Source organism: Flavobacterium agricola, assembly GCF_025919725.1.
Lineage (GTDB): Bacteria > Bacteroidota > Bacteroidia > Flavobacteriales > Flavobacteriaceae > Flavobacterium > Flavobacterium agricola.
Map to the genome: position 1 here is coordinate 57,672 of NZ_CP081495.1, position 57,671 is coordinate 115,342.

At 35.1% G+C, this 57,671-nt stretch carries 50 protein-coding genes, 2 tRNA genes, 3 rRNA genes and 2 pseudogenes (2 of these 57 cut by a window edge); 36 read left to right on the top strand and 21 right to left on the bottom strand.

What is annotated here, in order from left to right; all coding sequences use genetic code 11:
* A protein-coding gene (gene ribD / locus K5I29_RS00335; protein ID WP_264433910.1) for a bifunctional diaminohydroxyphosphoribosylaminopyrimidine deaminase/5-amino-6-(5-phosphoribosylamino)uracil reductase RibD crosses the window boundary here: on the bottom strand, nucleotides 1-809 show its 5' portion. It extends 211 nt beyond the left edge of the window; 809 of the gene's 1,020 nt are visible here — the first part of the coding sequence; it begins with the start codon at nucleotides 807-809; the stop codon falls past the left edge of the window.
* 96 nt (nucleotides 810-905) lie between these two features.
* On the opposite strand from ribD, the gene prmC reads away from it, so the two are divergent.
* The gene (gene prmC, locus K5I29_RS00340; protein WP_264433911.1) at nucleotides 906-1,754 is read left to right on the top strand and encodes a peptide chain release factor N(5)-glutamine methyltransferase; all 849 of its coding nucleotides are present in this window, start codon (nucleotides 906-908) and stop codon (nucleotides 1,752-1,754) included.
* Between the two features lie 72 nt (nucleotides 1,755-1,826).
* On the opposite strand, the gene K5I29_RS00345 is transcribed toward prmC, so the two are convergent.
* Nucleotides 1,827-3,068, bottom strand: a complete 1,242-nt coding sequence (locus K5I29_RS00345) for an ABC transporter permease (protein ID WP_264433912.1) — start codon at nucleotides 3,066-3,068, stop codon at nucleotides 1,827-1,829.
* Nucleotides 3,069-3,284: 216 nt separating this feature from the next.
* Between K5I29_RS00345 and hisS the strand changes: the two genes are divergently transcribed.
* Nucleotides 3,285-4,655 (top strand): histidine--tRNA ligase, encoded by a 1,371-nt coding sequence (gene hisS / locus K5I29_RS00350; protein ID WP_264433913.1) that lies wholly within the window; start codon nucleotides 3,285-3,287, stop codon nucleotides 4,653-4,655.
* Nucleotides 4,656-4,733: 78 nt separating this feature from the next.
* On the opposite strand, the gene K5I29_RS00355 is transcribed toward hisS, so the two are convergent.
* Entirely contained in the window at nucleotides 4,734-5,039 is a 306-nt protein-coding gene (locus K5I29_RS00355) for a hypothetical protein (RefSeq protein ID WP_264433914.1), read from the bottom strand.
* Between the two features lie 192 nt (nucleotides 5,040-5,231).
* On the opposite strand from K5I29_RS00355, the gene K5I29_RS00360 reads away from it, so the two are divergent.
* Together K5I29_RS00360 and K5I29_RS00365 are read left to right on the top strand one after the other, a co-directional pair.
* The gene (locus tag K5I29_RS00360) at nucleotides 5,232-6,068 is read left to right on the top strand and encodes an ATP cone domain-containing protein (RefSeq protein WP_264433915.1); all 837 of its coding nucleotides are present in this window, start codon (nucleotides 5,232-5,234) and stop codon (nucleotides 6,066-6,068) included.
* A gap of 25 nt (nucleotides 6,069-6,093) precedes the next feature.
* On the top strand, nucleotides 6,094-6,459 hold the full coding sequence (locus tag K5I29_RS00365) for a YchJ family protein (RefSeq protein WP_264433916.1): 366 nt from the start codon (nucleotides 6,094-6,096) through the stop codon (nucleotides 6,457-6,459).
* Between the two features lie 31 nt (nucleotides 6,460-6,490).
* On the opposite strand, the gene K5I29_RS00370 is transcribed toward K5I29_RS00365, so the two are convergent.
* From K5I29_RS00370 to K5I29_RS00380, 3 genes are read right to left on the bottom strand one after another with little or no spacing between them, the layout of a single operon-like run.
* Nucleotides 6,491-7,237 (bottom strand): SDR family NAD(P)-dependent oxidoreductase, encoded by a 747-nt coding sequence (locus K5I29_RS00370; protein ID WP_264433917.1) that lies wholly within the window; start codon nucleotides 7,235-7,237, stop codon nucleotides 6,491-6,493.
* 19 nt (nucleotides 7,238-7,256) lie between these two features.
* The gene (locus K5I29_RS00375) at nucleotides 7,257-9,041 is read right to left on the bottom strand and encodes an ABC transporter ATP-binding protein (protein WP_264433918.1); all 1,785 of its coding nucleotides are present in this window, start codon (nucleotides 9,039-9,041) and stop codon (nucleotides 7,257-7,259) included.
* Nucleotides 9,031-10,041 (bottom strand): LLM class flavin-dependent oxidoreductase, encoded by a 1,011-nt coding sequence (locus K5I29_RS00380; protein ID WP_264433919.1) that lies wholly within the window; start codon nucleotides 10,039-10,041, stop codon nucleotides 9,031-9,033. Before K5I29_RS00380 ends, K5I29_RS00375 begins: the two co-directional genes overlap by 11 nt.
* A gap of 98 nt (nucleotides 10,042-10,139) precedes the next feature.
* On the opposite strand from K5I29_RS00380, the gene K5I29_RS00385 reads away from it, so the two are divergent.
* Nucleotides 10,140-10,724 carry a hypothetical protein gene (locus K5I29_RS00385; RefSeq protein WP_264433920.1) on the top strand — a complete coding sequence of 195 codons (585 nt, stop codon included), beginning with the start codon at nucleotides 10,140-10,142 and terminating at the stop codon, nucleotides 10,722-10,724.
* A gap of 1 nt (nucleotide 10,725) precedes the next feature.
* Here the strand turns inward: K5I29_RS00385 and K5I29_RS00390 are convergent, their stop codons facing one another.
* Together K5I29_RS00390 and K5I29_RS00395 are read right to left on the bottom strand one after the other, a co-directional pair.
* On the bottom strand, nucleotides 10,726-11,871 hold the full coding sequence (locus K5I29_RS00390) for an MFS transporter (protein ID WP_264433921.1): 1,146 nt from the start codon (nucleotides 11,869-11,871) through the stop codon (nucleotides 10,726-10,728).
* A 145-nt stretch (nucleotides 11,872-12,016) separates the two neighbouring features.
* Nucleotides 12,017-12,226, bottom strand: coding sequence for a hypothetical protein (locus K5I29_RS00395; RefSeq protein ID WP_264433922.1), 210 nt, complete (start codon nucleotides 12,224-12,226; stop codon nucleotides 12,017-12,019).
* Nucleotides 12,227-12,527: 301 nt separating this feature from the next.
* Here K5I29_RS00395 and K5I29_RS00400 point away from each other — a divergent pair.
* From K5I29_RS00400 to K5I29_RS00465, 14 genes and pseudogenes are all read left to right on the top strand, one after another.
* A 16S ribosomal RNA gene (locus tag K5I29_RS00400) occupies nucleotides 12,528-14,043 on the top strand.
* Nucleotides 14,044-14,122: 79 nt separating this feature from the next.
* Nucleotides 14,123-14,196: transfer RNA gene (locus K5I29_RS00405), tRNA-Ile, on the top strand.
* An 87-nt stretch (nucleotides 14,197-14,283) separates the two neighbouring features.
* Nucleotides 14,284-14,357: transfer RNA gene (locus K5I29_RS00410), tRNA-Ala, on the top strand.
* 126 nt (nucleotides 14,358-14,483) lie between these two features.
* A 23S ribosomal RNA gene (locus K5I29_RS00415) occupies nucleotides 14,484-17,365 on the top strand.
* A 120-nt stretch (nucleotides 17,366-17,485) separates the two neighbouring features.
* Nucleotides 17,486-17,595: ribosomal RNA gene (gene rrf / locus K5I29_RS00420) — 5S ribosomal RNA — on the top strand.
* Together the 16S, 23S and 5S rRNA genes with 2 tRNA genes alongside form the textbook arrangement of a ribosomal RNA operon.
* 309 nt (nucleotides 17,596-17,904) lie before the next feature.
* On the top strand, nucleotides 17,905-18,336 hold the full coding sequence (locus K5I29_RS00425; RefSeq protein ID WP_264433923.1) for an RrF2 family transcriptional regulator: 432 nt from the start codon (nucleotides 17,905-17,907) through the stop codon (nucleotides 18,334-18,336).
* 139 nt (nucleotides 18,337-18,475) lie between these two features.
* Nucleotides 18,476-19,498: pseudogene (nirK, locus tag K5I29_RS00430) on the top strand (copper-containing nitrite reductase); the annotation flags it as partial.
* A 32-nt stretch (nucleotides 19,499-19,530) separates the two neighbouring features.
* Nucleotides 19,531-20,343, top strand: coding sequence for a formylglycine-generating enzyme family protein (locus K5I29_RS00435; RefSeq protein ID WP_264433925.1), 813 nt, complete (start codon nucleotides 19,531-19,533; stop codon nucleotides 20,341-20,343).
* Between the two features lie 12 nt (nucleotides 20,344-20,355).
* Nucleotides 20,356-20,922, top strand: a complete 567-nt coding sequence (locus K5I29_RS00440; RefSeq protein ID WP_264433926.1) for an SCO family protein — start codon at nucleotides 20,356-20,358, stop codon at nucleotides 20,920-20,922.
* 181 nt (nucleotides 20,923-21,103) lie between these two features.
* Complete coding sequence (locus K5I29_RS00445; RefSeq protein WP_264433927.1) at nucleotides 21,104-21,337, top strand: c-type cytochrome; 234 nt, start codon at nucleotides 21,104-21,106, stop codon at nucleotides 21,335-21,337.
* An 11-nt stretch (nucleotides 21,338-21,348) separates the two neighbouring features.
* Entirely contained in the window at nucleotides 21,349-22,077 is a 729-nt protein-coding gene (gene ric, locus K5I29_RS00450; protein WP_264433928.1) for an iron-sulfur cluster repair di-iron protein, read from the top strand.
* Between the two features lie 11 nt (nucleotides 22,078-22,088).
* A pseudogene (locus K5I29_RS00455) lies at nucleotides 22,089-24,331 on the top strand (nitric-oxide reductase large subunit).
* A gap of 60 nt (nucleotides 24,332-24,391) precedes the next feature.
* Nucleotides 24,392-24,856 (top strand): hemerythrin domain-containing protein, encoded by a 465-nt coding sequence (locus K5I29_RS00460; RefSeq protein ID WP_264433929.1) that lies wholly within the window; start codon nucleotides 24,392-24,394, stop codon nucleotides 24,854-24,856.
* A gap of 15 nt (nucleotides 24,857-24,871) precedes the next feature.
* Nucleotides 24,872-26,113, top strand: coding sequence for a hypothetical protein (locus tag K5I29_RS00465; RefSeq protein ID WP_264433930.1), 1,242 nt, complete (start codon nucleotides 24,872-24,874; stop codon nucleotides 26,111-26,113).
* 77 nt (nucleotides 26,114-26,190) lie between these two features.
* Here the strand turns inward: K5I29_RS00465 and K5I29_RS00470 are convergent, their stop codons facing one another.
* The 6 genes from K5I29_RS00470 to K5I29_RS00495 form a co-directional block, all read right to left on the bottom strand.
* Entirely contained in the window at nucleotides 26,191-27,654 is a 1,464-nt protein-coding gene (locus K5I29_RS00470) for an aldehyde dehydrogenase family protein (RefSeq protein WP_264433931.1), read from the bottom strand.
* A gap of 227 nt (nucleotides 27,655-27,881) precedes the next feature.
* Nucleotides 27,882-29,327, bottom strand: a complete 1,446-nt coding sequence (locus tag K5I29_RS00475) for a glycoside hydrolase family 3 protein (protein WP_264433932.1) — start codon at nucleotides 29,325-29,327, stop codon at nucleotides 27,882-27,884.
* Complete coding sequence (locus tag K5I29_RS00480; protein WP_264433933.1) at nucleotides 29,267-29,920, bottom strand: hypothetical protein; 654 nt, start codon at nucleotides 29,918-29,920, stop codon at nucleotides 29,267-29,269. Before K5I29_RS00480 ends, K5I29_RS00475 begins: the two co-directional genes overlap by 61 nt.
* A gap of 189 nt (nucleotides 29,921-30,109) precedes the next feature.
* Nucleotides 30,110-30,904 (bottom strand): SDR family NAD(P)-dependent oxidoreductase, encoded by a 795-nt coding sequence (locus K5I29_RS00485; protein ID WP_264433934.1) that lies wholly within the window; start codon nucleotides 30,902-30,904, stop codon nucleotides 30,110-30,112.
* Nucleotides 30,905-30,907: 3 nt separating this feature from the next.
* Entirely contained in the window at nucleotides 30,908-31,867 is a 960-nt protein-coding gene (locus K5I29_RS00490) for an aldo/keto reductase (protein ID WP_264433935.1), read from the bottom strand.
* 133 nt (nucleotides 31,868-32,000) lie between these two features.
* Nucleotides 32,001-33,140, bottom strand: a complete 1,140-nt coding sequence (locus tag K5I29_RS00495) for an acyl-CoA dehydrogenase (RefSeq protein WP_264433936.1) — start codon at nucleotides 33,138-33,140, stop codon at nucleotides 32,001-32,003.
* Nucleotides 33,141-33,237: 97 nt separating this feature from the next.
* Here K5I29_RS00495 and K5I29_RS00500 point away from each other — a divergent pair, with 97 nt between their 5' ends.
* The 3 genes from K5I29_RS00500 to K5I29_RS00510 all read left to right on the top strand — a co-directional run bounded on the left by K5I29_RS00500 (nucleotide 33,238) and on the right by K5I29_RS00510 (nucleotide 36,619).
* Nucleotides 33,238-34,302 (top strand): anhydro-N-acetylmuramic acid kinase, encoded by a 1,065-nt coding sequence (locus K5I29_RS00500; RefSeq protein ID WP_264433937.1) that lies wholly within the window; start codon nucleotides 33,238-33,240, stop codon nucleotides 34,300-34,302.
* 108 nt (nucleotides 34,303-34,410) lie between these two features.
* Nucleotides 34,411-35,316 (top strand): energy transducer TonB family protein, encoded by a 906-nt coding sequence (locus K5I29_RS00505; RefSeq protein ID WP_264433938.1) that lies wholly within the window; start codon nucleotides 34,411-34,413, stop codon nucleotides 35,314-35,316.
* Between the two features lie 64 nt (nucleotides 35,317-35,380).
* The gene (locus tag K5I29_RS00510; RefSeq protein ID WP_264433939.1) at nucleotides 35,381-36,619 is read left to right on the top strand and encodes an MFS transporter; all 1,239 of its coding nucleotides are present in this window, start codon (nucleotides 35,381-35,383) and stop codon (nucleotides 36,617-36,619) included.
* A gap of 32 nt (nucleotides 36,620-36,651) precedes the next feature.
* On the opposite strand, the gene K5I29_RS00515 is transcribed toward K5I29_RS00510, so the two are convergent.
* The gene (locus tag K5I29_RS00515) at nucleotides 36,652-37,047 is read right to left on the bottom strand and encodes an ExbD/TolR family protein (RefSeq protein WP_264433940.1); all 396 of its coding nucleotides are present in this window, start codon (nucleotides 37,045-37,047) and stop codon (nucleotides 36,652-36,654) included.
* Complete coding sequence (locus tag K5I29_RS00520; protein WP_394358573.1) at nucleotides 37,028-37,747, bottom strand: MotA/TolQ/ExbB proton channel family protein; 720 nt, start codon at nucleotides 37,745-37,747, stop codon at nucleotides 37,028-37,030. Before K5I29_RS00520 ends, K5I29_RS00515 begins: the two co-directional genes overlap by 20 nt.
* Before the next feature lie 119 nt (nucleotides 37,748-37,866).
* Between K5I29_RS00520 and K5I29_RS00525 the strand changes: the two genes are divergently transcribed.
* Nucleotides 37,867-39,081 carry a bifunctional folylpolyglutamate synthase/dihydrofolate synthase gene (locus tag K5I29_RS00525; RefSeq protein ID WP_264433941.1) on the top strand — a complete coding sequence of 405 codons (1,215 nt, stop codon included), beginning with the start codon at nucleotides 37,867-37,869 and terminating at the stop codon, nucleotides 39,079-39,081.
* Between the two features lie 34 nt (nucleotides 39,082-39,115).
* Here K5I29_RS00525 and K5I29_RS00530 read toward each other — a convergent pair whose 3' ends face one another.
* A complete protein-coding gene (locus K5I29_RS00530) occupies nucleotides 39,116-40,402 on the bottom strand; it encodes a UDP-N-acetylmuramoyl-tripeptide--D-alanyl-D-alanine ligase (RefSeq protein ID WP_264433942.1) in 1,287 nt (428 codons plus the stop codon).
* Between the two features lie 73 nt (nucleotides 40,403-40,475).
* The gene (gene gldJ, locus K5I29_RS00535; RefSeq protein WP_264433943.1) at nucleotides 40,476-42,119 is read right to left on the bottom strand and encodes a gliding motility lipoprotein GldJ; all 1,644 of its coding nucleotides are present in this window, start codon (nucleotides 42,117-42,119) and stop codon (nucleotides 40,476-40,478) included.
* A gap of 456 nt (nucleotides 42,120-42,575) precedes the next feature.
* Here gldJ and porV point away from each other — a divergent pair, with 456 nt between their 5' ends.
* The 8 genes from porV to K5I29_RS00575 all read left to right on the top strand — a co-directional run bounded on the left by porV (nucleotide 42,576) and on the right by K5I29_RS00575 (nucleotide 50,455).
* Entirely contained in the window at nucleotides 42,576-43,754 is a 1,179-nt protein-coding gene (gene porV / locus K5I29_RS00540; protein WP_264433944.1) for a type IX secretion system outer membrane channel protein PorV, read from the top strand.
* Nucleotides 43,755-43,834: 80 nt separating this feature from the next.
* Nucleotides 43,835-44,317: a cytidine deaminase gene (gene cdd / locus K5I29_RS00545; RefSeq protein ID WP_264433945.1), complete on the top strand. Its 483-nt coding sequence runs from the start codon at nucleotides 43,835-43,837 to the stop codon at nucleotides 44,315-44,317.
* A gap of 104 nt (nucleotides 44,318-44,421) precedes the next feature.
* Nucleotides 44,422-45,420 carry a pyruvate dehydrogenase (acetyl-transferring) E1 component subunit alpha gene (pdhA, locus tag K5I29_RS00550; protein ID WP_264433946.1) on the top strand — a complete coding sequence of 333 codons (999 nt, stop codon included), beginning with the start codon at nucleotides 44,422-44,424 and terminating at the stop codon, nucleotides 45,418-45,420.
* 2 nt (nucleotides 45,421-45,422) lie between these two features.
* Complete coding sequence (locus K5I29_RS00555; RefSeq protein WP_264433947.1) at nucleotides 45,423-47,045, top strand: pyruvate dehydrogenase complex dihydrolipoamide acetyltransferase; 1,623 nt, start codon at nucleotides 45,423-45,425, stop codon at nucleotides 47,043-47,045.
* A gap of 82 nt (nucleotides 47,046-47,127) precedes the next feature.
* Entirely contained in the window at nucleotides 47,128-48,075 is a 948-nt protein-coding gene (locus K5I29_RS00560; protein WP_264433948.1) for a M28 family metallopeptidase, read from the top strand.
* On the top strand, nucleotides 48,072-48,752 hold the full coding sequence (locus K5I29_RS00565) for an SDR family NAD(P)-dependent oxidoreductase (protein WP_264433949.1): 681 nt from the start codon (nucleotides 48,072-48,074) through the stop codon (nucleotides 48,750-48,752). The genes K5I29_RS00560 and K5I29_RS00565 overlap by 4 nt, the downstream gene beginning before the upstream one ends.
* A 2-nt stretch (nucleotides 48,753-48,754) precedes the next feature.
* Nucleotides 48,755-49,354: a SprT-like domain-containing protein gene (locus tag K5I29_RS00570; RefSeq protein WP_264433950.1), complete on the top strand. Its 600-nt coding sequence runs from the start codon at nucleotides 48,755-48,757 to the stop codon at nucleotides 49,352-49,354.
* 33 nt (nucleotides 49,355-49,387) lie between these two features.
* A complete protein-coding gene (locus K5I29_RS00575) occupies nucleotides 49,388-50,455 on the top strand; it encodes a mannose-1-phosphate guanylyltransferase (RefSeq protein WP_264433951.1) in 1,068 nt (355 codons plus the stop codon).
* 32 nt (nucleotides 50,456-50,487) lie between these two features.
* Here K5I29_RS00575 and K5I29_RS00580 read toward each other — a convergent pair whose 3' ends face one another.
* The 3 genes from K5I29_RS00580 to K5I29_RS00590 all read right to left on the bottom strand — a co-directional run bounded on the left by K5I29_RS00580 (nucleotide 50,488) and on the right by K5I29_RS00590 (nucleotide 53,021).
* The gene (locus tag K5I29_RS00580; protein ID WP_264433952.1) at nucleotides 50,488-51,267 is read right to left on the bottom strand and encodes an ABC transporter ATP-binding protein; all 780 of its coding nucleotides are present in this window, start codon (nucleotides 51,265-51,267) and stop codon (nucleotides 50,488-50,490) included.
* A gap of 2 nt (nucleotides 51,268-51,269) precedes the next feature.
* On the bottom strand, nucleotides 51,270-52,010 hold the full coding sequence (locus tag K5I29_RS00585; RefSeq protein WP_264433953.1) for an MlaE family ABC transporter permease: 741 nt from the start codon (nucleotides 52,008-52,010) through the stop codon (nucleotides 51,270-51,272).
* Between the two features lie 159 nt (nucleotides 52,011-52,169).
* Nucleotides 52,170-53,021 carry a glycosyltransferase family 2 protein gene (locus K5I29_RS00590; RefSeq protein WP_264435144.1) on the bottom strand — a complete coding sequence of 284 codons (852 nt, stop codon included), beginning with the start codon at nucleotides 53,019-53,021 and terminating at the stop codon, nucleotides 52,170-52,172.
* Nucleotides 53,022-53,079: 58 nt separating this feature from the next.
* Between K5I29_RS00590 and K5I29_RS00595 the strand changes: the two genes are divergently transcribed.
* From K5I29_RS00595 to K5I29_RS00615, 5 genes are all read left to right on the top strand, one after another.
* Nucleotides 53,080-53,955: a glycosyltransferase family 2 protein gene (locus K5I29_RS00595; protein WP_264433954.1), complete on the top strand. Its 876-nt coding sequence runs from the start codon at nucleotides 53,080-53,082 to the stop codon at nucleotides 53,953-53,955.
* A 2-nt stretch (nucleotides 53,956-53,957) separates the two neighbouring features.
* On the top strand, nucleotides 53,958-55,418 hold the full coding sequence (locus K5I29_RS00600; RefSeq protein WP_264433955.1) for a lipopolysaccharide biosynthesis protein: 1,461 nt from the start codon (nucleotides 53,958-53,960) through the stop codon (nucleotides 55,416-55,418).
* Nucleotides 55,419-55,483: 65 nt separating this feature from the next.
* A complete protein-coding gene (locus tag K5I29_RS00605; RefSeq protein ID WP_264433956.1) occupies nucleotides 55,484-56,131 on the top strand; it encodes a porin family protein in 648 nt (215 codons plus the stop codon).
* Between the two features lie 178 nt (nucleotides 56,132-56,309).
* Nucleotides 56,310-56,894, top strand: coding sequence for a porin family protein (locus K5I29_RS00610; RefSeq protein WP_264433957.1), 585 nt, complete (start codon nucleotides 56,310-56,312; stop codon nucleotides 56,892-56,894).
* Between the two features lie 119 nt (nucleotides 56,895-57,013).
* On the top strand, nucleotides 57,014-57,671 hold the 5' portion of the coding sequence (locus K5I29_RS00615; RefSeq protein WP_264433958.1) for a S8 family peptidase. 1,553 nt of this gene lie beyond the right edge of the window; the window shows 658 of its 2,211 coding nt (coding positions 1-658); the start codon lies at nucleotides 57,014-57,016; its stop codon lies beyond the right edge, outside the window.

Below are 57,671 nucleotides of genomic sequence, written 5' to 3' on the forward strand. Positions count from 1 at the left end.
AAAACGTTTGTAATTTGGTTAGCAATGGGTGCATTAAAATCTATTTGTTCCCAACAAGTGTTTTTTTCTTGTTTGCTAACTTGCGCGTTTAATATAATGGTTTTAACCTGATTGTCCAAAACTTGGTACTGATTCGAAATTTTTAATTGTTGGTCTAAAATTACACGAACCGGTGATGCACCAAAATAATCGCGTGTATTTAACTTCGGGTTATCTGCCAAAACGGTGTTTGTACCAACCAAAATAGCTTGCTCTTCGCTACGTAATTTATGTACCCACTGGCGTGTAAATGGGGTAGTTAACCAAACTGGTGCTTGTTCCTTTTTAGTTAATGGTGCAATAAAGCCATTTAATGTTTGTGCCCATTTTAAAATAATATAAGGACGTTTTTTTTGATGAAACGTAAAAAAGCGCTTGTTCGCTTCCCAGCAATCGTTTTCTAAAACACCAACCTGAACTTCAATTCCAGCTTCTCGTAGGCGCTGAATTCCTTTTCCAGAAACTTCAGCAAACGGATCTATCATACCAACTACCACCTTTTTAACTCGATTTTTTATAATCAAATCACAACAAGGCGGGGTTTTGCCAAAATGCGAACATGGCTCTAAGCTAACATACAAAGTTGCATCAGCAAGCAACGTTTTATCTTTAACCGTTGCAAAAGCATTTACTTCGGCGTGTAATCCGCCGTAGGCAGAAGTAAAACCTTCTCCAATAATTTTATCGTTATAAACTAAAACAGCGCCAACGGCTGGGTTGGGCATAGCTGCTGGTAAACCGCTTTGTGCAATTTCCAAGCAACGTTTCATATAAAATTCGTCTTTGTTTATCATGTAAAATAAATTAGAACCGAAATTCGGATGTTTAATTTAGCTGCCTTATTTTTGTACATTAAATAAAGGGCTATGGTAATTAAAACATACAGAGATCAATTTAGGGCAAAGTTACTAGATTTATATGATGAAACAGAAGTTGATAACTTTTTTTATAGGTTGCTTGATGCATATACTGATGTTAAAAAATATCAATTAGCTATAGAACCTGAACTTTGTTTTACTACCGAACAAGTTGATTTGTTTAACCGAGCTTTAGATTTGTTGCAGAACTTTACGCCGATTCAGTACATTGTTGGGCATACGTATTTTTACGAAGGTTTTTTTAAAGTTGATAGCAATACGTTAATTCCAAGACCGGAAACAGAAGAATTGGTTGATTTAATTATTAAAAATCACACAAACCAACCGCACATAAAAGTTTTAGATATTGGTACTGGTTCGGGTTGTATTGCCATTTCATTAGCTTCTTATTTACCACAAGCACAAGTTACCGCTTTTGATGTGTCTGAAAAAGCTTTAGTAATTGCTGCTGAAAATGCTAAATTGAATAAAGTACAAGTTGCTTTTCAGCTTCAAAATATTTTAACTACGCAACATCTAGAAAATAAATATGATATTATTGTTTCTAATCCGCCCTATGTGCGTAATTTAGAAAAACAAGAAATTAAGCCCAATGTTTTAGAGCATGAACCGCATTTGGCTTTGTTTGTTGAAGACGATAATCCGTTATTGTTTTATAAAAAAACAACCGAATTGGCTTGTACGGCGTTAACTAATAAAGGCGTATTATATTTTGAAATCAATCAATATTTAGGTCCAGAAACGGTTGCTATGATTCAAAAATTTAATGTGTTTCAATCCGTAACTTTATTGCAAGATATGTTTGGTAATGACCGCATCATTGTGGCTAAAAAATAAAAAAAGCATCTCAGTTTTAAATTAACTGAGATGCTTTTTTTACAATATATAAAAAACGAAAACTCCTAAATTTTATTCGTAGCGTAAAGCTTCAACCGGATCAAGTTTACTTGCTTTAATTGCCGGAATTAATCCAGATAAAATAGCAACAACCCCGCTAATAATAACGGCCCATGAAATGGCATTCCACGGAATGTTAAAATCAAAATCTAATCCTTTTGCTACTAAAAAACCAATCAACACGCCGTTGCAAATTCCTAAAATTCCGCCCATAAAAGAAATTACTAAAGTTTCAGTAAAAAATTGCATGGCAATCGTACGGCTGTTAGCACCTAACGATTTTCTAATACCAATTTCTCTGGTTCTTTCGGTTACCGAAACCAGCATAATATTCATTAATGCAATGGATGATCCCATAATGGTAATAATTGAAATTACCCAAGCACCGCCTTCTAACGCATTTAAATTACTTGTTAAACTACGTAAGGTGCTGTCACTGCGCTCAATACCAAAGTTTGTTTCGTTAGTTGGGGTTAAGTTTCTAACATTACGCATGGTTAAAGTTGCTTGATCAATAGCTTCATCAATCAAATTTTTATCAGGCATCAAAACATCAATTTGATAATTTGTATTCGGACTCGAAAATATTGAACGCGCATTGTGAATCGGAATTAACATACGATTATCTTCATTATTACCAAAGGTTGAACCAATTGGTTTTAGAACGCCAATAACTTTAAATTTGTTTCCGCGAACAGAAATGGTTTTGTTTAATCCAGAACCTTCTTTAAATAAAGCTTTTTCTAAATCAGAACCTATAATACAAACATTTAAATTGTTATCTATTTCAATGCCCGAAAAGTTACGGCCCTGAACAACTTCTAATCCTTTGGTAGCTACATAACCAGCATCAACCCCAAGAACCGAAACTTTAGGATCGGTTTTTATGTTGTTGTACTTAATTTCTGATGTTTGATTGGCATTAAAATATACAGCCGTTGTGGCAAACGGATAGGCATAATTTTCTTTAAATTGCTGTGCTTCCGAAAATGAAATACGCGGATTTACTTTTTTGTTGCTTTGTCCGCTTTTAATTTGATCAGAAAAATCATATTGCGAAATATTAAACGTATTGGCGCCCATAGATGCAAAATTATTGGTCATGGTGTTTTTTAAAGCACCAACAACCGTTAAAATAGCAACCAACGCTAAAATACCGATGGCAATAATTAAAACCGTTAAAATAGTACGCAACAATTGCGAACGAATTGCACCTAAAGCAATTTTAGTATTTTCTATAACTAATCCGATCATATTCTATTAGTATAATTTTAATAGATATTGTTACAACATTTTTAAAAAAATCTGACCAAAAATCTTCAAAAAATTAAGATATTTGTATAAAGTTAATAAATGTGCCGTTTTGCACGGCTTGTTAGTTAACTTTAAACTTGTTTGGTTTGTGTTTTACCATAAAAACCAAATTGTAACAACCTATAATAATTAAGCTAAATTTTAAAACCAATTAAAATGGCAAAACCAGGAATTCCAAAAGGTACTCGTGATTTTTCACCAGCAGAAGTTGCAAAACGCACCTACATTATAAATACAATTAAACAAAATTTTGAAAAATTTGGGTACCAACCCATAGAAACTCCATCGTTCGAAAATTCAGAAACCTTGTTAGGAAAATACGGTGAAGAAGGAGATCGATTAATTTTTAAAATTTTAAATTCTGGTGATAAAGTTAAAAAGGCCGATTTACAAGCTTTATCAGAAAACAATTTGGCACGTTTTTCTAATTCCTTGTCAGAAAAAGCGTTGCGATATGATTTAACTGTGCCTTTTGCACGTTACGTGGTGCAACATCAAAATGAAATTGAATTTCCGTTCAAACGTTATCAAATTCAACCCGTTTGGCGTGCAGATAATCCACAAAAAGGACGTTTTCGTGAATTTTACCAATGTGATGCAGATGTTGTGGGTTCTAAATCCCTTTGGCAAGAAGTAGAATTGGTGCAACTTTATGATGCCGTTTTTACTGCTTTAGATTTAAAAGGTGTTACCGTAAAAATTAACAACCGTAAAATATTATCTGGTATTGCTGAGGTAATTGGTGCATCAGATAAATTGATTGATTTTACTGTTGCTTTAGATAAATTAGATAAAATTGGTGAAGATGGGGTAAAAGCAGAAATGCTTGCTAAAGGAATTGCTGAAGATGCCATTCAAAAAGTACAACCGTTATTTAATTTTACAGGAACAACTAACGATAAATTAGAAAAATTAGCCCAACTTTTACAAACCTCTGAAGAAGGAATGAAAGGTGTTGAAGAATTACGTTTTATAACCACCAATGCTGAAAAATTAGGTTTACAAACCGCAGCTTTAGATTTAGATGTAACTTTAGCACGCGGTTTAAATTATTATACCGGAGCTATTTTTGAGGTTGCTGCTCCTAAAGAAGTTAAGTTAGGATCTATTGGCGGCGGTGGTCGTTATGATGATTTAACTGGTATTTTTGGTTTAAAAAATGTTTCGGGTGTTGGAATTTCGTTTGGTTTAGATCGTATTTATTTGGTTTTAGAAGAATTAAATAAATTTCCAGAAACCGTAACGGTAACTTCTCAAGCTATTTTCTTAAACTTAGGTGATGCAGAAGCTTTTTATGCCATGCAAGCCATTACAACCTTACGTCGTGCAGGTTTAAAAGTAGAAATGTACCCCGAAGCTGCAAAAATGGATAAACAATACAAACATGCAGAACGCCGTAACATTCCAATCACAATTACAGCAGGAAAAAATGAAATAGAAAAAAATATTTTTACTGTTAAAAACTTACAAACCGGTGACAAAACCGAAGTTACATTACAAGAACTACAACAATTGCTAACAAAATAAAATAAAAAAAGCGCTACTAAGTTTAGTAGCGCTTTTTTTATTGTAACAACATTCCGCAAGTAGTTTTTTAAACAAATTTTAATTAAAATTTAAAATGTGAATATTTTCGTGATTAATATGTAAATCAATAATATCTCGGTATGAGGTTTTACATGTAATAGCATTGCTCCAAAACTTGTTTTCAAAAGCATAAAGCATTTCTAAAATTTCGTTATCCAATAAGGCAACGTTTAATACAAAAAAATGAAGTTTACAAATTTCACATTCATCTGCAGGTAATTTTGCATTATAAATGTCAAAGTTGTGTCCTTTTTTTATACATTGTTCGGTAATGTAAACTAAATAATCGTATTCGTTTGCTATTTGCGTTTCTAATAAAGCCATTATATTATATTTATAAGTTATGTATTAAAATTATTACTAATTTATTAATCTAAACGGCTAAGAATACGAATTAACAAAACCATTTTTTAAACGTACCTAATATCAATTTAAAAAGCATGAATGTTTTTTTTTAACGTGTTTAAAATCAATTTGTTCGGTGTTTTTTAATGTTGTAATAATTTATTTACAAATATGATGCATGTTGTGAAATATTCGGGAGAAGAAGTTCCTTTTAATAGTGATATTTTTAAACGTTCTATTTTAAAATCGGGTGCTACGCAAGAACAAGTAAACCAGCTTTTTACTCGAATAGAAGATAAAATATACGACGGAATTACTACCCAACAACTTTATGTTTTAGCATTTAACGAGCTGTATAAATTAAAAAATTCGTTTGCTGCACGTTACAGCCTTAAAAAAGCATTACGCGAGCTTGGGCCCGAAGGTTATTTTTTTGAAGATTGGGTAGGTAAGTTGTTTGCCCAATTAGGATATCAAACTACAACGGGTAAAACCTTGCAAGGTGAAGCAGTAACGCACGAGGTTGATGTAATTGCTATAAAAAACAAAACATTAAATCTTTGCGAATGCAAGTTTAGAAACGATGTTGATGCAAAAATTAGCGTAACCACGCCCATGTACTTTTTATCTCGATTCAATGATTTAAAAAATAATGAGTTTCATTTTTTTAATGAAACCTTAAAACCCAATTTAGGTTGGGTTATTACAAATGCCTATTTTACACAAGATGCAATTGCATTTGCAAATCATTACGGTGTAAAATTACTTTCTTGGGATTATCCCGAAGGAAATTCTATAAAAAACATTGTTGATCAAACCCGATTTTATCCAATAACCTGCTTAACAACCTTAACCGATTACGAAAAAAAGTTTTTGCTAAACCAAAACGTAGTTTTAGTTAACGATATTTGTAAACATCCGGACAAGCTTGCCGGAATAAACTTTACAGAGGAGAAGGTTGATGCGATAATAAAAGAAGCTAAAGAACTTATTAGTTTTAATATATAACGTATTTTTGTAAATAAATATCAGAATGAATTGCCCTTGTTTTTCAGGTTTGCCTTATGCAAATTGTTGTGAACCTTACCATATCCATGTTCAAAACGCACCAACACCTTTAGCTTTAATGCGATCGCGTTATAGTGCTTTTGCTACGCATAACGCAGATTATTTGATGCGAACAACTTTACCAGCCAAACGCAAGTTTCATGATAAGTTAGATTTATTAGATTGGGCCCAACAAAATACTTGGACCAATTTAGAAATTGTAGAAGCAGTTGATAATATTGTAGAATTTAAAGCGTATTACACCGATGTGAGTGGAAAACCACAAATTCAGCAAGAGCGCTCACGCTTTCAAAAATTATCCGATAAATGGTTTTATGTAGATGGAATATAAAAAAATCCTGAGCTTGTTGCTCAGGATTTTTTTATTCTCTATAAAAGGTTCTTCCGTCTCCTTGTGCTTTTGGAAAAACAGTAATATCTGCAATTTGTACATGTTCTGGCTGATCTAAAACAAAAGCAATTGTTTCTGCAATATCTTCGCCAACCAATGGTTCATATCCTTTATAAACATCAGCAGCTTTTGCTGCATCACCTTTAAATCGAACTAAAGAAAATTCAGTATCAACTGCTCCTGGAGCAACTGCTGTAACTTTAATGCCGTGTGGTAATAAATCCAAACGCATACCTTTGGTTAAAGCTTCTACCGCCCATTTAGATGCACAATAAGTTGCGCCATTAGCATAAACTTGTTTTCCGGCAATAGATGAAAGGTTTATAATATGCCCTGATTTTTGTTGTAATAAATAAGGTAAAACAGCTTTGGTGACGTACATTAAACCTTTTACATTAATATCAATCATTGCTTCTAAATCATCTAGTTCGGCATCCTGAAAACTTGCTAATCCGTGCGCATTACCTGCGTTATTAATTAAAACTTCAATGTTTTTCCACTCGTTAGGTAAATTGGTAATGGCATTAAAAACTGCATCTTTATTAGCAACATCAAAGCTTAATGTATGTACTTGGGTAATTTTGCTTAATTGAGCAGCAACTTCTGCAAGTTTTTCGGTTCTGCGTCCGCACAAAATTAATTTGTATTTCGGCGCTATTTTTTTGGCTGTTGCCAAACCAATGCCCGAGGTTGCTCCTGTTATTAAAGCTATTTTCATGATAGTAAAATTAAATTATTTATTCGTCTTCAAAAGTTTTGGCAATTTTTTCAATATTTAAGCTTCGTGCAGAAGCATCAAAAATTTCTTTATAAACGCCGTTTTGGTTGTAAATTTCTTCGTGCTTGCCAGATTCGGTAACACGGCCAGCTTTCATGGCATAAATATAATCGGCATCAATAATTTGTGAAATGGAATGCGATATAATAACCACCGTGCGTCCTTTTTTTATTGCATCTAAACTATTTTTTATTTGTTCGGTTGCAATGGCATCTAAACTTGCGGTTGGCTCGTCTAAAAATATTATAGGTGGATTTTTTAAAAACATACGTGCAATAGCTATCCGCTGTTGTTGCCCGCCTGATAAGTTTAAAGCTTTGGTTTGATAACCTAATGGTAAATTAATAATCTGGTCGTGAATGTAAGCTTTTTTAGCTGCTTCAATTACTTCTTCATCAGTTGCATTAATTTTTCCGTACCTAATATTTTCTTCAATTGATCCGTTAAAAATATGATTTTTTTGAAGAACCAGCCCGATGTTATCTCGCAAAAATTTGGTGTTGTATTGGTTTAAATCTACACCATCTAACAAAATAGTTCCGTGGTTTGGGTTGTAAAACTTATCTAATAAATTAATTATTGTGCTTTTACCGGCTCCTGATAAACCTACTAGAGCAGTAATTTTATTAGGTAAAATTGTCATGTTTATATCGTGCAGTGCTTCGGTACCGTTAGGATAAGTAAAGCTTACATTTTGTAAAGTAAATTCACCTTTTAATTGAGCAGGAGCATAAGTTCCGGTATTTTCTGTTTGATGATCGGCGTTAAGTATATCAAAAAAAGTTTCAGAATAAATCATAGCATCGTTCATTTCATCATAAATGCGATGCAGTTGCCTAATTGGTGCCGAAACATTTCCGAAAAGCATAATGTGAAACATTATGGCACCTACGGTCATTAAGTCGGTTAATACCAAATATACCGTTAATATGATGATGATTACAACGCCGAATTGTTCTACAAACGATTTTATTCCATCGTAAATAAAATTTGTTTTTCGGGTTTGTAGCTGATTTTCGGTAAGCTGTGTTTGTAAATCCAATTGCTTTTTAGATTCAATTTTTTCACGGTTGAATGATTTGATAACCGTAATAGAATCTATAATGCTAATAATGCCTTGCGATTTGCTTTCTCGAAAACCACGCATGTTTCTGCGCCATCCGCTTAATTTTTTTGCTTGATTTTGAGTAATTAAAAAATAAATAGGAACTAAAATTAAACCGACCATGCCCACCCAAACATTGGCCTGAAACATCATTATTAAAGCTACAATGGCATTGGCGAATAAGGGCAAAATATCGATAAAAAAGTTTTGTACCAATCGGGTTAAACTTTCTATTCCTCGGTCAATACGCGTTTGTAACTTGCCTGATTCGTTATCATTCGCAGTAAAAAAAGCTAATTTGTAGGTTAGAATTTTATCTATGATGCGCTGCGCTAAATCGCGCGAAACCAAAATTCGTAACTTCTCACCAAAATATTTTTGTCCAAACTGTACAAATGCATTAACTACTTCTTTAGTAATTAAAATTACAGATATCCAGGTTAATAAATTAAGCCCTTTTTTAAGTTTGTCTTCTACATGCAATAAATCAGAAATATGATCTACCGTATAACGAAGCACCCAAGCATTAACCTGAGCTGCAAACGAACCAATTAAGGTTAATAATAAAGTTGCAACTACAAGTTTATGGTATGGTTTTACAAACGGGCTTAAATTTTTAAACAGCAGTTTAACGGTCATTGTTTATGTTTTGCATCACTTTTTGCATGATTTCAGTACTTTGTAAACGTTTATCAAAATCGTAAATCTGACTGGTAATCATAATTTCGTTTACTTGGGTTTTGTTAATAAACCCTTTTAGTTCTTCTGTTATTTTTTGCGCATCTCCTATAAAACTACAATTTAGCATTTGTTCTACATGAAAACGTTCTATGTCATTCATACCATATAAAACTTCTAAATCTGGTGCTTGCATGGGTTGGCGCGTATTTCTAATAATGTTTAAAAAATTTTGGTACAAGCTGGTTGATAAAAACTCGGCTTCTTCTGTAGTTTCGGCAGCAATTGCATTTACACAAGCCATGGTATATGGTTCTGGGTTTTCTGGACTTGGGCGGTAATTTTCGGTGTAAAACTTAAACGCATCATACATCATTTTCGGAGCAAAATGTCCGGCAAATGCATAAGGTAATCCGTAAGCAGCTGCTAAAGCTGCGCTTTCTGTGCTCGAACCTAATATCCAAATTGGTATTGATAAACCTTCGCCCGGAAAAGCACGAACTTTACTTGAGCTATTATCTGCCGATAAATATTGTTGTAATAACGAAACATTTCTTGGAAATTGTTGCGACTGCGCATAAAAATCAGAGCGAATAGCCATGGCTGTTTCGCCATCGGTTCCTGGTGCGCGTCCTAAACCTAAATCTACACGACCGGGAAATAAACTTTCTAACGTACCAAATTGCTCAGCAATTACTAAAGGCGAATGGTTGGGTAACATTACTCCGCCCGAACCTACACGTATTTTTTCGGTTTTAGACCCAACGTACGAAAGCATTACAGAAGTTGCCGAACTGGCAATATGTTCCATATTATGATGCTCGGCCATCCAAAAACGTTCAAAACCTAATTTTTCGCAAAATTGCGCTAAAGTTGTGGTTTGGTTTAAAGTTTGGTTAACTGTTGTATTATCAGCCACAATGGCTAAATCTAATATGGATAATTTTATTTTGTTGTTCATAATTAGAATCATTTTAATTGTAAAAATTACTTAAAATAGTAATTTTTAGCTTATAATTGTGTTTGTATAACGTATACTATTTTTATCAAACTTGTAGCATGGAACGTCGAATAGAAATTATTAATTCGTATAAATTTTTATCAGGAAATAAAAACAAACCGCTTCAAACCCGAATTTATAACAGCTTAACTTTTATTATTGTATTTTCAGTTCTTGGCTTACTTTGTTTAACCGGTGTGGTATTTGCGATGCTTGTAGATTGGTTTCATTTAAACTTTAGTTTAACCTGGAACAAAAGCAGCGCCTTAGTAATTTCGAGCATTTTATGCTTGTTGTTTTTAGCCGAAAGTTTTTATAGCTATTTGTTGCTAAAACATATAAAAAGAGCACAAAACAAAAAAGCCAATAAAAATGCCGAACTCGTAAATCTAGAACTAAATCAAATCATTTCTAAACAAATGCGTTTAACTAGTAACAAGTTACTATTTATTTTAGGATTAGCTATTGTAATTTGTGCTTTGTTGGTTGAGTTTTTTAATACCGATGTACTGTATGTTTACCTTTGGAACTATTTAAAAATTCCGCTTTTAATTTTTTATGTTTTGTTGTTTAAACAAGTAATTAAAAATTTAATTCAGATTAAACGCAACAATATTTTATTCGAAATTACTTGTTTAAAATAGCTTACTCCGAATATTTTGTAATTCTGCTTAACAAGCTAATTGCTAATCCAAAAATTGCAATTACAGCAAAAGCAACTTTTAGGCTCCAAGCTTCAGCCACAAATCCAATAATTGGCGGACCTAAAAAGAAACCAATAAAACCAATGCTGGTAATTAAAGTTAATGCTTGCTGAGTTGGCATAACTTTGCTTTTTCCGGCTAAGTCATAAACCATAGGTACAATAGCTGAGGTGCCTAAACCTACAATCATAAAAGCAATTATGGTGGTGTAAACCGACGGGAAAAGTACTGAAAGTGATAAGCCAATAAAAATTAAAACTCCACAAACGCTTAATGTTGCTTTAGGGCCAAATTGTTTTACGGTAAAATCTGATAAAAAACGTCCGCTGGCCATGGCAAACATATATGCGGTTAACCCGTAACCAATTAATTCGGTTGGCGATTTTACTATTTGCTTCATATATTCACTGGCCCAATCGGTCATTGTTCCTTCAGAAAGTAAGGCGAAAAAACTTAGCAAGCCTAAAATTATTAAATTTTTATCAGGCATAATAAAGCCAGATTTTACTTCTTTTTCTAATGTGTTTGGTTGGTCCGGAATCAAATAACGAAACATAACTAATGCTACAACAATTCCGAAAGATGAAAAGTAAATAAAATGTTTTAACGGTAGTACGTCTAAACCAATCATTTCGGCCCCAATCCACGAGGCAAAAAATCCACCAATGCTCCACGTACCATGAAACGAACCTATAATTTGGCTTTTGTAATTTTTTGCTACATTAATTGCTTGCGTGTTAATAGATATGTTTGTTAAGTTGCTAATTGCTCCAAAAGCAATTAAATTCAACTTCAATTGCCATAAAGTATTCCAATATCCAATACCAACTAACAAAATTAAATAACTAATTAAAAATAGCACGGTAGCTTTTTTACTTCCCAATTGTTTAATAATCCAGCTAGCAAAAGGTAAAGTAATTAAGGTGCCAATTGCGATAAACAGTAATACAAACCCCCAAGCTGCATCGTTAACTTGCATATAATCTTTAATTGTAGGAATTCTAGAAGCCCATGAAGCCGAAATTCCGCCAAAAACAAAAAACAAAATTGTTACCGCAATACGCGGTAAATGTTTGTAAGTAGTCATAAAAATAAATTAAAGCGTAAAGGTAAACAGCAAATGCGCTTATTTCAATAGTAATGCTAAATAATTATTTATGGCGTGTCCCTCGTATCCTCGGGTCGGGCTTTTCGCTTTATCTTTTCGGGTCAATTTCAAAAAGCATCACTTTTTACCACCATAAGCTAGCTTCAAAACACAAATTGTTCCCCCATTTTTTACCCCTCAAAGGATGCCGCTTCAATCCCTCACGCGCGCTGCCAACCAAAAAAGTATTTTTTTTGAGGGCTAACCCTTCACAAAATGAACGTTTTAAAAAATAGTTTTTAAAAAGATGCATTTTTATTTGTTTGCGATAAAAAAAAGGTACTATCTTTGCCATCGCAAACAAGGATATATGCCTTGTTTTTTTATCTCAAGTTCATAAACCTATTGTAATCTTCAAAACGCTTTTAAAATCGGCTAAAACCGGTTAAAAAAGAAAAAAAATATTTTTCTAAAAAAGTTTTGTAAGATTAAAAATAAGTTTTACTTTTGCACTCGCAACTGTGAAAAACACGGGATGCGTTAAAAAAGAAGTAACGATTACGTTCATTGATATATTGAATTGACAGCAAAAAAGTAAGAGAGTAATCTCGTATTAAAGAAAAAAAGACCTAGCAATCGTACAATAATAAAAATATACGATGAAGAGTTTGATCCTGGCTCAGGATGAACGCTAGCGGCAGGCCTAACACATGCAAGTCGAGGGGTAGAAGCAGCTTGCTGCTTTGAGACCGGCGCACGGGTGCGTAACGCGTATGCAACCTACCTTATACTAAGGAATAGCCCAGAGAAATTTGGATTAACGCCTTATGGTGTTTTAGATTGGCATCAATATAAGACTAAAGATTACGGTATAAGATGGGCATGCGTCCCATTAGTTAGTTGGTAAGGTAACGGCTTACCAAGACGATGATGGGTAGGGGTCCTGAGAGGGAGATCCCCCACACTGGTACTGAGACACGGACCAGACTCCTACGGGAGGCAGCAGTGAGGAATATTGGTCAATGGAGGCAACTCTGAACCAGCCATGCCGCGTGCAGGAATAAGGTCCTATGGATTGTAAACTGCTTTTGTATAGGAAGAAACCATCCCTTGCGAGGGGTCTTGACGGTACTATACGAATAAGGATCGGCTAACTCCGTGCCAGCAGCCGCGGTAATACGGAGGATTCGAGCGTTATCCGGAATCATTGGGTTTAAAGGGTCCGTAGGCGGCCTAGTAAGTCAGTGGTGAAAGTTTGCAGCTTAACTGTAAAATTGCCATTGAAACTGCTGGGCTTGAATTTTTGTGAAGTAACTAGAATATGTAGTGTAGCGGTGAAATGCATAGATATTACATGGAATACCAATTGCGAAGGCAGGTTACTAACAAAGTATTGACGCTGATGGACGAAAGCGTGGGTAGCGAACAGGATTAGATACCCTGGTAGTCCACGCCGTAAACGATGGATACTAGTTGTTCGGTTTTCGGACTGAGTGACTAAGCGAAAGTGATAAGTATCCCACCTGGGGAGTACGAACGCAAGTTTGAAACTCAAAGGAATTGACGGGGGCCCGCACAAGCGGTGGAGCATGTGGTTTAATTCGATGATACGCGAGGAACCTTACCAGGGCTTAAATGTAGATTGACGTATTTGGAAACAGATATTTCTTCGGACAATTTACAAGGTGCTGCATGGTTGTCGTCAGCTCGTGCCGTGAGGTGTCAGGTTAAGTCCTATAACGAGCGCAACCCCTGTCGTTAGTTGCCATCGAGTGATGTCGGGAACTCTAACGAGACTGCCAGTGTAAACTGCGAGGAAGGTGGGGATGACGTCAAATCATCACGGCCCTTACGTCCTGGGCCACACACGTGCTACAATGGCCGGTACAGTGAGCAGCCACTACGCGAGTAGGAGCGAATCTACAAAACCGGTCACAGTTCGGATCGGAGTCTGCAACTCGACTCCGTGAAGCTGGAATCGCTAGTAATCGGATATCAGCCATGATCCGGTGAATACGTTCCCGGGCCTTGTACACACCGCCCGTCAAGCCATGGAAGCTGGGGGTACCTGAAGTCGGTGACCGCAAGGAGCTGCCTAGGGTAAAACTAGTGACTGGGGCTAAGTCGTAACAAGGTAGCCGTACCGGAAGGTGCGGCTGGAACACCTCCTTTCTAGAGAAGTATTGATAGGTTCAACTTTATATTGAAATTACTCTCGCTGTTAGTTCAAAAATTTATAAGTAAAATACAGAGTCTCGTAGCTCAGCTGGTTAGAGTACTACACTGATAATGTAGGGGTCCCCAGTTCGAGTCTGGGCGGGACTACTATTTTGTTTATAGATAAAAAAAGGAAATTCTAGGGTTGGGTGTTGAGATACTATCAACAAGGATTCAACATTCACATAGAAGAATGGGGGATTAGCTCAGCTGGCTAGAGCGCCTGCCTTGCACGCAGGAGGCCATCGGTTCGACTCCGATATTCTCCACGATTTTAGATAAATATCTAAATAACCGTTCATTGACATATTGCAATAGAAAATACAAACAAAAAGTAGAAAGAAAAAAAAATAATTTTTTTACAGTAGAACGCAAGTTCTGTGTAGAAAACTCATACATAAGCAAATTAAGGGCGTATGGGGGATGCCTAGGCTCTCAGAGGCGATGAAGGACGTGATAAGCTGCGAAAAGCTACGGGGATTGGCACACACGAATAGATCCGTAGATATCCGAATGGGGCAACCTGTCTAGTTGAAGACTAGTCACATCGAAAGATGAGCAAACCCGCTGAACTGAAACATCTAAGTAGGCGGAGGAGAAGAAAACAAGAGTGATTCCGTAAGTAGTGGCGAGCGAACGCGGAACAGCCCAAACCAATATTGTTACGGCAATATTGGGGTTGTAGGACCACGATATTTTATGCAAAGCGAATTAGAATAACCTGGAAAGGTTAACCGAAGAGGGTGATAGTCTCGTATAAGTAAGCGATGTAATAGATAGTGGTATCCTGAGTAGGTCGGGGCACGTGAAACCCTGATTGAATTTGCCGGGACCATCCGGTAAGGCTAAATACTCCTGAGAGACCGATAGTGAACCAGTACCGTGAGGGAAAGGTGAAAAGAACCGTGAATAACGGAGTGAAATAGATCCTGAAACCATACGCTTACAAGCGGTCGGAGCCCTTTTATGGGGTGACGGCGTGCCTTTTGCATAATGAGCCTACGAGTTACCGTTGCTGGCAAGGATAAGCACTTTAGGTGTGGATCCGTAGCGAAAGCGAGTCTTAATAGGGCGCTTTAGTCAGTAGTGGTAGACGCGAAACCGTGTGATCTACCCATGGACAGGTTGAAGTTTAGGTAACACTAAATGGAGGACCGAACCCGTTGACGTTGAAAAGTCTTGGGATGATCTGTGGGTAGGGGTGAAAGGCCAATCAAACTCGGAAATAGCTCGTACTCCCCGAAATGCATTTAGGTGCAGCGCTGTTTTAGTTTATTAGAGGTAGAGCTACTGATTGGATGCGGGGGCTTCACCGCCTACCAATTCCTGACAAACTCCGAATGCTAATAAATGTTTTACAGCAGTGAGGGCATGGGTGCTAAGGTCCATGTCCGAGAGGGAAAGAACCCAGACCATCAGCTAAGGTCCCCAAATGTATACTAAGTTGAAAAAACGCGGTTTGTTTGCTTAGACAGCTAGGATGTTGGCTTGGAAGCAGCCATTCATTTAAAGAGTGCGTAACAGCTCACTAGTCGAGCGAACGAGCATGGATAATAATCGGGCATAAGTATACTACCGAAGCTATGGATTTGCGCTAAGCGCAAGTGGTAGGGGAGCATTCTAAACTGGGTTGAAGGTGTACTGTGAGGTATGCTGGACTGTTTAGAAAAGCAAATGTAGGCATAAGTAACGATAAGGAGGGCGAGAAACCCTCCCGCCGTAAGACTAAGGTTTCCTGAGCTATGCTAATCAGCTTAGGGTTAGTCGGGACCTAAGGCACACCCGAAGGGGGACGTCGATGGCCAACGGGTTAATATTCCCGTACTTCTAATAATTGTGATGGGGTGACGGAGTGATGAAAGCACCGCGGACTGACGGAATAGTTCGTTAAAGTACGTAACTATAGGACTTGTAGTAAAATGCGCAGGTCTTGGTGAAATACGATAGTACACAAAATCTTCGGATGGCGTGATAGTGTGCCTAAGGGCTTCCAAGAAAAACCTCTAAACATAGATTATTAGAACCCGTACCGTAAACCGACACAGGTAGTCGAGGAGAGTATCCTCAGGCGCTCGAGAGATTCATGGCTAAGGAATTAGGCAAAATAGACCTGTAACTTCGGGAGAAAGGTCGCCAGCAGCAATGCTGGCCGCAGTGAAAAGGTCCAGGCGACTGTTTATCAAAAACACAAGGCTTTGCAAAATCGTAAGATGACGTATAAGGTCTGACACCTGCCCGGTGCTGGAAGGTTAAGAGGAGATGTTATTCGCAAGAAGAAGCATTGAATTGAAGCCCCAGTAAACGGCGGCCGTAACTATAACGGTCCTAAGGTAGCGAAATTCCTTGTCGGGTAAGTTCCGACCTGCACGAATGGTGTAACGATCTGGACACTGTCTCAGCCATGAGCTCGGTGAAATTGTAGTAACGGTGAAGATGCCGTTTACCCGCAGTGGGACGAAAAGACCCTGTGCACCTTTACTATAGCTTAGTATTGTTCTTGGATAAGTGATGTGTAGGATAGGTGGGAGACTATGAAGTGGCGTCGCTAGGCGTTGTGGAGTCATTGTTGAAATACCACCCTTTGCTTATCTGAGGTCTAACTCTGCGTTGCAGAGGACATTGCTTGGTGGGTAGTTTGACTGGGGTGGTCGCCTCCAAAAGAGTAACGGAGGCTTCTAAAGGTTCCCTCAGTACGCTTGGTAACCGTGCGTAGAGTGCAATGGCATAAGGGAGCTTGACTGAGAGACATACAGGTCGATCAGGTACGAAAGTAGAGCATAGTGATCCGGTGGTTCCGCATGGAAGGGCCATCGCTCAAAGGATAAAAGGTACGCCGGGGATAACAGGCTGATCTCCCCCAAGAGCTCATATCGACGGGGGGGTTTGGCACCTCGATGTCGGCTCGTCACATCCTGGGGCTGGAGAAGGTCCCAAGGGTTGGGCTGTTCGCCCATTAAAGTGGCACGCGAGCTGGGTTCAGAACGTCGTGAGACAGTTCGGTCTCTATCTACTGTGGGCGTTAGAAATTTGCGTGGATCTGATTCTAGTACGAGAGGACCGAATTGGACTAACCTCTGGTGTATCAGTTGTGCCGCCAGGTGCATCGCTGAGTAGCTACGTTGGGCAGGGATAAGCGCTGAAAGCATATAAGCGCGAAACCCACCACAAGATTAGATTTCTTTAAAGGGTCGTTGTAGATGACAACGTTGATAGGCTATAGATGTAAAGGCAGTAATGTCATAGTCGAGTAGTACTAATAACCCGTAAGCTTATGTATTTGTCTCCTGCTGAAATTAAGTAGGCAGGAGGACTTCTTTCTAATAAAAGTAGAAGAGTTTGTATAGAACAACTATTGTAATAGGGTCAACCATATATTGCTAGATATAGCAAACCGATTTAAGGTGGTTATTGCAACGAGGCTCACCTCTTCCCATCCCGAACAGAGAAGTTAAGCTCGTTAGCGCAGATGGTACTGCATTTATGTGGGAGAGTATGTCGCTGCCTTTTTTATAAGTCCGAATCAGAAATGGTTCGGACTTTTTTGTTTTATATTGGAAGTTATATTTTGCGTTAGGGATAGCAGCGATATCCTTTTATGTAACATAGTGGAATAAAATAAGCGGATACCCCGACCCGAGCTATCCGCTTATTTTATTTTGTTACTTGCTATTTAAGCGAGGCTAATGCACTTGTATTGTATTTTGTCTTGCGTATTTGTCTTTTTATCGAATTTATTTAATTTTTCTAATGTTAAAAGATGTTTATGTCTTTTAATTATTTTTTATCATTATATTTGTTCAAACAAATGGTTAAAAAATGTTTTCGAAAACTTGTGAATATGCTATCAGAGCTTTAATTTATATTGCTCAACAATCTAAAGATGGTTTAAAGGTTAGTATTAAAGATATTTCTTTGGGAATTGATTCGCCAGAACATTTTATTGCTAAAATTTTGCAACAGTTAAGTCGAAAAGGATTTGTTAAATCGGTTAAAGGACCTAATGGTGGTTTTTATATGGAGGCCGATGAGCTAAAAATTAATCTAGCAACTGTTGTTCGAGAAATAGATGGAGATCGTTTATTTACAGGTTGTGGTTTAGGTTTAAAAGCATGTTCTGAGCTGCATCCTTGCCCTATACATAACGATTTTAAGATTATTAAAGAAAACCTTATGATTATGTTAGAAAGTTCTCAGATTAAATTTTTTGTTGATAATTTAGAATCTAACCTTACTTTTTTAAAATGTTAGTTCATTTTATATAATAAAAGATAAAAAGGTTTTTTATTCTTTTGCTTAAGGTTTGTTTTTCGTTTTCACAATAAAATGTTAAGTTTTTATGTTTGTTGTTAGTTGTTTATAAAGAAATTGAATTTTTAAAGATATAATTATGAAAAAGTCAGTATCAATTGCGTTTTTGTTATTAAGTGCTATTTTATTGCATGGTTGTAACAAAGAAGCATCAACTTCAGAAGTTAAAAAAGTTGATGCAGAAACCATTAAAACGGTCGGAGAAGTAGAAGTCCAAAAAATGGTTCCACCACCAATGGTTCCGCCTCCAGTAGGTAATCGTCCTGCCAAAAAAATTCAAGTTATGCTTGAAACAGTTGAAGAAGTTGGTGAATTAGCCAATGGCGTTCAATACGATTTTTGGACATTTAACGGTACCGTTCCAGGAAGTTTTATTCGTGCTCGTGTAGGAGATGAAATTGAGTTAACGCTTAAAAATAACGAAAATAGTGTTTTTCCTCATAATATTGACTTACATGCTGTAAATGGTCCTGGTGGTGGAGCCGAGGCAACTTTTGTAGCTCCTGGTCAATCGGCAACCTTTACTTTTAAAGCGCTTAATCCTGGTTTATATGTTTACCATTGTGCCGTTGCACCGGTTGGAATGCACATTGCAAATGGTATGTACGGACTAATTTTAATTGAACCAGAAGGTGGTTTACCACCGGTAGATAAAGAATTTTATATCATGCAAGGTGATTTTTATACCAAAGGTAAGTTTGGTGAAAAAGGTTTTCAGGAGTTTGACATGGATAAAGCGATTGCTGAACATCCAGATTATGTAGTTTTTAACGGAAATACGGGATCTTTAATTGGTGACAACGAATTAAAAGTTAATGTGGGCGAAACCGTTAGATTGTTTGTAGGTAACGGTGGACCAAACTTATCATCTTCTTTCCACGTAATTGGTGAAATTTTCGATAAAGTTTATGTAGAAGGTGGTAGCGTTATTAACGAAAACGTTCAAACAACTATGATTCCTGCCGGTGGTGCAGCAATTGTTGAATTTAAAGCTAATGTTCCTGGTGATTTAGTTTTAGTAGATCACGCTATTTTTAGAGCCTTTAATAAAGGAGCTTTAGGAAAAATTAAAGTTTCTGGAGAAGAGAATCCTGCTGTGTTTAAAAAACATAAATAATATTCAATGCTAAAGCTATGAAATATGTACTTTTTATAATCGGATTTGCACTTGCCTTTTCATGTTCTAATTCTGTTGAAACTAGCGTAACTGAACCTGCTGCCGAATTGGTTGGTTTTAATTCATCATCTAAAATGATCGAAATTCCTGGGGGAAATTACGTGCCGTTTTTTGGTCAAGATTCTTTACAAGAAGTACATGTTTCTAGTTTTTTAATGGATCAAACATTGGTTACAAATCAAGATTATCTGAATTTTTTAAAGGCAAATCCGCAATGGACGCGTAGCCAGATAAAAGGTTTGTATGCTGATGCTAATTATTTAAAAAATTGGAAATCTGATTTCGAAATTCCTGAAGGAATTAGCCCAGATGCACCCGTATCAAATGTTTCTTGGTATGCTGCAAAGGCATATGCAGCAAGTTTAGGAAAGCGTTTACCTACGGTAGATGAATGGGAATATGTTGGCGTAGCTAATTTAACTGTGCCTAATGCGGCAAACGATCCCGAATTTACCAATCAAATTTTGGCTTCTTACAAAACTGGTGATCGATATCGTATTCCTGTAAAATCAGGGCAACCAAATTATTACGGTATTTACGATATGTATGGTTCGGTTTGGGAATGGACATCCGATTTTAATTCGGTTATGATGACCGGAGAATCAAGAAATAACAATATTAAAAACGAAAACTTATTTTGTGCTGGTGCATCTTTAACTGCAACTGATTTAAAAAATTACGCTGCTTTTATTCGCTTTGCCATGCGTGGTAGTGTAAAAGCAAATTATTGCATTAACAATTTAGGGTTTCGCTGCGTACAAGATTTGTAAAAATAATAAGCTATGAAAAAGTTTTTAATTGCTTTTGTGTTCTTGGGTTGTTTTATGGCATCCTGCACCCAAAAAAATAACGATTTACCTGATGATTCGATTTATCATTTAACTTCTAAATGGGAAAATCAGCACGGCGATTTTATTCAGCTCGACGATTTAAAAGGCGATGTAGTGGTAATGGTTATGATTTATACCAATTGCCGTACCGCGTGCCCAAGATTAACAGCCGATATGCGTGATATTCATCAGTTGGTAGGAAATAAAAATAACAAAAATATTAAATACGTATTGGTTTCTATTGATCCTGAATCTGACACGCCAGAAAAGATGAACGAATATTTAAACATGTACAAATTTACTGGTGACGAATGGTTGTTTTTACGTTCTACCGATGCCAATACGCGAGAATTAGCAAACGTTTTAGCCGTGAAATATAAAGAAATTAGTCCTATAGATTTTTCGCATTCTAACATTATTAGCGTTTTTAGTAAAAACGGACATTTAGCTTATCAAAAAGAAGGTTTAAATATTGATATTGAAGGAACTGCTTCACAAATTAAAAAACAATTTAACTAAAATTATAAAAATCAAAAACTATGAAAAAAATTGTATTTACCCTATCGTTAGCATCATTAGTTCTGGCTTCATGCGGTCAATCTAAAGATTATGATAAAATTCTGGAAGAAGAGAAAAAAATGCGCCAAAAGTAGAAACTACTGAGCAACCTAAAGAAACAGCAGCAGACGGATTAGCATTAATGCAAAAATCAGATTGTTTTGCTTGTCATAAAACCGATTCAAAACTTTTAGGTCCTTCTTATCAAGAAATTGCAAACAAATATACAGCTGCAGATACCGATATGATGGTAACCCATATTATTGATGGTAGTACTGGTGTTTGGGGCGATTTACAAATGACACCGCACCCAGGTTTAAGTACTGCAGATGCCAAAGCAATGGTTGATTATATTTTAACCCTCAAAACAAATTAAAACAAAATAGTATGAATGTAAGAAATGATTTTATTGGAGATATTGTAGGCCAAGATTTTAGAACAGCCGCAATATTTAAACAAAACGGCATTGATTTTTGCTGTAAAGGCGGACGAACAATTGAAGAAGCGTGCGAGTCTAAAAAACTTAATGCAGAAGCAATTTATAAAGCCATTGAAGCTTTACCAAGCAAACAAGGCGGTTCAATTGATTTTAATATTTTTCCGTTAGATTTATTAGCAGATTATATTGAAAAAACACACCATCGTTATGCCGACGAAAAAATTCCAATTCTGCAAGCCTTTTTAGAAAAATTAGCTCGCGTGCACGGAGAACGTCATCCAGAACTATTTAAAATTCGCGATTTATTTACCGAATCAGCTCAAGATTTAGCGATGCATTTTAAAAAAGAAGAACTGATTTTGTTTCCGTTTATTCGCAATATGGTAAAAGCACAGCTAACCGGAAGTGAATTACCCAATCCAACTTTCGGAACGGTAGAAAATCCTATTGCTATGATGAAAGACGATCACACAGTGGAAGGCGAACGTTTTGCTGAAATAGCCGAATTAACTTCTGGTTACAATCCGCCAGCAGATGCGTGCAATACGTATAAAGTTACTTTTGCCATGCTGCAAGAATTTGAAGACGATTTGCACACGCACATTCATTTAGAAAATAATATTTTATTTCCAAAAGCTATTGAATTAGAACATGATTTAAGAACCGTACAAGCATAAACCCCAAAAATATGACACCAAAAAAATTATGGATCTGGCTTGGGGCAATTATTGTTGCATCTTTTGCCGTGTTAATTTTTTACGGTACCGAAATTTACCGTAATATTCCTCCCATACCATTAAAAATTGTTACAACCGAGGGTGTAGTTGTTGCTACCGCACAAGATATTAAAGACGGGCAAAATGTTTGGCAATCTATTGGCGGACAAACTGTAGGCAGTATTTGGGGGCACGGCGCTTACATTGCTCCCGATTGGAATGCCGATTTTTTGCATCGTGAATCTGTTTTTTTACTAGAAGAATTGGCTCAGCAAGATGGAAAAAATTATTCAAATTTACCTGAAGAAGAACAAGCTAAATATCAGGTGCTTCTTCAAAAAGAACTTCGAACCAATACATACAATGCCGAAACCGATGAAATTGTAATTTCACCACTTCGTGCTAAGGTTCATCAAAAACTAGCCGATCATTACCGCAAATTGTTTATGGACGATCCGGAAATGAAAGGGCTACGTGAACAATATGCTATTCAAACCAGTGCAGTTAAAGATAAAGCTTTAATGGCCAAAATGAATTCGTTTATAGAATGGAGTTCGTGGGTTTGCGTAACCAATCGTCCAAATGATACGGTTTCTTACACAAACAACTGGCCTCATGATCCGGTTATCGGAAACATTCCTCCAACATCATTACATTTTTGGACCGGTTTTAGTGTTTTACTTTTATTAGTAGGCGTGGGCTTATTGGTATTTTACTATGCTAAAAATGAAAAAGACGAAATTACAGATTCTTTACCAAAAGAAGATCCGTTGCGTAATTTGGTTGTAACGCCGTCTATGAAAGCAACTTTAAAATACATTTGGGTAGTAGGTATTTTAATATTATTACAAATGGTTGCTGGTATTGTAACTGCTCATTATGGGGTAGAAGGTGATGGCTTTTTTGGTTTATCCTTAGACAGCCTTTTCCGCAAGCTATTTCTAGAAGTTGGCACGTACAATTAGCTATTTTATGGATTGCAACCTCGTGGTTAGCTACTGGATTATATATTGCTCCAGCTGTTTCTGGCTACGAACCTAAATATCAAAAACTAGGTGTAAATGTTTTGTTTGGTGCTTTAGTTTTTGTAGTTGGTGGTTCTTTGATTGGTCAATGGCTGGGCGTAATGCAAAAGTTTGGATTAGAAAACAACTTTTTATGGGGACATCAAGGATATGAGTACATAGAATTAGGTCGTATTTGGCAAATACTATTACTTGTTGGTTTGGTTTTATGGTTGGTATTAATGGTTCGTGCCTTATTACCAGCTTTAAAGAAAAAAGACGGCGATTGGAACTTACTTGTTTTATTTACCTTATCGTGTGTTGCCATTACCTTGTTTTACGGTGCCGGACTTATGTACGGGCGTCAAACACATTTGGCCATTGCAGAATATTGGAGATGGTGGGTAGTACATTTATGGGTAGAAGGCTTCTTTGAGGTTTTTGCTACCGTAGTTGCAGCCTTTTTATTTACCAAATTGGGCTTATTAAAACAAAAATCGGCAACAATAGCAGTATTGTTTTCAACTATTGTTTTCTTAGCTGGTGGTATTTTAGGAACGTTTCACCATTTGTACTTTAGTGCAACCCCAACAGCAATATTAGCCGTAGGAGCTTCGTTCTCTGCTTTAGAAATTGTTCCTTTAGTCTTAATTGGGTATGAAGCGTATCACAATTATCAAATTAGTAAAGCAACCGCTTGGATTAAAGATTATAAATGGCCTATTTACTGTTTTATTGCCATGTCGTTCTGGAACTTTTTAGGAGCCGGTGTATTCGGGTTTGCAATTAATCCGCCAATTGCCTTGTATTATCTACAAGGATTAAATACCACAGCTGTGCACGCACACGGTGCCTTATTTGGTGTTTATGGAATTTTAGGTATCGGATTAATGTTGTTTGTTTTACGCGGTTTATACCCAGAAAGACAGTGGAACGATAAACTGCTAAGTTGGTCGTTTTGGACCATGAACATTGGCTTGTTTTTAATGACCGTAATTAGCATTTTACCAATCGGAATTCGTCAAGCTATTGCATCAATTGATCAAGGATATTGGTACGCACGTTCTGCCGAATTTATGCAAACACCAATTATGGATACGTTTCGTTGGTTACGTGTTCCTGGAGATATATTATTGGCCTTAGGCGAAGTTTTATTACTTGTATTTATTATAGGTTTAAAATTTGGCTGGTCGGTTAAAGAAAAGCGTTAATTAGTAATTCACAAAAAGTTGCTTGCCTTGTTGCAAGCAGCTTTTTTATTTTAAAAAAATATGAAAAGAAACGAAAACTTAATTCCGCTATCGCGAGAACATCATTTTGGATTATTGTGCAGTTGGAAAATCCGCGAAGGCGTAAAATTAGGAATTGATTACAACCGGATAAAAGCATACGTTAATTACTTTTGGGAAGAACGCTTACGCCATCACTTTACGGCCGAAGATACCGTTTTTGAGCCGTTAGAACATGATGATCAGTTTATTGCTATGGAAAAGGAACATGTTGAAATTAAGCATTTAATAGAAGCCATTAATGATTCCGAAAACACCGATTTACTACTAGCATTTGCGGATGCTTTGCAAAATCATATTCGTTTTGAAGAACGCGAATTTTTTCCAGCAATTGAACAAAACTTATCTGAAACCGAACTTAAAAAAATAGGCGATCAATTAGCCAATTTAGTGAGTGAAGGTGAAGATAAATACCCAGATGAATTCTGGAAACGTCCCAAAAAATAAAACACAATTCAATTTATGATGCTAGCCCAACAAATAAAAAATACAAACTTTTGGTTTAAATGGTGCCTTTTTAATTTTTTATTGGTTGCCTTGGTTGGTGTTTTAATGCGTTATAACATTTGGCAAGGTTTACTAGTTTTTCAGCATAAATTTATGCAACAATCGCATTCGCATTTTGCATTTTATGGCTGGGTAAGTGCTGCAATTTATGCACTGGTTTATTATTATTTTAAAAAGCTACAATTGGCTGTTGGCTTTTTAAAATATGAACTTATTATGGTTGTAAATCAAATAGGTGCGTATGGTATGCTTTTTTCCTTTTTAAAAGGAGGATATTACGGACTATCTATTTTCTTTTCTGCGCTTTCTTTTTTAGCCGGAGTTTTATATTTTATTTTTTTGGTTCGCGATACAGCCAAGCAACAAAACACCGCATTTATTTGGTTAAAGGTTGGTGCATTTTTTGCGGTTTTTTCATCCATCGGAATTTTTGGTTTATCTTATTTCACATCCAAACGAGAAACATTTGAAGTGCTTTATCGTGCTTCAATGTATTTTTATTTACATTTTCAATACAACGGTTTTTTCTTATTTTCTTGTTTAGGGTTATTTTTCTTGTATTTACAAAGCTCAAATATTCACCTTCCTTATAAAAAAAATAAAAACATATTATATTTACTTGCTGTTGGTACATTTTTTGGCTACGGCCTTTCTACTTTATGGATTGAAACGCCACGTTTGCTTTTACTTTTTTGGTTTTTTATAGCTGCCATTCAATTATACAGTGCCTATTTATTAGTCAGTTTTGTGTATCAAAATAAAAAATTATTACTATCTACAAATACAATTCTACGGTTGTTTTTTTGGGTTTTTAGTGCTGTTTTTGTACTGAAGTTTATTTTACCTTTTTTATCGCTTTTTCCAACATTAACTGCTATTGCCTTTTTTAACCTAAATATTGTTATGGCCTATTTGCACTTAATTTTATTAGTTGGTTTTAGTGTGTTTTTGGTTTGGTATATTTTTATAGCTTATCAACCTAAATTTACACCTTTGTTTACTTGTAGTGTTTATTTGTTGTTGCTTAGCATTTTGTTAAACGAATTGTTTTTGGCTTTTGCAGGTGCAACAGCTTTATTTAACTTTAGCTTTATAACTGCACCTTTTTGGTTATTTGTTTCAGGATTTTTAATATTAGTTGCTTTGTTTTTTGTTTTTTTATTGATGAAAAAGCAGAAGAATAATGAGCCGATTTAAGATACGTAAAGATTATAAACTAAAAAAACGGATAGCTCATCGAGCTATCCGTTTTAGTATTTATATTGAATATTTTATTAATTAAATGGTGTATAATCACGTGGTTCTTGTTGAACAGTAACCCATTGCACGGTTGAAAATTCTTCTAAAATAAAGTTTCCATTAAATGTACCTAAACCAGAATGTTTAACTCCACCGAAAGGTGCATTAGGTTCGTCATTAACGGTTTGATCGTTTACGTGAATCATGCCTGTTTCTATCTTTCTAGCCAATTGAACGCCTTTGTTTAAATCACGCGTATGAATGGCTCCAGATAAACCAAAATCGGTTCCATTAGCTATTTCTAACATTTGTTCTTCAGTATCAAAAACAATTATTGGTGCTACCGGGCCAAAAATTTCAGTATGATTAAATATTGAATTAGCGCTAACATCAACAAGCACTGTTGGAGCAATTAAACGTCCTTCTCTTGTTCCGCCAACTGCTATTTTTGCGCCTTCTTTTACCGCATCATCAACTAATTTCATAATACGATCTGCTGCTCTGTCATGAATTACAGGTCCAACTAATACTTCTTTATCGGTAGGATTTCCGTATTTTAATTCGCTTACTTTTTTCACAAATTTAGTCGTGAATTCTTCGGCAACTTCTTTTTGAATTAAGAATCGGTTTACCGACATACAAATTTGCCCTTGATGCATAAATTTACCAAAAATGGCAGCAGAAACTGCTTGATCAATATCAGCATCTTTTAAAACAACAAATACATTGTTACCACCTAATTCTAAGGCCGTTTTCTTTAATCCTTCTGCAGCAATTTTTCCAATACGTATTCCTACTGGCGTAGATCCGGTAAATGAGATCATATTTGGTATAGGGTGCGAAGTAAATGCATCTCCAATTTCAGCAATATTTCCTGTTACCACATTTAATACTCCGGCTGGTAAACCTGCTTCTTCAAACAACTTAGCAATTAACATTCCGCCAATAATTGGCGTATCTTCTGCTGGTTTTAAAACTACTGCATTACCAATAGCAATAGCTGTAGCCACCGAACGCATAGATAAATTAAAAGGAAAATTAAATGGGCTAATTACTCCAATAACACCTAATGGTTTACGATATGCTCTACTTTCTTTACCCGGTGTAAAAGAATCGTAAATATAACCATGTAAACGGGTTGGGAATGTTGCAGCTTCACGACAAATATTTGCAGTAATAGCCATTTCTACTTGTTGTTTGATAAATGTACTACCACACTCTCTAGCCATTATGTCAGAAATTTCGTCTTTATGAAGCTCAATAAGATCGGCAACTTTATTAACAATAGCACTACGTTCGTTAGGTAAACGTGCTGCCCATGCTTTTTGCGCTTTTTTTGCTGATTCATAAGCTTCATCTAAATCTGCTTGATTTGCGCCTTTAAATTTATATATTACTTCGTTATTAAAGGGATTGATAACGTCTAAAACAAAATCTGATTTTCCGTCTCTCCAAACACCATTAATAAATAGTTTATTTAATTTTTCAAGTTTATTCATTATTTTTTATTTAGTTATTAAACATTTTTAATCTTAAATAACCAGTGAAGGTTTCTACTCTAATTTAGTGAAAAAATGTGGCTATTACAACTTTTGATTATTAAATTAATATCATTTTACTTCTAATAAAGACATTTTTTGTAAGTCAATTTTAAAAGAAAAAACGGATAGTTTTAATAAAACTATCCGTTTTTTATATATCGAGTGAGCAATTAATGCATCAACTTTTAATACGTTAAACCTTCTCCGAATTTGAATAAAGGATATTCTGGACCTTCGTCGTATCCCGGAACATCTTCTTTATTTTTTTCTACCGCAGCTTGGTTAATTGGCGTTGTAAATGGCATTTTTCCAGACGGTTTAACTTTACCTGTTACAATATCTAATAACGCTTCGTTTTCAACACCAAAAGTTCCGATTACCCCAATAAAACGATTTTGCGTATCGTTATTGTAAATTTCGTCAATCGCAAAAGGATTTGAGTAATTAACGGCTAAAATAGTTGGTTTTTTTGCTGTTAATTGATTGATGTAATCTACATTAACAGCAGCACTTGATAAATTAACTTGTAAAGGAGATTGGTCAGCAGGAAACAACGGACGAATTGCTGGTTTAAGCCATAACAAAATAACATCAGCTTCTTCTGGCGTGTTTACAAATTCCAAACCTTCATATTGTGCTGTAATTACATTTCCTGGTAAATTATCTACCTTTTTGCTGTACGGTTTTTGATAATCTTCAAAATAAACTTTTGTAGGTTTTGTTATAGGTAATTGTTTTTGTTCGTTGCGTAACAAAACTACCGATTTGCGTTGTGCTGCTTTACCAGCTGCTACAAATTCTGCTTTACCAACGGTTTGTGCTGCTTGATCTACATTTACGTAAGGATTTTCGAACAAACCTAAATCAAACAATTCTTTAGCTAATAATTCAGCAGATTCATTTACCAACGGCATAACTTCAGGATGCTGTTTTATGGTTTGAATTAACAAACTTGGATCGGCATTACCTGCAAATAAGTTTACGCCAGCTTCTAAAGCTTTTACGTATCTTTTTTCAATGGTTAAGCTATCAACTCCCCAAGGCATAGATTCAATTGGTCCGGTATCCGAATTAATAATTCCGGTAAAACCTAATTCACCACGTAATAAATCGCGTAAAATACCTTTGTTGTATGCGTAAGCAACTTCTTCGTATTCTGTATCTTTTGGTAACGAATAATAAGGCATGATTGATGACGTACCTGCGTTAATTGCTGCTTTAAATGGCAACATATTTTCTTCTAAACGATTACCTGGAAAAACAGCGTTACGTCCGTAGGTATAATGCGGATCAAAACCTTTGTAGGTTGCTCCACCGCCTGGAAAATGTTTGGTTGTTAAAGCAATAGATTGATTGCCTAATTGTTCCCCTTGAAAACCTAAAACAATTTGTTCCATAGTTTCGGCAGCTAATTGCGGATCTTCACCAAAAGTTCCTTCAATACGTTGCCATCTTGGTTCGGTAGCTAAATCGGCCATGTACATATAACCTTTACGTAAACCAACTGATGCCCATTCTTGACGTGCCATATCGGCAAACTGACGAACGGTTTCTTTATCGTTCATGGCAGCTAAACCAATTTCTGAAGGCCATTTAGAAAAACCAACAGAAGCTGATGCTGTTGCACCCATTGAACCAGCAGAAATATGATTACGTGGATTTGTGATGCAAAAATTACAGGAATTCCTAAACGAGTTTCTTCAGCCAATGCCTGAACTTTATTTGCCCAAGTTGCCATAGTTGCTGCATCTGCTGTTGTAGTACGCCAAATGTAATGACGTAAATGATGATCTTTTACTCCTTTTGTTGTTCCTACCGTATTCATTACCGGATAAGCTAAAGGTTCGCCAGTAAATTGGTTTTTGTCAATTACAACATCTTCTTCATTTAAATCGGCAGTTACGGGCTTAGGCGTTTCAATTTTGTCTAACATAAAAACTTCGTTAAACATGCGCATATCAGTAATTAATAACATGCCGGCTTTTTCTTCTAAGGTCATTTTGCTTACTAAATCTTTTGCGCGTTCTTCGCTTGATAAACGCCAATCTTCGTAAGGATCTAATTCCCCGTTTTTATTTAAATCTTTAAATTGTAAATTATCTACCGTTAAAATGTTTACGGATTCTGTGCCTAAATCAGCTTGTTTTATGGCTTTGTTTCCTTCTGTACAACTACTTAAAAGTGCTAAAAATGAAACACCATAAAATAGGTTTGAATATTTCATATATTAAATTTACTGTGTTATTATGTAAAGTTACGAGCAATATTTTTTAATCTTCTTAAAAAAAGAATAAAAATGCCGTTGTGGCTATTAATTTTTTGTTAAGCAAAAAAGGCTGATTTAAAAAATCAACCTTTTTTAAAAATGAATAATAACCTTATTTTGAGTATTAATGTTCTTTATAGGAAACAATTAAAAAATTGTTTTTACTACTCCGCCATCTACACGTAAAGCTGCACCATTTGTAGCCGATGATAATGGGCTAGCAACGTAGGTAATTAAATTAGCTACTTCTTCTGGTTTTGCAAAACGTTGTAGTAAGGAGCTTGGGCGCATGTTTTTGAAAAAATCAGTTTCTACCGATTGGTAATCCGAATTTTGTTCTTGCGCTAATTTGTTAAAAAATTCAGTAACGCCTTCTGATGCTGTTGGGCCAGGCATAATTGTATTTACAGTAACATTGGTGTTTTTTGTAAGTTCTGCTAAACCACGGCTAACGGCATGAATAGCAGCTTTTGTTGTGCCGTAATGAATCATTTCGTCAGGAATGTTTGATGCCGATTCGCTGGTAATAAAAATAATACGTCCCCAATTTTGTGCTAACATAGCAGGGAAAACAGCACGTGCTAAACGAATGCCGCTCATTACGTTTACATCAAAAAAGCGATACCAATCTTCATCTGTTATTTCAACAAAATCGTTAGGTTCATAAATACCTACGTTGTTAATTAAAACATCAACGGTTCCGAGTTGTTTTAGTAATTGATTTACTGAGTTTACATCGGTAAAATCGGCAGCAAAACCAGAAATTTGTGCCTTTAGTACCGCTTGGTTTAATTTAGCTAAGGCTGCGTCAACGCTTTTTTGAGAACGTCCGTTAATTATAACCTGAGCACCTTCTTGTGCTAATTGTTTTGCGGCTGCAAATCCGATTCCGGATGTTGAACCGCTAATAAAAACTTTTTTATTTGTTAATTCTAAATTCATGTTTTAATATTTGCTTGCCTGATCTAACAATGCTACTTGTTGAGCTGTTAATTGTAAGGATGCAGCTTGTAGTAAACTTTTTACTTGATTTACTGATGTTGCACTTGCAATAGGCGCCGTGATGTACGATTTATGTAATTGCCATGCTAAAGCAATTTCTGATAAGGGTGCATTGGTTTCTTTTGCTACCTGATCCATAGCTGTTAAGATGCGTAACCCACGATCGTTTAAATAATTTTTATGAATACCACCGCCACGAATACTTTTAGAAACATCGGCATCGGTTCGGTATTTACCAGTTAAAAAACCACTAGCTAAGGCGTAATAGGGCGTAACTGCAAGGTTTTCGGTTTCAACCAGTTCTAAATATTCTTTTTCAAAACCTTCTCGGTCATATAAATTATATTGTGGTTGCAAGCTTACATAACCTTTTAAGTTGTTGTTTTTTGCAAACTGATTGGATACTAAAATGCGTTTTGCTGTTGAATTTGATGCGCCAAGTTCGCGAACTTTACCAGCTTTAATTAAATCATTAAAGGCTTGCATGGTTTCTTCAACCGGAACATCTAAATCTTCTTGATGTGAAAGATATAAATCAATATAATCGGTTTGTAAACGTTGTAAAGATGCATCTACTGCTTTTTTAATATAAGCAGCACTAAGCCCTTTATTACCGTTACCCATATCCATTCCTACTTTTGTAGCTAATACAATTTCGTGACGGTTTTTGCGCTCTTTCATCCATTTACCAATAATGGTTTCAGATTCGCCACCGGCATTTCCTGGAACCCAAGCCGAATAAACATCGGCCGTATCAATAAAATTGAATCCGGTTTCTGTAAACGTATTTAATATTTCGAACGATTGTTTTTCATCTAATGTCCAACCAAAAACATTTCCGCCAAAGCAAATTTTTGAAACTTGAAGGTTTGAATTACCTAAGGCAACTTTACTTGTATCCATAATAATTTTTATTGAATTTTTGATTTACTCAAATATATATTAGTTAAAGATAATAAATCTTAAACTAGATTAAGTTGTTTGTTTTTTTAACAAACAAAAAAAAATCCCGATTTAAGTAAATCGGGATTTTATATTATTTTGCGATTCCGCGTGAAATAACAATTTTTTGAATTTCTGAAGTTCCTTCGTAAATCTGAGTGATTTTTGCATCGCGCATCATGCGTTCTACATGATATTCGGCAACGTAACCATTTCCGCCGTGAATTTGTACAGCCTCAATTGTTGTATCCATTGCTGTTTTTGATGCAAATAATTTAGCCATAGCTCCAGATATAGAAATATCTTCGCCATTGTCTTTTTCAGCGGCAGCTTTAAAACATAATAAACGTGCTGCCGAAATTTGTGTTGCCATATCGGCTAACTTAAATGCAATGGCTTGGTGGTTTATAATTTCGGTTTTAAATGCTTTACGTTCTTTTGCGTATTTTAACGAAAGCTCGTAAGCACCTTGCGCAATTCCTAAAGCTTGTGATGCAATACCAATACGACCGCCATTTAATACATTCATAGCAAAAGCAAATCCAAATCCATCTTCACCAATTCGATTGGCTTTAGGTACTTTAACATCGGTAAACATTAATGAGTGCGTATCAGAACCGCGAATTCCCATTTTCTTTTCTTTTGGTCCAATTTCAAAACCTTCCCAACCTTTTTCAACAATAAATGCATTAATACCTTTATGTCCTTTTTCTGGATGCGTATGTGCAATAACTAAATATGTAGATGCGGTAGAACCGTTTGTAATCCAGTTTTTTGTTCCGTTTAATAAGTAATAATCTCCCATATCAACCGCAGTTGTTTTTTGAGAAGTTGCATCAGAACCAGCTTCAGGTTCTGATAAACAAAAAGCGCCAATAACTTCGCCAGTTGCTAACGGTACTAAATATTTTTCTTTTTGTTCTTCCGAGCAATATTTTTCCATACCAGCACAAACCAATGAGTTGTTTACTGACATAACTACTGCTGCAGAAGCATCAACTTTAGCAATTTCTTCCATAGCTAGTACATAAGAAACGCTATCTAAGCCTGAACCTCCGTATTTTGGATCAACCATCATACCTAAAAAGCCCAATTCGCCCATTTTTTTAACCGCTTCATGAGGAAATGTAGAATGCTCGTCTCGTTCTATAACACCAGGTAATAATTCAGTTTGAGCAAAATCGCGAGCGGCTTGCTGAATCATTAATTGTTCTTCAGTTAATTTAAAATTCATTTTCGTATTTAAGTTTGTTTAATTTTTTATAATTTTCGAATAGTTATTAATTTCGATTTAAATATAATAAAATTTATTGTTTGTGTAAATTTAAGCTATGATTATTAAAAATTATTTTATTATTGGGGTAATGTCGGGCACTTCTTTAGATGGAATTGATTTGGCCTATGTTCATTTTACTGTTTCTGAAAACGATTATTCGTATAAAATAGTACAAGCACAAACAATTCCTTATTCAGATTTGTGGACAGAAAAGCTAAAACAAGCCATAAACTTGCCAGAAAATGAATTGCACCAATTAAATAAAGAATATACGCTTTATTTGTCAGAAACAATTGCAAATTTTATAACTCAACATCAAATAAAACAAATTGATGCAATTGGTTCTCACGGGCACACGATTAAGCATCAACCTAATTTGGGCTTTACCCTACAAATAGGAAATTTACCAGAAATAAAACAATTTTTACCTTACCCCATTGTTTGTGATTTTAGAGTGCAAGATGTTGCTTTGGGCGGACAAGGTGCCCCATTGGTACCCATTGGAGATTTAATGCTGTTTACTGCTTATGATTATTGTTTGAATTTGGGTGGATTTGCAAACGTATCATTTACTGAAAATAACCGCAGAATTGCTTTTGACTTATGCCCCGTAAATACGGTTTTAAATTATTACGCCAATAAAATAGGTTTGCCTTATGATGATAAAGGTGCTGTTGCACGTTCGGGGCAAGTAAATTTTGATTTGTTACATCAATTAAATGCGATTCCTTTTTACACCGCTTCTTATCCAAAATCATTAGGTATTGAGTTTGTTATGCAAAACATTTTACCTTTATTAAATGAATTCAATATTCCAATAGCTGATAAATTACGAACTTTTACAGAGCATGTAGCTTATCAAATTTGCCAAGGTTTACCTCAGTTACAAGGTTCCTTGTTGGTAACCGGTGGAGGCGCATATAATGATTTTTTATTAGAATTGATTCAGAAAAATGCCCAATCTTTACAAGTACTTGTTCCTGATAATTTAACGGTTGAGTTTAAAGAAGCTTTATTATTTGGATTTTTAGCTCTACGCAAATTAGAAAATAAAACAAACGTTCTTGCTAGCGTAACCGGAGCAAAATACGATCATTCATCAGGCGTAATTTATTCTTAAAACACCTATATAATAAGTGTTTTTATAATACTTAAAATTTAGTAAAATAATAGGTAATACGATAAAAAAATACGTATTTTCGTTACATTAATACCTCAGTTACAAAAAATGGATTCGAATACTAACTCAAATACAAAAAGAAAATCACTAGGATTAACCGTTTTGGTTTATTCCGTGTTTTTATTGCTATTATTTTTTATTCGTTTTTGGCCACCAAGTGACGCCGTTTTAAATCAATTAGGTCAAGGCGGTGGCGGTGGCGGAGTTACTGTAAATTTTGGAGATAGTGATTTTGGGCGAGGAAAAAATTTTAATAGCCAAGTTTTAGACATTAGTACAACCGTAACAGCTGTTGCTACACCAACCAATACGGTAGAAAATATTTTAAGTTCTGAAGTTTCTGATCAAACCGATTATGTAGTGGCTAATACACCTACTAAAATTGAGAAAAAAGAAACTAAAGTTGAGGTAACTAAGCCGGTGGTAGAAACGCCTCAAAAACCTAAAGTTGCCGAAAGTACCAATTCTGCTTTATCTAATTTATTGGGTGGTAATACTTCTGGTGGTGATGGAAATGATAATGTTGCAGGTAATAAAGGAAATTTAAACGGAAGTTTAAGTTCGTCAGATTATTACGGAACTGGTGGATCTGGTGGTGGTACCGGTGGCGGACACGGAACCGGATCTGGAACCGGAACAGGTAGTGGAATAGGACCGGGATCTGGTGGTGGTTCTGGTGGTGGTGCAGGATATTCATTAGGTAACAGAAAAGTTTTAAATAAGCCTGAACCAAAATATATTTGTAACGAATCGGGTAGAATAGTGGTTGAAATTACTGTTGACCGATCGGGTAAAACAATAAATGCTGTTCCTGGCGTTAAAGGTTCTACCAACTTAGCCAAATGTTTGCTAGATCAGGCAAAAATAGCTGCCATGGCAACCAAATGGCAATCTAGCCCTGACGCACCAGCCGTGCAAACCGGGCAAATTATTTATAATTTCAGTTTAAATTAATACAATATAAAAAGTTCGGTGTGAAACCGAATTTTTTGTTTTCCAATCTAGCCCAACTACTTTTATGAAAATTTTTAAAATTTATGTAGATTCCTTCAAAGGCCTTTCTGCCGAATCTTGGATGCTATCTATTGTTATGCTTATAAACCGTTCAGGTTCTATGGTTTTACCTTTTTTAGGCGTTTACATGACGGCAAAATTGGGTTTTACTATTGAACAAACCGGTCTTGTTTTAAGCTTTTACGGCATTGGGTCTGTAATCGGTTCGTTTATGGGCGGCTATTTAACCGATAAGTTCGGTGAATACAAAGTGCAAAGCTTAAGTTTATTTATAAGTGCGCCTATTTTTTTATTGATTCCGTTTTTTAGTACGGTTGCTGGCATGGCTTTTATTATTTTTTTACAAAGTTCTATTAGCGAAGTTTTTAGACCGGCCAACTCCGTTGCCATTACTAAATATGCGAAACCTGAAAATTTAACTCGTGCTTTTTCATTAAATCGCATGGCCGTAAACCTTGGTTTTTCTATCGGTCCTGCTTTGGGCGGAATTCTTTCTGCAATTTCATATAACTTTCTGTTCGTAGTTAATTTTGTTGCTATTTTGGCAGCTGGCATCATGTATGTACGTTTTTTTAAGAAAAGAAATAAATTATATAGAAACCGAATTGCTGATGTAGCTGAGGTGATAACACCGACTAAAAACGTATATAAATCACCATATTTAGATGTGCCTTTTTTAGTTTTTTCTCTTTTCTGTGCCATTTTTGCCATTTGTTTCTTTCAAATTATAAATACTTTGCCGCTGTTTTTTAAAGATGTGGTAGCGCTAGATCAAATTGCAATTGGGTATATTTTAGGATATAGTGGTTTTTTAATTGTATTGATCGAAATGCTTTTGGTAAACTTGTCCGAAAAATATTTAAGCATTGCCAGCACATTATTAATTGGTAGCGTTTTTTGCGCAATCGGCTATGCTGTTTTAGGTTTTGATTATGCCTTGTTAACCATTATTTTTTCTATGACGTTTATGAGTATTGGAGAAATTTTGGTACTTCCATTCATGTCAACGGTTACCGCCATTCGATCAGAAGGTGCTAATCGGGGAGCTTATATGGGGGTTAACGGAATTGCCTTTTCCTTATCTTTTATTATAACTCCGTTTTTAGGAACCCGAATAGCCAGTCATTTTGGATTTGATACTTTATGGATTTATACCGGATTGTTTTTAATTTTAGCAGGTTTTGGTCTGTTTTATACCACAAAGCTTATTATTAAGCAACGCAGTAATACCGAATTTAAATAATAAAAAAAGCGCTCTTTTTAAGAGCGCTTTTTTTATTTTGCATCAGTTGCAATTACAAATTTTAAATTGTTTTTTACACCTATCTCTAGTACTTCAACTAGATCTTGAACCTGAAGATTAAACGGAATTCGTACTACAACCGTTTGGTCTTTATCTTCGCCAAGTTGTGCTAATAAGTTTGTTTCTAAATCAGCAAAATCAACTTGTTGTTTGTCAATAAAATAGTTTTTTTCGTCTGTAACAGAAAGCGTAATATGCTGTTTATTTGTTTTTTCGTTGTTTTTAGCTTTAGGTAACGTCATTTTAATAACGTTAGGATTGGCTAAAGTTGATATAATTAAAAAGAAAAGCAATAAGAAAAACATAATATCGCTCATCGAATCTTTAGCAACTTCAGCCTGAAAGCGTTTATTTCGTTTTATTGCCATTTGGTCTCTGAATTATGTTTATAAATTCTAAAACTAATTTTTGAGTTTGTAAAGCGTATTTATCAATACGACCGTTAAATAAGTGGTAAGCCGAATAAGCTATAATTCCCACAATTAATCCTGCCGCCGAGCTAATCATTTTTTCATACAATCCGCCCGAAATGTTTCCAATACTAATATCTTCAGAAATAGAAATAGAATAGAAAATTTTAATAACCCCCGAAATGGTACCTACGAAACCAAAAGTTGGAGCAATACCGGCAATTAAACCTAAAGCACCTAAACCTTTTTCCATTTCACCAATCTGAATGTTTGCCATTTTTTCCATGTTCGATTCAATCTCACCAATCGGTCTTCCTACTCCGGCAGTTAAAATTCCTTCTTTTAAAACTTTCGAGTTTGCTGTGGTATCACGTTGCGTGCTTGCAACTGCTAATTGAATGTTGCCATCAAGCAAATGAGATTTAACATCTTGTATTAATTGCGGATCATTTTGGGTTGCTTTACTAATGTAAAACCAGCGTTCAAAAATAACATAAATGGTATAAAAAAGTAATAAACCAATCGGGATTAAAAATACGCCCCCCTGAAGTAAAAATTCTAAAGTAGAAATTTCGTGGTTTGGTTCTACATTTTCTGCAATTGCTCCTGCAGCTTGTGTTAAAGTATCGTTTGTTATTTGTAGAAAAAAGTTAATCATAAAATTTATAATGTAAATTTGTGAACGAATTTTTTATAAAGATATATTTAATTACCAAATTGTAACAAACAAATATCTTAAAATATTTATAACATGTTCCTTTTTAAACATAAATTTTAATGAATTACTCAGAAACATTAAATTGGATGTTTGCACAACTGCCCATGTACCAAAAAATAGGGGCTTCAGCGCATACCAAAGATTTAAAAAATACTATAAAATTGCTTGCGTATTTAAACAATCCAGAAGCAAATTTTAAAAGCGTTCACGTAGGCGGAACAAATGGTAAAGGTTCTACATCGTCTTTATTAGCTTCTGTTTTGCAAGTTGCCGGATATAAAGTTGGTTTGTATACCTCACCACATTTAAAAGATTTTAGGGAGCGCATTCGTATTAATGGTGAAATGATTGCTGAAAACGATGTGGTAGCTTTTATAGATCAACATAAAAGTTTTTTAGAAAGCAATCAACTTAGCTTTTTTGAAATGACTGTTGGTTTGGCTTTTGAATATTTTGCTGATCAAAAAGTTGATGTAGCTATTATAGAAGTTGGGTTGGGTGGCAGGTTAGATTCTACCAACGTGATTACGCCATTAATTTCTGTAATTACGAATATTGGCTGGGATCATATGAATATGTTAGGAAATACATTACCAGAAATAGCAGCCGAAAAAGCCGGAATTATTAAACCTCATGTTCCGGTTGTTATTGGAGAATATACGGCCGAAACTAAACCTGTTTTTTTAGCTAAAGCTGATAGCGTTGCCGCACCAATTTGGTTTGCTTCCGAAATGAATTTACCCGAAATTGAATCAGCTCTGCAAGGAGATTATCAACTGCACAATAAAAAAACAGCTTTAACCGCTTTAAATTGTTTAAAAAGTTATTTTACAATAACCGAGCAAAACATTAAAAACGGATTTTTACAAGTGCTTAATAACACACAATTTGCTGGGCGTTGGCAAGTTTTAGGGAATAAACCTTTTACGGTTGCAGATACGGCGCACAATAAAGAAGGTTTAACCATCGTAATGCAGCAAGTTTTAAAACAAAACTTTGATTTGTTGCATTTTGTTTTTGGTGTGGTTAATGATAAAGATTTAAGTGCTATTATTCATTTACTACCTAAACAAGCCATGTATTATATTGCTAAACCGAATGTACCACGTGGATTACCGGTAGAAGAATTGGCTGAGGTAATGCAACACCACGGATTTAATTATTTGGCCTGCAATTCTATTCCAGAAGCTTATGAGCGTGCTAAGCTCGAAGCTAAACCAAATGATATGATTTATATTGGCGGAAGCACGTTTGTAGTTGCTGAAGTTCTATAATAAAAAAGCTCGAAAATATTTTCGAGCTTTTTTATTAAGGTAAAATTTTTTCTAACGCCATTCCGCGAGAACCTTTTATTAATACGGTGCAATCATGTAATGCATCAAAGGAAAAATCGGCTTTTAAATCGCTTAATGTTTTATAATATTTTGCTTTTGGATTTTCAATCTGATTGGCAAAAAAACGTTCGCCAACAAAATACGTTTGTTTGATGCTGGTGCTTAAAACTTTTTCAATCACGTTTTTATGTTCTAAATCGCTAGTTTCTCCCAATTCAAACATATCGCCTAAAATGGCAATTTTATGGGTAGCTGCAAGTTGATCTAGATTTGTAAGCGCAACATCCATGCTGCTCGGATTGGCATTGTAAGCATCTAAAATTATTTGATTGCTTTTTATTTGCATGATTTGTGAGCGGTTGTTGGTTGGATTGTATTCCGCCAATGCTTCATGAATTTTTTGAATATCAATGCCAAAAAATAAACCAATAGTTAAAGCTGCACAAATGTTTGGTGCGTTGTAAATGCCAATTAAATGCGTAGCAATGGTTTCGTTATTGTAACAAATTTTTACATTCGGATCTGCTTTAACGTCGGTAATATTTACATCTGCACTGGTTGTACTTAAGCCAAAGGTAAATTGCGTAATGTTTTGTGCATTGGTTACTTGCAGCGCATCATTTATATTTATAAAAACACGTTTGTTGTGTTCACGTAAATAGGCATACATTTCTGACTTGCCTTTAATAACGCCTTCAAAACCGCCAAAGCCTTCTAAATGCGCTTTTCCAAAATTGGTAATGTAGCCAAAATCGGGGGCTGCAAGTTCACATAAAAAAGCAATTTCTTTTTGATGATTAGCGCCCATTTCTACAATTCCTATTTCGGTTTCGTTATTCATTTGCAGCAAGGTTAAAGGTACCCCAATGTGGTTGTTTAAATTACCAACGGTTGCAATGGTTTTAAATTTTTGTTTTAAAACGGCATGAATAAGTTCTTTTGTTGTTGTTTTGCCGTTACTGCCTGTTAAAGCAATAATGGGAATGTTAAGTTGTTTGCGATGATATTGGGCAAGTTTTTGTAAGGTTTCTAAAACATTAGCAACAACAAAATAAACTTCTTTTTTATCCTGCTCTATCACTTGTAATTCATCTACAACAACCACTAAAGCACCTTGTTCTAAAGCTGATTTTGCAAATAAATTGCCATTAAAGTTTTCGCCTTTTAATGCGAAATATATTTGATTTTTTGATACGTTTCTCGAATCAGTAGTAACTCCGTTACTGTTTAAAAAATACTGATATAATTGTTCGATTTTCATGTGGACTAAAGTACAAAAAAAACGGAAGTAACAATTAATTTGTACTTCCGTTTTTGTATTTCTAAAAATTAGTTTACCCTCTAACTTTACGTTTATTTTCTTTCGGTCCAACTTTAGACATGGCACATCTAAATCCGATGTAATCGGTAGCCATATCTTGTGGGTAATAACGTCTTGTTGCTGGATCTAACCAATAGGCTCTATCTCTCCAAGAACCGCCTTTATAAACTCTGGCATCGTTATTAACTAAAGTTGTTCTTTTTGTTGTTCTGTCAATTTCTTTAACCATTCTGTTTAATGAATCTACACTGATTGAGTGAATAGGAGAATCATACATTCTTGGTTGATTTGATTCAGATTCTTGGTTTCTGTAGTTTCTGGTAGAAGCTAAATCCCCATCTCTGTAATCTCTGTTATCTGATTTGTTAAAGTTATAACGTAAATAAGTTTCATTATCATCAACTGCAACTTGAGCTACTTTTCCTGGGAAGTTACGAGCCATAATTTTTCCGTTACTTAACGTATCGTAAACAATGTTTTCTTTAGAAACAATTTGAATTGTTCCGTCTGGATTAATTGCGTTTTTCATGAACATATTACCACGGTAGTAGTTAAAGTCATTTGCTTCATCGTCTACAATTGGTCTATAAACGTCAGCTACCCATTCTGCAACGTTACCAGCCATATCGTATAAACCAAAATCGTTTGGTGGGTATGATTTTACTTGGTTTGTAATATCAGCACCATCATCTGGCCATCCTGCAATACCTCCGTAATCACCACGGCCTTGCTTAAAGTTAGCTAATTGTTGCCCGCGATTAGCACGTTTGTTAGAACGTGTATATTGTCCGTTCCAAGGATATTTCTTTTTACCTTTATACAAGTTGTATTCACGAATACCATTCATTGCCATTGCAGCATATTCCCATTCTGCCTCGGTAGGTAAACGGTATTCAGGTAATAAAATACCAGTCGTTCTTTGCGCATAAACATTTCGGCCTTCGCCTTCATTGCCTCTGCCTCTTTCTTTTCTAAGCACTACATCTTGATCACCACCAAAAACACTTGATGGGCTATTTAGATAAGCTTCTGTATTAAAGCTTTGTCCGTCTCTATCTTCAGTAATTTTAGAATCTCTTTTTAAATAACCGCTTTCTTCAAGTAATCTTTCGTTTACACGATCGGTTCTCCATTTAGAAAATTCTTCGGCTTGTAACCAGTTTACACCAACTACCGGATATTGTCCGTAAGCAGGGTGGCGTAAATAATTATTGGTCATTGTTTCATTATATCCTAAACGATTTCTCCAAACTAATGTATCTGGTAAGGCACCTTCGTAAATATGCATGTAAGATTCATCAGATGGTGGGAATACAGATTTTAACCAGAATAAGTATTCAGCATACATCATGTTGGTTACTTCTGTTTCGTCCATATAAAAAGACTGTACGTGCTGTTGCGTAGGCGAATTGTTCCAGTCATGCATAATATCATCAGCAACTTTACCCATAGTAAAACTTCCACCTTCAATAGCAATCATGCCAGGAGGAGTAGCTTGTTTTTTATATTTTGCATTGTATTGAAAACCTCCTTTGTTGTCATTAATTTTCCAACCAGTGGCTTTAGATGTTCCGTTAGATTTGCTGCAACTTGCTAACGATAAGGTTAGTAGTAGCCCAGCAAAAACCTTCAAGGATAAAACTTTGTTAATTTTCATACTCTAATCTTAGGTAAAATAAATTTAGTGACGCAATATACTACAAATGGCTTATATTACAATATGGTTTGTTAATAAATTCTTATGAAAACCATGACTGCAATGTGGTATATTACTGTAAATAATTTCAATGTATTAAAAATGCACATTTCTGTGTATTGTACCTAAAACGTATATTCTTTTAAAAAAGTATATGATTTATAAAAAAAACTTTGTTTTATAGAGAGTTTTTGGTTGTGTAAGTGTTTTCTTTTTAAATATTTAACTGTGAAATTTGTAATATTTTTAAGTGTTTTAAAATAAAGTGCTTTGTCAAGCGTTTTGTAATTTATATGTGATTTTACATTTTATTTTTAACTGTAATATTAGGATTAATATTTATGTAGGAATAAAAATGAAAATTTGTAATATTTTATATATTTATTATATTTGTTAACTTAAAGCAACCCAAACTAAATGAAAAAAACGTATTTGGTTTTTATCTCGGTATTAACTTTTGCATATAGCTACGCTCAGTATTATGATCCACAAAGTAGAGTAATAACTACCGGAGTTCCTTTTTTATTAATTAATGCTGATGCAAGAGCAGCAGGAATGGGAGATATTGGTGCAGCTTCTACTGCCGATGTATATTCACAGCAACATAATCCTGCTAAGTATGCTTTTGCAGAAGATGAACATGGGGTTGGTATCAGTTACACACCTTATTTAACAAATATAGCTAACGACATTTCTTTGTCTCAATTAAACTACTACTATAAAATTAACGAACGTAGTGCCTTTGCAACTTCTTTACGTTATTTTGGTTTAGGAGATATTGAATTACGTGATACGTACGAAGATGTTGGACGCGTTGTACGACCGAATGAATTAGCTTTTGACGTTTCTTATTCGTTAAAATTAGATCAAAAGTTTTCTATGGCTGTTGCGGGACGTTATATTAGATCATCATTAAAAGTACCAAACGGGAATAATGATGCATCGGCAGCAAATGCTTTTGCATTTGATATTGCAGCGTACTATCAATCTGAAGAAATTGCTTATCGCAATTTTAACGGTCGTTGGAGAGCCGGGCTTACCTTACAAAACATGGGGCCAAAAATTGCTTATGATGACGATAAAACCAACGAAGATTTTTTACCTGCAAACATGAAGTTAGGTGTTGGTTTTGATTTCATTTTTGACGAACAAAACAAAATTACAGCCTTAGGGCAAATAAATAAACTTTTAGTACCAACTCCGTTAGAAGTTAAACCAAATGCAAACGGAGATATTACACCAACCGAAATTCAGGCAGCGAATCAGGCATATAAAGAAATAGGTTGGGTAAGCGGAATTTTTAAATCGTTTACGGATGCGCCAGGTGGATTTAGTGAAAAGATGAAAGAATTAAGTTGGTCTTTAGGTGCAGAATATTGGTATCAAGATTCATTTGCTTTCCGTGCAGGTTATTATAACGAAAACGTTGCAAAAGGAGCACGCCAATACGCAACCATCGGTGCAGGTTTTAAATATAACATTGCCCGTGTAGATGTTTCGTATTTATTTTCAACCTCAAATGTTCGTAATCCGTTAGAAAATACATTAAGATTTTCACTAACTTTGAACTTTGGTGATAAGTACACAAATTATTAAAAAATAAATATTACTATTATATTTAATCCAAACTTATGCTCGAGTTTGGATTTTTTGTCTAAACTAGAAATGCAGTTTATATGAGAGAAATCCATGTCCCTTTGGTTTTTAAAGCTTACCAAGATTTAAATGAGATGGCTATTCAAGATAAAAACTTGATGTTGCAAGCTGTTGAAAATCGTAAAAAAGCTTATGCTCCTTACTCAAGGTTTCGCGTTGGTGCAGCCTTATTATTAGAAAACGGAGAAATTGTACATGGTAATAACCAAGAAAATGCAGCTTATCCTTCAGGATTATGTGCCGAACGCGTGGCTATTTTTCAGGCCGGAGCCCTATATCCAGGTGTGAAAATATTAAAAATAGCTATTTCTGCAACGTCAGACGATAAAGTTGTGCAAGCGCCTATTCCGCCTTGCGGAGGATGCCGACAATCAATTGCAGAATATGAAGGTAAACAAAACGCACCGATCGAAATTATTTTTATGGGAGAAGAAGGCGAAGTTTTTCATTCCGAATCGCTAAAAAACCTACTTCCATTAGTGTTTGATAAAAATTTCCTTTAAAGTATTATAAATTAATTTTATTCTTAATCAATAAACACTATTTTTGTATGATGCAAAATTAAAACACAGTACACGTTTATTGTGGACATAAATATTTTAGTACTATGAAAGAATTCACGAAAGAGGTCTACCTTAAATGGTATGAAGACATGCTATTTTGGAGAAAGTTTGAAGACAAACTTGCTGCATTATATATTCAACAAAAAGTTAGAGGTTTTTTACACTTATACAACGGACAAGAAGCGGTGTTAGCAGGAGCATTACATGCAATGGATTTATCTAAAGATAAAATGATTACTGCATACCGTAACCACGTGCAGCCAATTGGTATGGGGGTTGATCCTCGTCGTGTTATGGCAGAATTGTTAGGTAAAGCAACAGGTACTTCTAAAGGTTTAGGTGGATCAATGCACATTTTTTCTAAAGAACATGGTTTTTTTGGTGGGCATGGTATTGTTGGTGCTCAAATTCCAGTTGGTGCAGGTATGGCTTTTGCTGACAAATATTTAGAAACAGGTGGTGTTACCTTAACTTATTTTGGTGACGGTGCAGCACGTCAAGGTTCTTTACATGAAGCCTTTAATATGGCAATGAACTGGAAGTTACCTGTAGTATTTATTTGTGAAAACAACGGATATGCTATGGGAACATCTGTAGAACGTACGGCTAACCATACTGATATTTGGAAATTAGGTTTAGGATACGAAATGCCTTGTGGACCTGTTGACGGAATGAATCCAATTGCAGTTGCAGAAGCAATGCATGAAGCCATGGAACGTGCACGTAGAGGTGAAGGACCAACTTTCTTAGAAATGAAAACGTACCGATACAGAGGGCACTCAATGTCGGATGCGCAACATTATCGTACCAAAGAAGAAGTAGAAGAATACAAAAAAATAGATCCAATTACACAAGTTTTAGATGTAATTATGGAAAACAAGTGGGCTACTGAAGAAGAAATTGAAGCAATTGACAAACGCGTTAAAGCATTAGTTGAAGAATGTGAAAAATTTGCTGAAGAATCTCCATATCCAGATTTATCTGTGATGTATGACGTAGTTTACGATCAAAAAGATTATCCATTTATTCCACATAAATTATAAGTATGGCTCAAGTAATAACAATGCCACGTTTAAGTGATACAATGACCGAAGGTACGATTGCATCATGGTTAAAAAAAGTTGGCGATACAATTAAAGAAGGTGACATTATAGCTGAAATTGAAACAGATAAAGCTACAATGGAATTTGAAGCTTTTGAAGCAGGTACCTTATTATATATTGGTTTAGAAGAAGGAGTTACTGCATCTGTTGATAGCGTAATTGCTATTATTGGTGCTCCTGGAGAAGATATTTCTGCATTAATTGCTGGAGGTAATGCACCTCAAGCTGAAGCTGCTCCGGCAACAGAAGCACCAGCTACACAAGCTGCTGCACCTGCCGCTGCTGAAGTTCCTGCAGATGTGAAAATTATTACCATGCCACGTTTAAGCGATACCATGACAGAAGGTACCGTTGCAACTTGGTTGAAAAAAATTGGAGATACCATTACTGAAGGTGATATTTTAGCTGAAATTGAGACTGATAAAGCAACAATGGAGTTCGAAGCTTTTGAAGCTGGAACTTTACTATATATTGGTGTTGAAGAAGGACAAACGGCTTCTGTAGATGCTGTTTTAGCTATTTTAGGGCCAGCTGGTACTGATGTTTCTGCATTTGTTAACGGTGCGCCTGCTCCGCAAGCTGCTCCAGCTAAAGCAGAAACAACTGCTGTACCTGCACAAGCTGCTCCTGCAGCATCAGCGAATCAAGCTGCTGTTCCTGCGGTTGTAAATTCAGGACGTATTTTTGCTTCACCTTTAGCTAAAAAAATTGCTGAAGATAAAGGAATTGATTTACGTTCAGTAAAAGGTTCTGGTGAAAACGGACGTATTATTAAAGCAGATGTTGAAAGCTTTAATCCTGCGCAACAAGCAGTTCAACAACCAGTTGCTGAAGCTAAAGCTACAACTCAAGCTGCAGTTAAACCATTTGTTCCTGCTGGTGAAAAATTTGTTGAAGAAGTTAAAAACTCTTCAATGCGTAAAACCATTGCAAAACGTTTAGCTGAATCTAAATTTACTGCTCCTCATTACTATTTAACAATTGAGGTTGATATGGACGGTGCTATTGCTTCTCGTAAATTAATCAATGCGGTTCCTGAAACTAAAGTTTCTTTTAACGATATGGTTATTAAGGCGTGTGCGGTTGCATTAAAAAAACATCCTAAAGTAAATTCTCAATGGACAGAAGCTGCAACTATTATCAATCACCACGTTAATATCGGTGTTGCTGTTGCTGTAGAAGATGGATTAGTTGTACCTGTATTAAACTTTGCTGACCAAATGAGCTTATCTCAAATTGGTGCGTCAGTTAAAGATTTAGCTGGTAAAGCACGTAATAAAAAATTAACTCCAGCTGAGATGGATGGTTCTACATTCACAATCTCTAACTTGGGTATGTTTGGTATTACAGAGTTTACTTCTATCATCAATCAGCCAAACTCAGCAATTTTATCGGTAGGTGCTATTGTTGAAAAACCAGTAGTTAAAAACGGACAAATTGTTGTAGGAAATACAATGAATATAACTTTAGCTTGTGATCACCGCACGGTAGATGGTGCTACAGGAGCTGAGTTTTTACAAACATTAAAAACGTACTTAGAAAATCCGGTAACTATGTTAGCGTAATTTTAAGTTCCTTATAAATTTAAATCCCGAAGTATGAAAAGCTTCGGGATTTTTGTATTTTTATGGTTTAAGAAACTAACCTATGAAAAAATTATTTTGGCTTTTACCTTTGGTGCTGGCAGCCTGTACAGCATCTAAAAAAACTACGGTTACCCAGCCGTATCAGGTAAATCAAACAGCATTAACAAATACGTTACAATATTTAACGGCTGACGAATTAGAAGGACGTGATTCCGGATCAAAAGGAATTGAATTAGCAGCTAATTATTTAGAAGATATATTAAAACAAAATCAGATTCAACCGTATTTTGCAACTTATAAAGATACGCTACGTAATTTTAATAATGGTGTAGCTTACAACGTTGTTGGCTTTGTTGAAGGAACCGACGCAAAGTTGAAAAATGAAATAGTAATTTTCGGAGCCCATTACGATCATATCGGAATTGTAGATAAAATAGTTGATGGAGATAGCATTGCAAACGGAGCAAATGATAATGCTGCGGGATCAGCTATTTTAACCGAGGTAGCAAAATATATTGCTTCTAAACCTAACAAACGTAGTGCTTTAATTGTATTTTTCTCTGCTGAAGAAAAAGGACTTTTAGGCGCTTATCATTTAGCTGATAAACTTGAAAAAGATAGCTTAGATTTTTATACCATGCTAAATTTTGAAATGTTGGGCGTACCTATGAATCGTGATTTTAAAACCTACATTACTGGGCATAAAAAATCAAACATTTCTGCAAAAATAAACGAATATACCAATCAAAATTTTGTGGGATTTTTACCAATGGAAACCCAGTATCGCTTGTTTATGGCGTCAGATAATTTTCCGTTTTTCTTAAAATATAATTTCCCTGCGCATTCTATTTCAAGTTTTGATTTTGATAATTATAAATTTTACCATCACGTAGATGATGAATTTGAAAAAATGGATACGCAATTCATGGCGCAAATTGTTACCGATTTGTTACCTGCTATTGATCAAATGATGAATAGCGAAACTAAAGAAATAAAATTAAACGAATGAAAAATATTATAATTACCGGTACCAGCCGCGGCATCGGGAAAGAACTTTGTATTTTATTTGCTAAGCAAAATTTTAATGTTTTGGCAATTTCTAGAAATGCAAATGCCGATTTGACTGCTTATGAAAACATTACGCAGTTAAGTGTTGATTTGGCTGATGAAAATGAATTGCACAAAGTTCAACAAATTATTGAAAGTAAATTTTCTAACCGAGTAGATTACTTAATAAATAATGCAGGTGCCATTGTAAATAAACCATTTGCTACCATTACCAATGCTGAGTTTGAATATGTTTACAAAGTAAATGTTTTTGGTGTAGCAGCCTTAATAAAATTATGTTTGCCTTATTTTGAAGCTGGGAGCCATGTGGTTACTATTAGCAGCATGGGCGGTATTCAGGGCAGTATGAAATTTCCTGGGTTAGCGGCTTATAGCTCAGCCAAGGGTGCCGTTATTACGCTATCTGAATTATTAGCTGAAGAATATAAAGAACATAAAATAAGTTTTAATGTTTTAGCTTTAGGTGCGGTTCAAACCGAAATGTTAAACGAAGCATTTCCAGGTTATCAAGCACCAATTTCGCCTTTAGGGATGGCAGAATATATTGCTGATTTTACTCAAAACGGAAATAAGTATTTTAACGGTAAAGTACTTCAAGTTTCATCTACAACCCCATAATTTTGGAAAATGTTCTACTAAAATATATACCCGAAAATGCATTGCAACCCATTGTAGCTTTAATTAAAATGAATCATGTTCATTTAAAAATTGTGGCTGAAAGGGCAACGCGTCATGGAGATTATCGAGCTAATTTTGACGGTACGCACATTATTACCGTTAATGCATCATTAAATAAATATAGTTTTTTGATGACATTAATTCACGAAATTGCTCATTTAGTAGCGTATAAAAAATATGGAAATAGAATTAAACCGCACGGCGTAGAATGGAAAGATACGTTTCAGAAATTAATGTTACCTTTTTTACGCCCTGAAATTTTTCCGTCACAATTATTACCTTTATTGGCACGGCATTTTAAAAATCCGTCAGCTAGTAGTGATACCGATGCAACTTTATCTTTAGCCTTAAAACAATTTGATCCTCCTTCAGGAAAAAGTTTTATTTTTGAAATTCCTTACGGAAGCATTTTTACTTTAGATAACGGTCGCACATTTAAAAAAATAGCTTTGCGTACCAAACGATACGAATGTATAGAATTAAGCAACGGGCGTACGTTTTTGTTTAATCCTAATGCCGAAGTAAACTTGGTAGAAGCTTAAAAAATAAATACAAACGTTTGTATTTTTTAGATTATGAATAAAAATTTATATGCAATTTTAATGGCTGGTGGGGTAGGTTCCCGTTTTTGGCCAGTAAGTACTTCAGATTTTCCTAAACAATTTCATGATATGTTAGGAACGGGCGAAACGTTAATTCAAAAAACGTTTGCGCGTTTATCTCAGTTAATCCCGAAAGAAAATATTTTAATTTTAACAAACGAGGGATACAAAGATTTAGTTTTACAACAATTACCTCAGGTTAATGAGCAACAATTAGTTTTAGAGCCAGCTATGCGAAATACAGCACCTTGTATTTTGTACGCCACTTTAAAAATTAAAAAAATGAATCCGAATGCGTTAATGGTTGTTGCACCTTCTGATCATTGGATTGAAGATGAGGTTCAGTTTATTAACAACTTACGTCATGCTTTCGAGTTTTGTGAGTTTAACGATTCGTTAATGACGTTAGGTATTATACCAACCTTTCCTAATACTGGTTATGGTTATATTGAATACGATAAGTTAGATACGCGCCCAATTAAAAAAGTAAAACGTTTTAGAGAAAAACCGGATTACGCAACCGCTAAAGAATTTATTAACAGTCGTAATTTTTTATGGAATGCTGGAATTTTTGTTTGGAGTGCTAAAGCGATTGAAAAAGCTTTTGTTGATTTTCAGCCTAAAATGCATCAACTATTTATGCAAGGTTACGAAAGTTATAATACGCCAGCAGAAACAACTTTTATTGCTGAAAATTACGAGAAAGCCGAAAACATTTCTATTGATTATGCGGTAATGGAAAGCGCTAAAAACGTTTACGTTTTACCGGCAACCTTTGATTGGAATGATTTAGGAACTTGGGGATCGCTTTACGACAAGTTAGATAAAGATAGTAACCAAAATGCGGTAGTAAATGCCAACTTGTTTATAGAAAATGGGTCTAATAACATTATTCGTACCAACCCTGGTAAAAAAGTTGTTATTGATGGATTAGACGATTTTATTGTGGTTGATAAAGACGATGTGCTTTTAATTTACCCCAAAAAGAAAGAACAAGATATTAAGCAAATCGTACAAAAAGTAAATGCTTGTAAAAAATAAAAAAAGGTTGTCTAAATTTAGACAACCTTTTTTTATAATATATTATTTCGATCTTGTGCTAATTGCGCTTTTCTAACTTTTTTAAATAGATCTGACGAATAAACAAAATCAACCACAGCTTCGTTATCGGTTTTAAAAATCTGCGATTTATCTCCTTGCCAAGCTAAAACACCTTCTTTTAAAAACACAATATTTTCTCCAATTTCCATAACCGAGTTCATATCGTGGGTATTAATTACGGTTGTAATCTGATATTCTTCTGTAATTTCATGAATCAAATTGTCAATTACTACCGAAGTTTTTGGATCTAACCCTGAGTTAGGTTCATCACAAAATAAATATTTCGGATTGTTTACAATAGCACGCGCAATAGCTACACGTTTTTGCATTCCTCCAGAAATTTCAGACGGTAATTTTTTATTTGCGTTGATTAGGTTTACACGATCGATTACAAAATTTACACGATCTCTAATTTCGCTTTCGCTTTTGTTGGTAAACATTTTTAATGGGAAACCAATGTTTTCTTCAACCGTCATAGAATCGAATAGGGCAGAACCCTGAAAAACCATTCCGATTTCGGTACGTAAATCGGTTTTTTCATCTTTATTTAAATCCTGATAAATACGCCCATCGTACGAAATGCTACCCGAATCCGGTTGATGAATACCTAATAAACATTTTAATAAAACCGTTTTACCAGAACCAGACTGACCAATAATTAAGTTAGTTTTTCCAGTTTCAAACTTTGTGGTAATGCCTTTTAAAACGGTTTGTTCGCCAAAGGTTTTAACAATATCTTTTACTTCTATCATAACTAACTTAATAATAATTGGGTTAATACGTAGTTCATCATAATAATAGCAACCGATGTCCAAACAAATGAGGTTGTTGCTGCTTTACCAACTTCTAATGCACCACCTTTCATAAAATAACCGTGGTACGAAGGAATGGTTGCCAACAGCAAACCAAAAACAATGGTTTTAATAAAGGCGTAAACTACGTGAAATGGTATAAAATCACCTTGAATTCCTTGAATATATTCTGTGCCAGAAACAAATCCACCATAAACACCAGCAACCCAACCGCCTAAAATACCTAAAAACATACCCAATCCGATTAAAAACGGATACAATAATAAGGCAACTATTTTAGGAAAAACTAAGTAGTTTAACGAGTTAATCCCCATAACTTCAAGCGCATCAATTTGTTCGGTAACACGCATGGTACCAATGCTCGAGGTTATGTACGAACCTACTTTTCCGGCCATAATAATAGAAACAAACGTAGGAGCAAACTCTAAAATTACCGACTGTCTGGTTGCAAAACCAATTAAATATTTAGGAATTAACGGATTGGTTAAGTTTAATGAAGTTTGAATGGCCACAACACCACCCACGAAAAAAGAAATAAAGCAAACAATGCCAAGCGATCCGATAATTAAATCGTCAATCTCTTTCATTATCAGCGTATTCATTACCTTCCATTTGGTCGGTCGTGTAAAAACATCTTTGATCATTAAAAAATAACGACCAATATGTGTAAACATTTTTATCATAACTCTGTAAATATCGGCTAAATTACCATTTCAAGTTCAAATTTAAACGCACTTTTTCATTTTTTTATATGGCGTTACCTAAAAACCTTTTTAAGTTGGGTTTTTAGGTCGGGCTTTTGCCAGTACAAGGTACTTGGCTCAATCCCTAACGCGCGCTGCCTAGCCTAAAACTTTGTGTTTTATTTTCTGCCATCTAAATTGGCGTACAAACTTTTCTTGCTTGGGGCTAACTAATTTGGTTTTACCTGCTTTTTTGGCTTTAAAAAATCCTTTTATATAATCTAACGCCAATAAAGGTTTACCTTTTTTTACCGCTAATTTAACCGATGCAATGGCTGTTAAGCTAAAGCCATAACCCAAAACATAAAAAGCTTCGCCTTGTTTGTAACGCGCAGAAGCATCATAAACGGCCCCCGTTGGTTTTAAATGTTTTATTTGTAAGTTGGTGTCAACTTTAATCTTCCAATGGTAATAACGGCAAAGCAATTCATCAACCGTATCCCAGCCCATGGCAGGCTGTAAGCCACCGATTTGTATAAAAGCTTCTTTGCGGTAAGCTTTAAACGCTCCACGAATATGGTCCATATCGGTTAATTTTTCAACCACCCAAGCGTTATTTTTTTCTATTAAAGCTACGCCACCTGCCATGCCCAATTGTGCATCTGCCTTAAAATAATTTAAAATGGTTTCAAAATACGTTTCTGGCAAAATTAAATCGGCATCTAATTTTACAATTACATCATAATTGGCATCTAAGGTTGCAAAACCAGCGTTAAAAGCCTGAATTACTTTACTGCCTGGCAAATGCACCGCTTTAGATTGCTTGTTAACCAATTCGATAAACGGATATTGCTCAGCAAATGCTAAAACAATATTTGCAGTTTCATCGGTCGAATTGTCGTTTACCACTACAACCTTTGTAGGTAAAACCGTTTGGTTTACCAAGCTGTTTAAGGTTTGATTAAGGTACGCTTGCTCATTATAAGCGGGAATTACCACATAATATTTCATTGCATCTGTAAATGTCACAACAAATATCTTTATTTTTGCTGGTATATAAAATTTTACAATGCAGTTTCCTAAGGTTTATGTAATAATTGTTTGGTACAACGGAGCAAAATGGGTACAAAAAAATATTGAATCGTTGTTGCATTCGCAACTTCCGGTACATATTATTTGTATTGATAATTGTTCTAGTGATGATACCGTAGCTTTATTACAAAACTACAAGGATCAAATTACATTTATACAAGCGCCTAGTAACTTAGGTTTTGGTAAAGCCAATAATTTGGGCATTGATTTGGCGCAACAAGCGCAAGCAGATTTTGTTTTTTTTCTGAATCAGGATACGTGGATTTACCCCGAAACCATTTCTAACTTGGTGCAAGCTGCACAACAAAATTTAGATTTTGGAATTATTAGCCCGATTCATTTAGGACCGAATGAAACCGATTGGGATGCAAATTTTGCAACTTATGCCCAACAGCAAACTGGTAATGCCAATACAAATTTAATTCAGGTTCCGTTTGTTAATGCGGCAGCTTGGCTTATTCCGGCACAAGCTTTACAAAAAGTTTCGTATTTTGAACCGTTGTACGGCCATTACGGAGAAGATCGTAATTTTACTGACCGCATTGCTTTTCATCATTTTAAAATTGGTATTTGTACCCAAGCGTTTATTACGCACGATCGGGTGTTGACACGTCATTTTAAAAAAGATTGCATTCAGTCAGAATATAAAATTTTAAGTATTTTATTAAATCCGAATTTAACCGTAAAGCAAGCAAAAAAAATGGCTTTTAAAAACGTTTTGGGCTTGCCTAAATATTTTTTTAAATATTACGGTGCGTTAAAAAGCATTCAACTTTTTAGTATTTTATTCATTTATTACTTTAAACAACTTTCTCGCTGGTCAACTTTAGCCAAAGCCAGAAACCAATATTAACCATGGAAAATACCAAGCAAACCAAACAAATTGTAGGCTATACCGTAATTAATTACGTGGGCATTGCTATTGGTATTGTTTCTACCTTATTTATTTATCCTTTAGATGTTGAGCTTTTAGGTATTTTTAGGTACATAGATTCGTGGGCGCAAATGCTTTTTCCGATTATTACCTTAGGTTCAGCGCAAGCTTTAATTCATTTTTACCCGCAATTACCCGAAAAAATGCAAGTGCGTTTGTTTGGGTTTAGTTTAGTTTCAATTTTTAAATTGGCTTTTTGGGTAAGTTTACTGGTTTTGTTTTTTTACTTTTTTGTTGATGATATAAATACCAATTACATTTTTTACAGCTTGCCCATTGCATTGGTTTTAGCTTTGGTAGAATTGTTTAAACGGCAAGCCACAACCTTAGAAAAAATTGCGGTACCTACCTTGTACGAAAAAGTTGTACCTAAATTGGCTTTACCGATTGCCTTTTTATTGGTTTTGTGGGGCTATGTTTCGGTCAATATGGGTTTTGTTTTATATGTTTTAGCTTTTGTTTTTTTACTTGCTGGCGTGGCTTTATATGTAAAAAAACATTATAAATATAAAATTTGTTGGTCAGAAGCCGAATTGTTTACCCATATTTCTAAAAAAGAATATTATAGGTATAGCTTGTATGCGTTTGCAGGTAGTTTTGGTTCTTTTTTTGCTTTCCGAATTGATTCGATTATGATTCCGAACTTTATAGATTTAGAAGCAAACGGAATTTACAATATTGGCGTAACCTTAGCATCTACTTTAGCCATACCTGCAACCGGAATTTTTGCTTTGCAGGCGCCCGTAATATCTAAATTAATTAAAACCAACAATTGGCAAGCCTTACATGTAAAATATAAAGAAACAGCCAAACTACTGCTGTTTGTTGCCGCACTTTTTTACGGTAGTGTTTTATTAGGTATGGAACCTTTGTTTAACTTGTTACCCACTCAAAACAAATTATTACCTGCTTTACCTATTATTTATATTTTAGGTGCTAGCATGTTTGTAAATATGAGTACGGGTTTTAATTCCGAAATTATTTCGTATTCTAAACATTACCGTTTTAATTTAATTACCATTTTGTTTTTGGTTGTACTAAACGTAGGGCTAAATTATTATGTGTTAAAATATACGCATTGGGGTATTTTAGGTGTTGCTTGCGCCTCATTACTTGCTATGACGGTTTTTAACTTTTTAAAAACAGCCTTTATATATAAAGTTTTTAAGCTATTACCTTTTGATGCCGGTTATTTTAAAATAACAAGCATTTTTTTAATAGGTTTTGGTTTGGCTTATTTGTTGCCAACAAGCACATGGCCAGCAATTAACCTACTTTTAAAATGTTCTTTTTTTGTGATTTTTTGTATCTTTTTTGTTTATAAATTAAGATTGATTCTGGTCTTAAATCAATTTGTTGGTAAAAAAATTAAGAATTTTTAACTTTTATAAGCTTTTATAAGCTTTTATAAGTGCCTATATTAGTTCTAAATCTAAATAACAAACCGATGAAAAAACGAATATTTGTAGCAGCAACCTGCCTTATTTTTTCTGTAAGTGCTTGGGCTCAAACCAGTAAAAGCGAATTTACCATTGGATTAAAAGGAGGATATAACCTATCTAAGCTAAGCGATGTTTCGCATTTATCCTTAAAAAACAAGTCGTTATCAGGATTTCATGCCGGTGCATTTGTAGAATTGCCCATAACCAAAGGCATTTCCTTACAACCCGAATTGTTATATTCAACCCAAGGTTCTCGTGTTGAAGCAACCAATGCCGATGGAAGTTCGGTAGATAAATACGACAGCCGTATTAATTATATAACCTTACCCGTTTTGGTAAAAGTTTATCTAACGCAGCGTTTGTCGGTCGAGGCAGGTCCGCAGTTTGCGCTTTTAACCCAAGCACATGCCGACGGAAATACCTATAAAATTGATGATGTTTCAGAAAATGTAAACATTAATAAATTTAAGCATAACATAAAAGATCAAGTAGAGAATTTTGATTTTGATTTGGCAGTTGGAGCCAGCTATAAATTGCCTTTAAACTTATTTGTTTCGGCACGTTACGTTTGGGGAGTAAAAGATATAGCAAAAAACAGCGATTCAAAATCTAAAAATCAATTGTTTCAGTTATCAGCCGGATTACGATTTTAATACCAACCAATTTATATAAAAACCTACTTTAAAAATCAAAACGCAAGTTTTGATTTTTTTTTATTTTGTAAATCATTATTTACAAAAAAAGCATTTTAAATTTGAAAATATAATTTTTGTCGATTAAAAGCGTTAGTAATACAACAAACTCTTATATTTGAATATAAATATTTATAATATGAAAAAACACATTTTATCAGTAGTTGCAGCTTTAGCAGTATGTGCTGGGGCGCAAGCACAAACATCAGTTGATGATTTTAAATTTGGTTTTAAAGGCGGATATAACCTTTCTAATTTAGGTGGAGATATTCCGGGGCACAAAGCTTTATCTGGTTTTCATGTTGGTGGTTTTGCAGAAATTCCGGTTTCAGCAAAGTTTGCTGTACAACCAGAAGTTTTGTATTCTGCACAAGGATCAAAATCTAAAACAACTATAGGAAATGTTGATTTTAAAACAGATGTAAAAGCTGATTTTATTAATGTGCCTATTTTAGCTAAATATTACGCTTTAGAAGGATTATCTGTTGAGGCAGGGCCACAAATAGGTTTTTTAGTTAAAGCTAAACAAGGTAGTGTTGACGTTAAGGATGCATTTAAATCTGTAGATTTCGGTTTAGCAGTTGGTGCATCTTATTATTTTACAGAAAATATTTTTGCATCGGCACGTTATAATTTCGGATTAACAGATGTTGCAAAACACAGTTCTGATGGATTCAAAATGCACAATAACGTATTTCAGGTTGCTGTAGGATACCGTTTTTAATTTCAAAAAAAATTATAAAGATTACCATTAAGGCCAAACAATAATGTTTGGCCTTTTTTGTTTACATAGAGTGCTTTACTAATTATTACGTATTTTTGAAAGTCAAATAAACCCAAATTATGAGTCAGCGTTTTACTTTTTTATGTTTTACCTTGGGGCTTGCTGCCGTTTTTAACAACGCGTTTGCCCAACAAATACCAGCTAATTTAGCAACCTTTTTTAAAGAGCAAAAAATAAAACAAGATTCAATTTTTGATGCCAAATTTTCTGCTTTACCTGCTCGTAGCCCGTATAATTTACCGTTAGATAAAAGTAAAATTGCGCAAATTAACGATTCGTATATTTTATTTTTAGAAACCGGCGATGTGCGCGCAAACAAAGCTGCCAATGTAGATTTTTTACAAAACGGAACTTTAGGCACAGCACCGTTAATGGGCGAAGCAGTAGAAATTGCTGTTTTTGATGGCGGAAAAGTTTTTGGCCTTCATGAAGATTTTTTAATTAACGGAAAATCTAAAATATCAGATCTAGAAAATAATGTTTCTGTTACCGCCCAACCCATTTCTGCTCACGCAACTGGGGTTTCGGGTTTAATTGCTGCAAACGGTAATGCAAACCTAACGTTTAATAATTCTTTTACTGTTGCTAATGCAACACGTGGTGTTATTCCATCAGCAAAAATTAGTACAGCAAGTTTTCAGCAAACAAGCAACGGAACCATTTATGAAAAAATTTTAAAGTTTAGCCCGCCTATTTCAAACCATTCGTACGGATCAA

Bases quoted from the DNA above. Each gene is read 5' to 3' on its own strand.
- prmC (WP_264433911.1), top strand. From the start codon at position 906: ATGGTAATTAAAACATACAGAGATCAATTTAGGGCAAAGTTACTAGAT.
- K5I29_RS00345 (WP_264433912.1), bottom strand. From the start codon at position 3,068: ATGATCGGATTAGTTATAGAAAATACTAAAATTGCTTTAGGTGCAATT.
- hisS (WP_264433913.1), top strand. From the start codon at position 3,285: ATGGCAAAACCAGGAATTCCAAAAGGTACTCGTGATTTTTCACCAGCA.
- K5I29_RS00355 (WP_264433914.1), bottom strand. From the start codon at position 5,039: ATGGCTTTATTAGAAACGCAAATAGCAAACGAATACGATTATTTAGTT.
- K5I29_RS00360 (WP_264433915.1), top strand. From the start codon at position 5,232: ATGATGCATGTTGTGAAATATTCGGGAGAAGAAGTTCCTTTTAATAGT.
- K5I29_RS00365 (WP_264433916.1), top strand. From the start codon at position 6,094: ATGAATTGCCCTTGTTTTTCAGGTTTGCCTTATGCAAATTGTTGTGAA.
- K5I29_RS00370 (WP_264433917.1), bottom strand. From the start codon at position 7,237: ATGAAAATAGCTTTAATAACAGGAGCAACCTCGGGCATTGGTTTGGCA.
- K5I29_RS00375 (WP_264433918.1), bottom strand. From the start codon at position 9,041: ATGACCGTTAAACTGCTGTTTAAAAATTTAAGCCCGTTTGTAAAACCA.
- K5I29_RS00380 (WP_264433919.1), bottom strand. From the start codon at position 10,041: ATGAACAACAAAATAAAATTATCCATATTAGATTTAGCCATTGTGGCT.
- K5I29_RS00385 (WP_264433920.1), top strand. From the start codon at position 10,140: ATGGAACGTCGAATAGAAATTATTAATTCGTATAAATTTTTATCAGGA.
- K5I29_RS00390 (WP_264433921.1), bottom strand. From the start codon at position 11,871: ATGACTACTTACAAACATTTACCGCGTATTGCGGTAACAATTTTGTTT.
- K5I29_RS00395 (WP_264433922.1), bottom strand. From the start codon at position 12,226: ATGGCAAAGATAGTACCTTTTTTTTATCGCAAACAAATAAAAATGCAT.
- K5I29_RS00425 (WP_264433923.1), top strand. From the start codon at position 17,905: ATGTTTTCGAAAACTTGTGAATATGCTATCAGAGCTTTAATTTATATT.
- K5I29_RS00435 (WP_264433925.1), top strand. From the start codon at position 19,531: ATGAAATATGTACTTTTTATAATCGGATTTGCACTTGCCTTTTCATGT.
- K5I29_RS00440 (WP_264433926.1), top strand. From the start codon at position 20,356: ATGAAAAAGTTTTTAATTGCTTTTGTGTTCTTGGGTTGTTTTATGGCA.
- K5I29_RS00445 (WP_264433927.1), top strand. From the start codon at position 21,104: ATGCAAAAATCAGATTGTTTTGCTTGTCATAAAACCGATTCAAAACTT.
- ric (WP_264433928.1), top strand. From the start codon at position 21,349: ATGAATGTAAGAAATGATTTTATTGGAGATATTGTAGGCCAAGATTTT.
- K5I29_RS00460 (WP_264433929.1), top strand. From the start codon at position 24,392: ATGAAAAGAAACGAAAACTTAATTCCGCTATCGCGAGAACATCATTTT.
- K5I29_RS00465 (WP_264433930.1), top strand. From the start codon at position 24,872: ATGATGCTAGCCCAACAAATAAAAAATACAAACTTTTGGTTTAAATGG.
- K5I29_RS00470 (WP_264433931.1), bottom strand. From the start codon at position 27,654: ATGAATAAACTTGAAAAATTAAATAAACTATTTATTAATGGTGTTTGG.
- K5I29_RS00475 (WP_264433932.1), bottom strand. From the start codon at position 29,327: ATGGGTGCAACAGCATCAGCTTCTGTTGGTTTTTCTAAATGGCCTTCA.
- K5I29_RS00480 (WP_264433933.1), bottom strand. From the start codon at position 29,920: ATGAAATATTCAAACCTATTTTATGGTGTTTCATTTTTAGCACTTTTA.
- K5I29_RS00485 (WP_264433934.1), bottom strand. From the start codon at position 30,904: ATGAATTTAGAATTAACAAATAAAAAAGTTTTTATTAGCGGTTCAACA.
- K5I29_RS00490 (WP_264433935.1), bottom strand. From the start codon at position 31,867: ATGGATACAAGTAAAGTTGCCTTAGGTAATTCAAACCTTCAAGTTTCA.
- K5I29_RS00495 (WP_264433936.1), bottom strand. From the start codon at position 33,140: ATGAATTTTAAATTAACTGAAGAACAATTAATGATTCAGCAAGCCGCT.
- K5I29_RS00500 (WP_264433937.1), top strand. From the start codon at position 33,238: ATGATTATTAAAAATTATTTTATTATTGGGGTAATGTCGGGCACTTCT.
- K5I29_RS00505 (WP_264433938.1), top strand. From the start codon at position 34,411: ATGGATTCGAATACTAACTCAAATACAAAAAGAAAATCACTAGGATTA.
- K5I29_RS00510 (WP_264433939.1), top strand. From the start codon at position 35,381: ATGAAAATTTTTAAAATTTATGTAGATTCCTTCAAAGGCCTTTCTGCC.
- K5I29_RS00515 (WP_264433940.1), bottom strand. From the start codon at position 37,047: ATGGCAATAAAACGAAATAAACGCTTTCAGGCTGAAGTTGCTAAAGAT.
- K5I29_RS00520 (WP_394358573.1), bottom strand. From the start codon at position 37,747: ATGATTAACTTTTTTCTACAAATAACAAACGATACTTTAACACAAGCT.
- K5I29_RS00525 (WP_264433941.1), top strand. From the start codon at position 37,867: ATGAATTACTCAGAAACATTAAATTGGATGTTTGCACAACTGCCCATG.
- K5I29_RS00530 (WP_264433942.1), bottom strand. From the start codon at position 40,402: ATGAAAATCGAACAATTATATCAGTATTTTTTAAACAGTAACGGAGTT.
- gldJ (WP_264433943.1), bottom strand. From the start codon at position 42,119: ATGAAAATTAACAAAGTTTTATCCTTGAAGGTTTTTGCTGGGCTACTA.
- porV (WP_264433944.1), top strand. From the start codon at position 42,576: ATGAAAAAAACGTATTTGGTTTTTATCTCGGTATTAACTTTTGCATAT.
- cdd (WP_264433945.1), top strand. From the start codon at position 43,835: ATGAGAGAAATCCATGTCCCTTTGGTTTTTAAAGCTTACCAAGATTTA.
- pdhA (WP_264433946.1), top strand. From the start codon at position 44,422: ATGAAAGAATTCACGAAAGAGGTCTACCTTAAATGGTATGAAGACATG.
- K5I29_RS00555 (WP_264433947.1), top strand. From the start codon at position 45,423: ATGGCTCAAGTAATAACAATGCCACGTTTAAGTGATACAATGACCGAA.
- K5I29_RS00560 (WP_264433948.1), top strand. From the start codon at position 47,128: ATGAAAAAATTATTTTGGCTTTTACCTTTGGTGCTGGCAGCCTGTACA.
- K5I29_RS00565 (WP_264433949.1), top strand. From the start codon at position 48,072: ATGAAAAATATTATAATTACCGGTACCAGCCGCGGCATCGGGAAAGAA.
- K5I29_RS00575 (WP_264433951.1), top strand. From the start codon at position 49,388: ATGAATAAAAATTTATATGCAATTTTAATGGCTGGTGGGGTAGGTTCC.
- K5I29_RS00580 (WP_264433952.1), bottom strand. From the start codon at position 51,267: ATGATAGAAGTAAAAGATATTGTTAAAACCTTTGGCGAACAAACCGTT.
- K5I29_RS00585 (WP_264433953.1), bottom strand. From the start codon at position 52,010: ATGATAAAAATGTTTACACATATTGGTCGTTATTTTTTAATGATCAAA.
- K5I29_RS00590 (WP_264435144.1), bottom strand. From the start codon at position 53,021: ATGAAATATTATGTGGTAATTCCCGCTTATAATGAGCAAGCGTACCTT.
- K5I29_RS00595 (WP_264433954.1), top strand. From the start codon at position 53,080: ATGCAGTTTCCTAAGGTTTATGTAATAATTGTTTGGTACAACGGAGCA.
- K5I29_RS00600 (WP_264433955.1), top strand. From the start codon at position 53,958: ATGGAAAATACCAAGCAAACCAAACAAATTGTAGGCTATACCGTAATT.
- K5I29_RS00605 (WP_264433956.1), top strand. From the start codon at position 55,484: ATGAAAAAACGAATATTTGTAGCAGCAACCTGCCTTATTTTTTCTGTA.
- K5I29_RS00610 (WP_264433957.1), top strand. From the start codon at position 56,310: ATGAAAAAACACATTTTATCAGTAGTTGCAGCTTTAGCAGTATGTGCT.